The 40,900-nt window shown below is 72.7% G+C and carries 41 protein-coding genes and 1 pseudogene; 23 read left to right on the top strand and 19 right to left on the bottom strand.

Translation table 11 applies throughout. From position 1 onward, the window contains the following. Positions 1–293: 293 nt before the first annotated feature. The gene (gene trxA, locus DE149_RS10560; RefSeq protein WP_158530790.1) at positions 294–797 is read left to right on the top strand and encodes a thioredoxin; all 504 of its coding nucleotides are present in this window, start codon (positions 294–296) and stop codon (positions 795–797) included. A 30-nt stretch (positions 798–827) separates the two neighbouring features. Here trxA and idi read toward each other — a convergent pair whose 3' ends face one another. Further along, a complete protein-coding gene (gene idi, locus DE149_RS10555; RefSeq protein WP_113914448.1) occupies positions 828–1,457 on the bottom strand; it encodes an isopentenyl-diphosphate Delta-isomerase in 630 nt (209 codons plus the stop codon). A gap of 145 nt (positions 1,458–1,602) precedes the next feature. Between idi and DE149_RS10550 the strand changes: the two genes are divergently transcribed. The 9 genes from DE149_RS10550 to crtX all read left to right on the top strand — a co-directional run bounded on the left by DE149_RS10550 (position 1,603) and on the right by crtX (position 8,918). After that, entirely contained in the window at positions 1,603–2,151 is a 549-nt protein-coding gene (locus tag DE149_RS10550; RefSeq protein WP_020626537.1) for a hypothetical protein, read from the top strand. 161 nt (positions 2,152–2,312) lie between these two features. Next, a complete protein-coding gene (locus DE149_RS10545; protein WP_010079993.1) occupies positions 2,313–3,389 on the top strand; it encodes a polyprenyl synthetase family protein in 1,077 nt (358 codons plus the stop codon). 1 nt (position 3,390) lies between these two features. Next, on the top strand, positions 3,391–4,287 hold the full coding sequence (locus DE149_RS10540; protein ID WP_113914447.1) for a squalene/phytoene synthase family protein: 897 nt from the start codon (positions 3,391–3,393) through the stop codon (positions 4,285–4,287). Beyond that, the gene (gene crtI, locus DE149_RS10535; RefSeq protein WP_113914446.1) at positions 4,284–5,984 is read left to right on the top strand and encodes a phytoene desaturase family protein; all 1,701 of its coding nucleotides are present in this window, start codon (positions 4,284–4,286) and stop codon (positions 5,982–5,984) included. The genes DE149_RS10540 and crtI overlap by 4 nt, the downstream gene beginning before the upstream one ends. Then, positions 5,981–6,865, top strand: a complete 885-nt coding sequence (locus DE149_RS10530; RefSeq protein ID WP_036384345.1) for a prenyltransferase — start codon at positions 5,981–5,983, stop codon at positions 6,863–6,865. The genes crtI and DE149_RS10530 overlap by 4 nt, the downstream gene beginning before the upstream one ends. Continuing rightward, positions 6,835–7,224, top strand: a complete 390-nt coding sequence (gene crtYg, locus DE149_RS10525; RefSeq protein WP_036314902.1) for a C50 carotenoid gamma-cyclase subunit alpha CrtYg — start codon at positions 6,835–6,837, stop codon at positions 7,222–7,224. Before DE149_RS10530 ends, crtYg begins: the two co-directional genes overlap by 31 nt. Beyond that, complete coding sequence (gene crtYh / locus DE149_RS10520; protein WP_036384348.1) at positions 7,221–7,577, top strand: C50 carotenoid gamma-cyclase subunit beta CrtYh; 357 nt, start codon at positions 7,221–7,223, stop codon at positions 7,575–7,577. Before crtYg ends, crtYh begins: the two co-directional genes overlap by 4 nt. A 1-nt stretch (position 7,578) precedes the next feature. Beyond that, positions 7,579–8,130 carry a hypothetical protein gene (locus tag DE149_RS10515; RefSeq protein WP_180949560.1) on the top strand — a complete coding sequence of 184 codons (552 nt, stop codon included), beginning with the start codon at positions 7,579–7,581 and terminating at the stop codon, positions 8,128–8,130. After that, positions 8,127–8,918: a C50 carotenoid glucosyltransferase CrtX gene (gene crtX, locus DE149_RS10510; protein WP_036384352.1), complete on the top strand. Its 792-nt coding sequence runs from the start codon at positions 8,127–8,129 to the stop codon at positions 8,916–8,918. Before DE149_RS10515 ends, crtX begins: the two co-directional genes overlap by 4 nt. Here the strand turns inward: crtX and DE149_RS10505 are convergent. Continuing rightward, complete coding sequence (locus DE149_RS10505) at positions 8,903–10,588, bottom strand: SDR family oxidoreductase (RefSeq protein WP_044659278.1); 1,686 nt, start codon at positions 10,586–10,588, stop codon at positions 8,903–8,905. The two genes, crtX and DE149_RS10505, sit on opposite strands and share 16 nt — an antisense overlap. A 134-nt stretch (positions 10,589–10,722) precedes the next feature. On the opposite strand from DE149_RS10505, the gene DE149_RS10500 reads away from it, so the two are divergent. Beyond that, positions 10,723–14,154: an SNF2-related protein gene (locus DE149_RS10500; RefSeq protein ID WP_113914445.1), complete on the top strand. Its 3,432-nt coding sequence runs from the start codon at positions 10,723–10,725 to the stop codon at positions 14,152–14,154. A gap of 156 nt (positions 14,155–14,310) precedes the next feature. Further along, a complete protein-coding gene (locus DE149_RS10495; RefSeq protein WP_036314917.1) occupies positions 14,311–15,579 on the top strand; it encodes an aminotransferase class I/II-fold pyridoxal phosphate-dependent enzyme in 1,269 nt (422 codons plus the stop codon). Positions 15,580–15,622: 43 nt separating this feature from the next. On the opposite strand, the pseudogene DE149_RS11875 reads toward DE149_RS10495, so the two are convergent. After that, positions 15,623–15,793, bottom strand: a pseudogene (locus DE149_RS11875) (acyl-CoA dehydrogenase); the annotation flags it as partial. 143 nt (positions 15,794–15,936) lie between these two features. Between DE149_RS11875 and DE149_RS10485 the strand changes: the two are divergent. Further along, entirely contained in the window at positions 15,937–17,409 is a 1,473-nt protein-coding gene (locus DE149_RS10485) for a PQQ-binding-like beta-propeller repeat protein (protein WP_020626548.1), read from the top strand. Positions 17,410–17,434: 25 nt separating this feature from the next. On the opposite strand, the gene DE149_RS10480 is transcribed toward DE149_RS10485, so the two are convergent. The 8 genes from DE149_RS10480 to DE149_RS10450 all read right to left on the bottom strand — a co-directional run bounded on the left by DE149_RS10480 (position 17,435) and on the right by DE149_RS10450 (position 23,111). After that, the gene (locus DE149_RS10480) at positions 17,435–17,848 is read right to left on the bottom strand and encodes a DUF805 domain-containing protein (protein WP_020626549.1); all 414 of its coding nucleotides are present in this window, start codon (positions 17,846–17,848) and stop codon (positions 17,435–17,437) included. Between the two features lie 10 nt (positions 17,849–17,858). Next, complete coding sequence (locus DE149_RS10475) at positions 17,859–18,125, bottom strand: hypothetical protein (protein ID WP_230278152.1); 267 nt, start codon at positions 18,123–18,125, stop codon at positions 17,859–17,861. 8 nt (positions 18,126–18,133) lie between these two features. Beyond that, positions 18,134–18,457, bottom strand: coding sequence for a hypothetical protein (locus tag DE149_RS10470; RefSeq protein ID WP_020626551.1), 324 nt, complete (start codon positions 18,455–18,457; stop codon positions 18,134–18,136). Between the two features lie 479 nt (positions 18,458–18,936). Beyond that, positions 18,937–19,449: a GNAT family N-acetyltransferase gene (locus DE149_RS10465; RefSeq protein WP_020626554.1), complete on the bottom strand. Its 513-nt coding sequence runs from the start codon at positions 19,447–19,449 to the stop codon at positions 18,937–18,939. 80 nt (positions 19,450–19,529) lie between these two features. Continuing rightward, entirely contained in the window at positions 19,530–19,943 is a 414-nt protein-coding gene (locus DE149_RS10460; RefSeq protein ID WP_036314920.1) for a VOC family protein, read from the bottom strand. Between the two features lie 45 nt (positions 19,944–19,988). After that, the gene (locus DE149_RS11605; RefSeq protein WP_020626556.1) at positions 19,989–20,171 is read right to left on the bottom strand and encodes a hypothetical protein; all 183 of its coding nucleotides are present in this window, start codon (positions 20,169–20,171) and stop codon (positions 19,989–19,991) included. Positions 20,172–20,479: 308 nt separating this feature from the next. Further along, complete coding sequence (locus DE149_RS10455) at positions 20,480–21,979, bottom strand: aldehyde dehydrogenase family protein (RefSeq protein WP_036314923.1); 1,500 nt, start codon at positions 21,977–21,979, stop codon at positions 20,480–20,482. 37 nt (positions 21,980–22,016) lie between these two features. Continuing rightward, a complete protein-coding gene (locus DE149_RS10450; RefSeq protein ID WP_020626558.1) occupies positions 22,017–23,111 on the bottom strand; it encodes an alcohol dehydrogenase catalytic domain-containing protein in 1,095 nt (364 codons plus the stop codon). A 234-nt stretch (positions 23,112–23,345) separates the two neighbouring features. Between DE149_RS10450 and DE149_RS10445 the strand changes: the two genes are divergently transcribed. Further along, positions 23,346–24,968, top strand: coding sequence for a helix-turn-helix domain-containing protein (locus DE149_RS10445; protein ID WP_069941395.1), 1,623 nt, complete (start codon positions 23,346–23,348; stop codon positions 24,966–24,968). Between the two features lie 121 nt (positions 24,969–25,089). On the opposite strand, the gene DE149_RS10440 is transcribed toward DE149_RS10445, so the two are convergent. Then, entirely contained in the window at positions 25,090–26,412 is a 1,323-nt protein-coding gene (locus DE149_RS10440) for an MFS transporter (RefSeq protein WP_233490739.1), read from the bottom strand. After that, positions 26,409–27,137, bottom strand: a complete 729-nt coding sequence (locus DE149_RS10435; protein ID WP_036314929.1) for a class I SAM-dependent methyltransferase — start codon at positions 27,135–27,137, stop codon at positions 26,409–26,411. Before DE149_RS10435 ends, DE149_RS10440 begins: the two co-directional genes overlap by 4 nt. A 296-nt stretch (positions 27,138–27,433) precedes the next feature. Between DE149_RS10435 and DE149_RS10430 the strand changes: the two genes are divergently transcribed. From DE149_RS10430 to DE149_RS10400, 7 genes are all read left to right on the top strand, one after another. Further along, positions 27,434–28,783 (top strand): O-acetylhomoserine aminocarboxypropyltransferase/cysteine synthase family protein, encoded by a 1,350-nt coding sequence (locus tag DE149_RS10430; RefSeq protein ID WP_036314933.1) that lies wholly within the window; start codon positions 27,434–27,436, stop codon positions 28,781–28,783. Between the two features lies 1 nt (position 28,784). After that, positions 28,785–30,095 carry a cystathionine gamma-synthase gene (locus DE149_RS10425; RefSeq protein WP_113914444.1) on the top strand — a complete coding sequence of 437 codons (1,311 nt, stop codon included), beginning with the start codon at positions 28,785–28,787 and terminating at the stop codon, positions 30,093–30,095. Continuing rightward, positions 30,092–31,138 (top strand): putative oxygenase MesX, encoded by a 1,047-nt coding sequence (locus DE149_RS10420; protein ID WP_113914443.1) that lies wholly within the window; start codon positions 30,092–30,094, stop codon positions 31,136–31,138. Before DE149_RS10425 ends, DE149_RS10420 begins: the two co-directional genes overlap by 4 nt. Continuing rightward, positions 31,135–32,166, top strand: a complete 1,032-nt coding sequence (locus DE149_RS10415) for a methionine synthase (RefSeq protein WP_036314939.1) — start codon at positions 31,135–31,137, stop codon at positions 32,164–32,166. The genes DE149_RS10420 and DE149_RS10415 overlap by 4 nt, the downstream gene beginning before the upstream one ends. A gap of 196 nt (positions 32,167–32,362) precedes the next feature. Continuing rightward, positions 32,363–32,704 carry a luciferase family protein gene (locus DE149_RS10410; RefSeq protein ID WP_036314941.1) on the top strand — a complete coding sequence of 114 codons (342 nt, stop codon included), beginning with the start codon at positions 32,363–32,365 and terminating at the stop codon, positions 32,702–32,704. Positions 32,705–32,779: 75 nt separating this feature from the next. After that, on the top strand, positions 32,780–33,292 hold the full coding sequence (locus DE149_RS10405; RefSeq protein WP_036314943.1) for a helix-turn-helix domain-containing protein: 513 nt from the start codon (positions 32,780–32,782) through the stop codon (positions 33,290–33,292). Further along, complete coding sequence (locus DE149_RS10400; protein ID WP_036314945.1) at positions 33,292–33,879, top strand: PIN domain-containing protein; 588 nt, start codon at positions 33,292–33,294, stop codon at positions 33,877–33,879. Before DE149_RS10405 ends, DE149_RS10400 begins: the two co-directional genes overlap by 1 nt. Before the next feature lie 33 nt (positions 33,880–33,912). Here DE149_RS10400 and lysE read toward each other — a convergent pair whose 3' ends face one another. Further along, entirely contained in the window at positions 33,913–34,527 is a 615-nt protein-coding gene (gene lysE / locus DE149_RS10395; RefSeq protein ID WP_036314948.1) for an L-lysine exporter, read from the bottom strand. Between the two features lie 71 nt (positions 34,528–34,598). On the opposite strand from lysE, the gene DE149_RS10390 reads away from it, so the two are divergent. Then, positions 34,599–35,474, top strand: coding sequence for an ArgP/LysG family DNA-binding transcriptional regulator (locus DE149_RS10390; protein ID WP_036314951.1), 876 nt, complete (start codon positions 34,599–34,601; stop codon positions 35,472–35,474). A gap of 24 nt (positions 35,475–35,498) precedes the next feature. Here DE149_RS10390 and DE149_RS10385 read toward each other — a convergent pair whose 3' ends face one another. The 4 genes from DE149_RS10385 to DE149_RS10370 all read right to left on the bottom strand — a co-directional run bounded on the left by DE149_RS10385 (position 35,499) and on the right by DE149_RS10370 (position 38,691). Then, the gene (locus DE149_RS10385; protein ID WP_113914442.1) at positions 35,499–36,569 is read right to left on the bottom strand and encodes a GNAT family N-acetyltransferase; all 1,071 of its coding nucleotides are present in this window, start codon (positions 36,567–36,569) and stop codon (positions 35,499–35,501) included. A gap of 427 nt (positions 36,570–36,996) precedes the next feature. Further along, a complete protein-coding gene (locus tag DE149_RS10380) occupies positions 36,997–37,419 on the bottom strand; it encodes an HIT family protein (protein WP_070708679.1) in 423 nt (140 codons plus the stop codon). A 132-nt stretch (positions 37,420–37,551) separates the two neighbouring features. Then, complete coding sequence (locus DE149_RS10375; RefSeq protein ID WP_102708788.1) at positions 37,552–38,163, bottom strand: trans-aconitate 2-methyltransferase; 612 nt, start codon at positions 38,161–38,163, stop codon at positions 37,552–37,554. A 123-nt stretch (positions 38,164–38,286) separates the two neighbouring features. Further along, entirely contained in the window at positions 38,287–38,691 is a 405-nt protein-coding gene (locus DE149_RS10370; protein ID WP_102708789.1) for a GNAT family N-acetyltransferase, read from the bottom strand. 485 nt (positions 38,692–39,176) lie between these two features. On the opposite strand from DE149_RS10370, the gene DE149_RS10365 reads away from it, so the two are divergent. Beyond that, the gene (locus DE149_RS10365) at positions 39,177–40,058 is read left to right on the top strand and encodes a manganese catalase family protein (protein WP_113914441.1); all 882 of its coding nucleotides are present in this window, start codon (positions 39,177–39,179) and stop codon (positions 40,056–40,058) included. A 371-nt stretch (positions 40,059–40,429) separates the two neighbouring features. On the opposite strand, the gene DE149_RS10360 is transcribed toward DE149_RS10365, so the two are convergent. Beyond that, the coding region (locus DE149_RS10360; RefSeq protein ID WP_113914440.1) for a cadmium resistance transporter at positions 40,430–40,900 on the bottom strand (471 nt) is incomplete at its 5' end.

Below are 40,900 nucleotides of genomic sequence, written 5' to 3'. Positions count from 1 at the left end.
CAACTACCATCGGCCTCATACCTCCTGCGGGGACGCCCCGCCAACCTCGTTGGCACCGGCCCGAGTCAACAACGTCATGCCCTCCTACATCTAGGAAGCGGCGACGACGGCTCCCGTCTCGGCCACGACAGTGCGTGGAAGGCGCCCGTTTCCCGAACGAAAGTGCCGGGACACGCCGCCGTTTCCCGAACGAAAGCGGGGTGGGGCGGAATAGGTGCGGCGGGGCGTCCGTTGTGGTCGGCAGGACGATCGCCGGCGTGAACGCGTCGGCCCCGCTGACGAAAGGACCCACCGTGGCCACCCAGGACCTGACCCTCAAGGAGTTCGGCTCCACCGTCGCCGAGAACGACACCGTGCTCGTGGACTTCTGGGCCGGCTGGTGCGGCCCGTGCCGCCAGTTCGCCCCCGTGTTCGAGGCCGCCTCGGAGAAGCACGACGACGTCGTGTTCGCCAAGGTCGACACGGAGGACCAGCAGCAGCTGGCGGCGATGGCCGGCATCACCTCCATCCCCACGCTCATGGCCTTCCGCGGCGGCGTGCTCGTGTTCTCCCAGGCCGGCGCCCTGCCGGGCACCGCGCTCGAGCAGCTGCTCGACCAGGTCAAGGGCCTCGACATCGCGGAGGTCCGCCGCATGGCCGAGGAGCAGCAGGGCCAGCAGGGCGACGCCGAGCCGGGGCAGGACGACGCCGAGCCGGGGCAGGGCGAGGCCGAGCCGGGGCAGGACGCCGCCGAGCCGGGGCAGGACGAGGCCGTGCAGTCCACCGCCGCCCACCTCGACGACGTCAACGGCCGCTGACGGCCCGCGCGGCGTCGCCGCGCCGGCCGCTCACCGCGGGTCGAACGCCCCCTGCTGCCACTGCTCCACGAGCCACGGGCTGAACGCCCGGGGGACGGCGGCCAGGGCGGCGGCCAGATCGGCCGGCTCCACCCAGCACCACTCCGCGACCTCGTCCCGCTCCGGGGCGGGGTCGCCGTGCATCCGGGCCCGGAACACAGGGCAGATCTCGTGCTCCTCCATGCCGGAGGCGTCCGCTGCCCGGTAGCGGAAGTCGGGGAGCACCTCGACGACGTCGGACACCTCCACGCCCAGCTCCTGCGGGGCGCGGCGCAGCACGTCCTCCGCGGGGGACTCGCCGGGGCCGGGGTGCCCGCAGAACCCGTTGGTCCACACCCCGGGGAACGCCGCCTTGCCCAGCGCCCGGCGGGTGAGCAGGAACCGGTCGGCCTCGTCGTACACGTGACAGGAGAAGGCCAGGTGCAGGGGCGTGCCGCCGTCCTCGGTGCGGCGGTGGACCGTGGCCTTGGCCTCCGTGCCCACGGCCTCGCCCGCCGGGGACAGCAGGACCACGCGCTCGACGTCGTCGGGGCCTGCGACCGGGACGTCCGAGGCCGCCATCCACGGTCGGGCGACGGGGGAGGGGTGGTCGTGCGGGGAGGGCGTGGCCGGGGTCTGCATGCCCCTCAGTGTGGCAGGCGAGCCGGGCCGCCCATCAGATGTGGGCTACGTCACCTCAGCCCGATCCCGGCGGCCGGGCGTGGCTAGAGTGCTGAGGTCGGCGCCACACCCCGGCGCGTCCCACGTCACTCGAGGAGAGCACCCCATGGCCTTCGCCGCCCTGTCCCGTTCCGCCCGTCTTGCCGGCCTGTCCGCTGCCGCGCTGCTGGCCCTCACCGCGTGCGGCGGTCAGGACTCGTCCGACGCCGACGCGTCCGCCTCGACGACGGCGCCCGCCTCCGCGTCCGCGCAGGGTGCGGAGTCGTCGTCCGCCTCGGCGTCGTCGCTGTCCGCGGCCCCGGCCGACTACGAGGCCGGCACGTGCTTCACCGCCCCGCTCGGCGCCCGTGACCTGTCCTCCTTCGAGACCACCGACTGCGAGGGCGCCCACACCGCGGAGTACCTCTGGGCCGTGCCGGCCGTGGCCGAGGGTGAGGAGGCCGACCCGGCCGCCGCCCAGACCTGCACCGCCCAGGCCCAGCGCCTGAGCGAGGAGAAGGAGGACCAGCTGAACGGGGCCGTCCTGACCTCCTCCGAGCTGGGCAACTACGGCACCGACGAGAAGCACTGCGTCGTGTACGGGGTCTCCGGTGAGTGGGAGGGTCAGATCGTGGACCCGGAGATCACCCTGGAGACGGCGTCCGCCGACGCCTGATCCCGCCGGCGGCCCCGTGCGTCGTGAGATCGCGCCGCTCGGGACCGCCGCGGATGGACGCGGGACCGGCGCGGCCCGTAGTGTCTTCTGCGTCCAGAAGTTAGACGGTCGAACAGATGCGGCGGTCGGTGCCGCGTCGTGTCCGCCACCGAGGAGGCGCCATGGGTGAAGCGAGGACTGGCGGCGAGGCCGCGCTCTCCGGGGTGACCGCCGAGCTGGACGCCGCGCTCCGACATGCCGCGGCCCAGGCACCCGGATCCGCCGCCTTCGCCGAGCTGCTCGACTCGCTCCACGTCCATGTGGGCGCCGGCAAGCTCATCCGCCCCCGTCTCGTCGAGCTCGGCTGGCGCCTGGCGACCGCCGACCCGGTCCCTCCGTCCGGCCGCGCTGCCGTCGACCGACTCGGGGCCGCCTTCGAACTGCTGCACACCGCGCTGCTCGTCCACGACGACGTCATCGATCGGGACGTGCTGCGGCGCGGCCAACCCGCCGTGCACGCCTCCGCCCGGCACCGCCTCGAGGCCCGCGGGGTGCCCGCTGCGGACGCCGCCCACGCCGGGGTCGCCGTCGCCCTCATCGCGGGGGACGTCCTGCTCACCCAGGCGTTCCGGCTCGCCGCCACCTGTGCCGCCGACACCGCCCGTGCCGCCGAGGCCGCCGCCGTCGTCTTCGACGCCGCCGCCGTGACTGCCGCCGGCGAGCTCGAGGACGTGCTCCTGGGGCTGTCCCGCCACACCGGTGAGGAGCCCGATCCCGACCGCATCCTCGCCATGCAACGGCTCAAGACGGCGCACTACACGGTCGGCGCGCCCCTGCGCGCCGGCGCCCTCCTGGCCGGGGCGGATCCCGACCTCGCCCGGGCGATGGGCGAGGCCGGCGCCGACCTCGGCGCCGCCTACCAGGTGATCGACGACGTCCTCGGCGTGTTCGGCGATCCCGGGGAGACCGGCAAGTCCGCCGACGGCGACCTGCGCGAGGGCAAGGCCACCGTGCTCACCGCCCACGGCCGCCGCATCCCCGCCGTCCGCGCCCTGCTCGACGCGGGCCCGGCCACCCCCGCGGACATCGAGGCCGCCCGCCGCGCCCTCGAGGCGGCCGGTGCCCGGGAGCACGCCCTCGACGTCGCCGCCGAGCTCACCGTCCGCGCCCGCGAGCGCATCGCGGCCCTGCCCCTGGACGAGACGGTCCGGGCGGAGTTCGCCGACGCCTGCCACGCCGTGCTGACCCGGAGGTCCTGAGATGGCCGCGCCCGCCCCGATCCCTGCCGCGCTGTACACGCGGACGGCCCACGCCGCAGCGGCCCAGGTGATCCGCCGTTACTCCACGTCCTTCTCCTGGGCCTGCCGCACCCTGCCCCGGCAGGCACGCCAGGACGTGGCGACGATCTACGCCATGGTCCGCGTCGCCGACGAGGTGGTCGACGGCGTCGCGGTGGCCGCCGGGCTCGACGAGGCCGGGGTCCGCGCCGCCCTGGACGACTATGAGCGGGCATGTGAGGCCGCGATGGCGTCGGGCTTCGCCACCGACCCGGTCCTGCACGCCTTCGCCGACGTGGCCCGTCGCCACGGCATCACCCCGGAGCTGACCCGTCCCTTCTTCGCCTCCATGCGCGCGGACCTGGGGATCCGCGAGCACGGCGCCGAATCCCTGGACGCCTACATCCACGGCTCGGCCGAGGTGGTGGGACTGATGTGCCTGCAGGTCTTCCTCTCCCTCCCCGGCACGCGGGCCCGGACCCCGGGCCAGCGGCAGGAGCTGCGCGCGCAGGCCTCCCGGCTGGGGGCGGCGTTCCAGAAGGTCAACTTCCTCAGGGACCTGGCCGCGGACCACCACGAGCTGGGCCGCACCTACCTGCCCGGTGCCGCACCGGGCGTGCTCACCGAGGCCCGCAAGGCCGAGCTCGTGGCCGAGGTCCGCGCCGACCTCGACGCCGCCCTTCCCGGCATCCGTGCCCTGGACCCCGGGGCCGGGCGCGCCGTGGCCCTGGCGCACGGACTGTTCGCGGCCCTGGCGGACCGGATCGAGGCGACCCCGGCGGCCGAGCTGGCCCACCGCCGTGTCCGGGTGCCGGACCGCCAGAAGGCCCGGATCGCCGCCCGCGTCCTGGCACGGGGCCGCCGGGGAGGCCGCCGATGAGCGCCCGGGACACCGCTCTCGGCCCGCGCACCGTGGTGGTGGGCGGCGGGTTCGCCGGACTGGCCACGGCGGGCCTGCTGGCCCGCGACGGGCACCGGGTGACGCTGCTGGAGCGCGGCGCCGTCCTGGGCGGCCGTGCCGGACGCTGGTCCGAGGCGGGGTTCACCTTCGACACCGGGCCCTCCTGGTACCTGATGCCCGAGGTGATCGACCGCTGGTTCCGCCTCATGGGGACCTCCGCCGCCGAACGGCTGGACCTGCGCCGCCTGGACCCCGGCTACCGGGTGTACTTCGAGGGGCACCTCCAGGAGCCTCCCGTGGACGTGCGCACCGGCCACGCGGAGACGCTGTTCGAGTCCCTCGAGCCCGGCGCCGGGCGCCGGCTGCGGGCCTACCTCGACTCCGCGTCCCGGATCTACGGGCTCGCCAAGGACCACTTCCTCTACACGGACTTCCGCCGGCCGGCCGCCCTGGCCCACCCGGACGTCCTGCGCGCCCTGCCGGCCCTCGGGCCCCAGCTGCTGGGGGGCCTGCGCTCCCACGTGGCGGCCCGCTTCCAGGACCCCCGGCTGCGCCAGATCCTGGGCTACCCGGCGGTCTTCCTCGGCACGTCCCCCGATCGTGCCCCCGCCATGTACCACCTGATGTCCCATCTGGACCTCGCCGACGGCGTGCAGTACCCCCTCGGCGGGTTCGCGGCCCTCGTGGACGCCATGGCGGAGGTCGTGCGCGAGGCCGGCGTGGAGATCCGCACCGGGGTCGAGGCGACCGCCGTGGAGGTCGCGGACCGTCCCGCCCCCGCCGGCCGCCTCGGACGCCTGGCCGCCCGCCTGCCCAGGCCGGGAGCAGCCCGCGGGGACGAGGGCCGACGTCGCCGCCCGGGCCAGGCGACCGGCGTCGCCTGGCGGTCCGACGACGGCGCCGCGGGACGCCTCGACGCCGATGTGGTGGTGGCCGCCGCGGACCTGCACCACGTGCAGACCCGTCTGCTGCCTCCCGGCCGGCGCGTCGCGGAGTCCACGTGGGACCGGCGCGACCCCGGCCCCTCCGGCGTGCTCGTGTGCGTGGGCGTGCGCGGATCCCTGCCCCAGCTGGCCCACCACACCCTGCTGTTCACGGCGGACTGGGAGGACAACTTCGGGCGCATCGAACGGGGAGAGGACCTCGCCGCGGACACGTCGATCTACGTCTCGCGCACCTCCGCCACGGACCCGGGCGTGGCCCCGGAGGGCGACGAGAACCTCTTCATCCTCGTCCCGGCCCCCGCCGAACCGGGGTGGGGGCGCGGCGGCATCCGGGTCCGTGACGGCCAGGGCTGGCGGGTGGACCGCGCCGGGGACGCCCAGGTGGAGGCCGTGGCGGACCGGGCCCTCGACCAGCTGGCCCGATGGGCCGGGATCCCGGACCTGGCCGAGCGCATCGTGGTGCGGCGCACCTACGGGCCCGGTGACTTCGCCGCGGACGTGCACGCCTGGCGGGGTTCGCTGCTGGGCCCCGGGCACACGCTGGCGCAGTCGGCCATGTTCCGTCCCTCGGTGCGGGACGCGGACGTGGCCGGCCTGATGTACGCGGGCTCCTCGGTGCGCCCGGGCATCGGGGTGCCCATGTGCCTGATCTCCGCCGAAGTGGTCCGGGACGAACTGCGCCACGACGCGCGCAGGGCCCGGCCCGCGGGCCCCGGGGGGAGCGGCGCATGATCCGCACCCTCTTCTGGGCGTCCCGGCCGGTCAGCTGGGTGAACACGGCCTACCCGTTCGCCGCCGCCGCGATCCTGACCGGGGGGCTGCCCGCGTGGCTGGTGGTCCTGGGCGTCGTGTTCTTCCTCGTGCCCTACAACCTGGCCATGTACGGCATCAATGACGTGTTCGATTTCGCCTCGGACCTGCGCAACCCCCGCAAGGGGGGCGTGGAGGGCTCCGTGCTGGGCGACCCCGCGGTGCGCCGCCGGGTGCTGGCGTGGTCGGTGCTGCTGCCCGTGCCGTTCGTGGCCGTGCTCGCGGGCTGGTCCGCCGTGCGGGGCGAGTGGGCCGCCGTGCTGGTGCTGGCGGTGAGCCTGTTCGCGGTGGTGGCGTACTCCTGGGCGGGGCTGCGGTTCAAGGAGCGGCCCTTCCTGGACGCCGCGACCTCCGCCACCCACTTCGTCTCCCCCGCGGTCTACGGCCTCGTGCTCGCCGGGGCGACCCCCACGCCCGCCCTGGCGGCGCTGCTGGGGGCGTTCTTCCTGTGGGGCATGGCCTCGCAGATGTTCGGGGCGGTGCAGGACGTGGTGCCGGACCGGGAGGGGGGCCTGGCCTCGGTGGCCACCGTGCTGGGCGCTCGGCGCACCGTCCTGCTCGCCGCCGGCCTGTACGCGGCGGCGGGCCTGCTGCTGCTGGCCACCGACCCGCCGGGCCCGCTTGCGGCGCTGCTGGCCGTGCCCTACGTGGTGAACACCCTGCGCTTCCGCCGCGTCACGGACGCCACCTCGGGCGCGGCCCACCGCGGCTGGCAGCTGTTCCTCCCCCTGAACTACGTGACCGGCTTCCTCGTGACCCTGCTGCTGATCGGGTGGGCGCTGACCCGGGGGGCGGCGGCATGATCTACCTGCTGGCCCTGCTGGGTGTCATCGGCTGCATGCTGCTGGTGGACCGGCGCTTCGAGCTGTTCCTGTGGCATCGCCCGCTCCCGGCGCTGCTGGTGCTGGCCGCCGGGGTGGCCTACTTCTTCGCCTGGGACCTGTGGGGGATCGCCGAAGGCGTGTTCCTGCACCGGCAGTCGCCCTACATGACCGGGGTGATGCTCGCCCCCCAGCTGCCCCTGGAGGAGGGGTTCTTCCTGCTCTTCCTCAGCCAGATCACGATGGTGCTGTTCACCGGGGCGCTGCGCCTGCTGCGCGGCCGGCGAGGTGACGCCCGTGCCGCGACGCCGGCCGATCCGACCGACGGGGGCAGCCGGTGACCTTCCTCGACCTCGTCCTCGTCTTCGTGGGCTTCGCCCTGGCCGTGCTCGTGGGCGCCGCCCTCGTCGGCCGCGTGCGGGGCGAGCACCTGCGGGCCGTGGCGGCCACCCTGGTGGCCCTGTGGGCCCTCACGGCGGTCTTCGACAACGTGATGATCGCCGCGGGGCTCTTCGACTACGGCCGTGAGCTGCTGGTGGGTGCCTACGTGGGCCAGGCGCCCGTGGAGGACTTCGCCTACCCGCTCGGCTCCGCCCTGCTGCTGCCGGCGCTCTGGCTGCTGCTGACGAGCCGTGGTCGTGCCGGTCGGCGCGGCCCTCGGCCGGGACGCCGCCCCCACCCGGACGATCGCTGACATGCTGCCGCTGATCCCCGCAGACCTGCTGCGCGCGCTCGGCCTGATCCTCGTCCCGGTCGCGGCGGTGCACGCCGGATGGCCGTCCGCGGCGGCGATGCTGCTCGTGTTCGGCTCCCAGTGGCTCACCCGCTGGCTCGCCCCGGGCGGTGCCCTGGACTGGGCCGCGCAGGCGGTCCTGCTGCTGGCCGGGTGGCTGAGCGTCATCGGCCTCTACCCACGGGTGCCGTGGCTGGACCTGCTCGTGCACGCCGCCGCCTCCGCCGTGGTCGCCTGCCTGACGGCACTGGTGGTGGGGGCATGGCTCCGGCGTCGGGGGACCGAGGCCGGGCAGACCGTGGCGCTGCTCGGCCCGGGCCTGGCCGGGCTGGGGATCGCGGCCGCCGCCGTGGCCCTGGGCGTGGTGTGGGAGCTGGCCGAATGGTGGGGGCACACGGCGGTGACCCCCGAGATCGGTGTGGGCTACACGGACACCATCGGCGACCTCGCCGCCGATCTCGTCGGCGCCGGGATCGGCGCCGCCCTCGCCGTGCGCCGGGAGCGCACCCGGTGACCCCGGCCCGCCCCACGGTCTCCGTGGTCGTCCCGGTGCTCGACGACGCCGAGCACCTGCGCGTGTGCCTCGCCCTGCTGGCCGCCCAGAGCCGGCCGGCGCTGGAGGTGGTGGTGGTGGACAACGGCTGCGTGGACGACTCGGCGGTGCTCGCCCGCGCCGCCGGCGCGCGGGTGGTGCACGAGCCGCGCCGCGGGGTCCCGGCCGCGGCGGCCGCCGGCCTGGACGCCGCGGTCGGGGAGCTGCTGGTGCGCTGCGACGCCGACACGCGGATGCCCGCGGACTGGCTCGAACGGATCGTGGCCCGGTTCGACGCCGACCCCGGGCTCGACGCCCTCACCGGGCCGGGGACCTTCCACGACCAGCCCGGCCTCCGGGGACAGGTGCGGGCGGCGCTCTACACCGGCGCGTACCGCTGGGGGGCGGGCGCCGCGGTGGCGGCCACCCCCGTCTGGGGCTCCAACTGCGCCCTGCGCGCCGAGGCGTGGCAGGCTGTGCGGACCCGCGTCCACCGCGAGCGCGGGGACGTGCACGATGACCTGGACCTGTCCTTCCAGCTGGCCTTGGCCGGCCGCCGGATCCGGTTCGATCCGGACCTGCGGGTGGAGGTCGCCGGGCGCATCTTCCACTCCCTGCGCCAGCGGGTGCGGCAGGGCCGGATGGCGGTCACCACCCTGCAGGTCAACTGGGCCCGGCTGTCCCCCGGGCGGCGGTGGCTGCGCCGGGCGGCCCGGTCACGCCCCCGGCCCCACTGGGGGCGTGGCCCCGACGGTCAGTCCCGCGACTGAGCCCCGCCGGCGCCGCGGGCTCGCCTGTCCAACGGGTTGCGACGCAGGGGCAGCCGGTCCACCAGCGGCCGCAGCAGGCCGCGGGTGCGGGGACGCTCGCCGCCGTCGTGCCGGCGCCTGGCCTCGGCCAGGATGTTCGCGGCCATCTCCGGGAACACCACGGCGTGGAAGGGCAGGATGGCGGTCCAGTAGGCGCGTCCGAGCAGGCCGTCCGGCATGAAGACCGCCCGCTGGCGGTAGACGGAGCCTCCGCCCTCCCGCGGCTCGGTGCTCAGCTGCAGCCAGGCCCGCCCGCCGGCCTTCATCTCCGCCCGCAGGGTCAGCCGCCGCCCCGGCTCCACGTCCTCCACCCGCCACCAGTCCACGGCGTCGCCGCGTCGCAGGTGGTTCGGGTCCCGCCGGCCGCGGGTCAGGCCGGGCCCGCCGGCCAACTTGTCCATCAGCCCGCGGATCTTCCACAGCAGCGGGGTCGAATACCAACCGTTGGCGCCGCCCACCGACTCGATCACCGGCCACACCTCCTGCGCGGGCAGGTCGGACTCGCGCTCGCGCTCGTCCGTGTAGACCGTGGTGCCGGCCCACTCGGGATCCGAGGGCAGGGGGGCGGCCGGGTCCGCGGAGCTCTGGAGGTCCGCGTCGAAGGTGACGTCCAGGGGGCCCTCCTTCTCCCGCTTCAGCGCCAGCCGCACGGCGTCCATGTAGGAGGTCAGCCCGCCCGGCGGGTCCGGGATGAGGTCGCGGACCGAGCGGTCCTCCACGACCGCCTCCTCGGCGAGGGATGCGGCCAGGGGCAGGGCCACCGCGACCGGGATGGGGGTCACCATGCCGATCCAGAAGCCCGCCAGGGTCTTCAAGGGCAACGGGGTGGGGATCACGATGCGCCGGGACAGGCCGGCGGCCTTGGCGTAGTCCACCAGCACGCTCGCGAACGGCTGGGGGTGCCCGTTGCCGATCTGGGCCCGCAGCTGCACGGGCTCCGGGAGGGCGCAGGCCTGCAGGAGGTAGTACAGGACGTCGCGGATGGCCAGCGGCTCCACCCGGTTCCTCAGCCAGGACGGGCCGGGCATCACGGGCAGCCGCTCGGCGAGGTGGCGGATCATCTCGAACGAGGTGGAGCCCGAGCCGATGATCACCCCGGCCTCGAACGTCAGTGCCGGGGTCGCCGCCCGCTCGAGACGCTCGGCCACGAGGGCGCGGGAGCGCATGTGGTCGGACAGCTCCGCGACGGGGACCGTGTCCGGGTGCAGGCCGGAGAGATAGACGAGCTGGGCCACGCCGGCCGTGTCCGCGGCGGTGCCCACGATGTCCGCGATCCGCTGCTCCTGGGCCACGAAGTCGCCGCCCCCGCCCATGGAGTGCACGAGGTAGAGCACGGTGTGCACGTCCTGCATGGCGGCTTCGACGAGGTCCGCCTCGGTGAGGTCGAGCTCCACCGCCTCGATGCTGTCCGACCACGGTCGGTCCGCGAGGTCGGAGGGGTTCCGGGCGCCGGCCCGGACGTCGAAGCCGGCGGCGAGCAGCTCGGGGATGAGGCGCCCGCCCACGTAACCGGTGGCACCGGTGACGAGGACGCGACGGCCCCGGCCGTCCGGCAGGGACAGGCCGAGGGGGGAGGTGTGGGACGCCGGCGTGGCACCGGCGGGGACGGGGGAGGGCTGTGTGGACGCCATGGGCGCACTCTAGGGTCCGGGGCGGGTCGGGCTGAAGGTCTCAGGTGTGCGGACCCGGGGCCCGTGAGTGGGCACGCCGCCGGACCTGCGTCGGTCGGAGCGGGCCCGGCACGGTCCGTGAAAGACTGCTCGCTATGGCCACTGCAGATTCCGGAGACGTCCTGCCGCACCTGCGCACCGAGGCCATCCGCGCCGTCGTCGGGCCCACCAGTGCGGACCGCGGCTTCGCCGTGGCCGCGTCGGGTGCCGTGGGGCGCCTGCGCTATGACGCCGCCACCGGCCGTCTGAGCGCCTCCGTCCAGGGCACCGCGCCCAGCCCCTACCGGGTGCAGGTGCAGCTGCAGGAGGCCTACGACGACGCCGCCGAGGACGGCGCCGGCGCCCTCATGGAGCCGGTGGGCGGGCGCTGCACGTGCCCGGTCGGGACGGACTGCAAGCACGTGGCCGCCGCGCTCTACCAGGTGGTCCGCCTCGACGCCGACCAGGCCCTCGACGACGCCCGCCGCAAGCTCGCCGAGATGGTCACCACGGCGGACGCGCTGCCCGCGCCCGCCGGCCGGGGCCACGACGGCGGCGGCCCGGCCGGCCTCGACGCCCCGGCCGCGGACGGGGCGGCGCCCCCACCCGCTGCCGGCCTGGACTGGCGACGGGTCATGGAGCCGCTGGCCGGGCTCGACGGTCCGCGCCGGCTGGGCACGCCGCCCGCGCTGGCGATCGGCGTGGAGCTCGTGGCCGAGTCCTCCCGCAACGCGTTCCAGCAGTGGGGCCCGGCGACGGCCGGGGAGGAGCAGGTGCGCGAGGGCCGCCCGCTGTACGTGACCGTGCGCCCGCTCAAGCGCGGGGCCAAGGGGACGTGGATCAAGGGCGGGCTGACGTGGAAGGCGTTCCAGTTCCCGCGCGCCGAGTTCGCCCCCGCCCAGGAGCGGGCGATGCGCCTGATCTGGCGTCAGGTCCAGGCCGAGGACTCCTACCCGGGCGACGCCTGGTTCGGTCTGCACGTCTTCGACTCCCCGCGGATCTGGCAGCTGCTCGCGGAGGCCCGCGAGGTCGGGGTGGAGCTCGTGCCGCTGGGGCTGCTGACGGACGTGGTGCTGGAGGCGCCCGCCGCCGTCGGGCTGGACGTCACCGGCGCCCCCGACGGCGGCCTGGACGTGGCCCCGGCCCTGGACCCGGCCCCGCCCGTCCCCGGGCTGAGCGGTGTGCACGCCGTGGGCGGCATCGGCTTCTACCGCGTGGAGCTCACGGACGAGGAGGCCGTGCTCCACCTGATCCCCGCCGAACGCCCCGTCCCCGAGGCCGTGCAGCAGCTCGTGCTCGCCGGCGGGCCCGTGCGGGTGCCCGCCGCGGACCGCGAGGAGTTCCTCGGCCGGATCTACCCGCGGCTGCGTGGCGCCCTGCCCGTGACCAGCGGCGACGCCTCCGTGGAGCTGCCCGAGTTCGAGCCGCCCGTGCTGCGGCTGCGCGCCGACTTCCGGCCCGGCCACGAGCTCGTGCTGCGCTGGTCCTGGCTCTACTTCGACCCGCCCCGCGAACTCGGCCTCGACGCCGGCGGCGACCCCCTGCGGGACACCCGGCACGAGGACGCGGTGCTGCGCGCCGTGGCCGAGCTCTGGCCGCGCGCCGGCCGTGCGGAGGAGCAGGTCCTCGAGGGCGTGGGCGCCGCCCGGTTCTCCGAGCAGGTGCTGCCGCTGCTGCAGCGCGCCGAACACGTGCGCGTGGACGTCACCGGCGACCGCCCCGACTACCGCGAACTGAAGGCCGCCCCGCGCATCGAGGTCGGCACGAAGGCCACGCAGAACGACTGGTTCGACCTGGGCGTGCAGGTCTCCGTGGACGGGCACGTGCTGCCGTTCGTGGAGCTGTTCACCGCGCTCGTGCAGGGCAGGACCACGCTGATCCTCTCGGACGGCTCCTACCTGGGCCTCGATCACCCCGCCTTCGACCGGTTGCGCGCCCTGCTCTCCGAGGCCGCCACCCTGCAGGAGTGGACCCCGGAGCACACCCCCGTCTCACGGCACCAGGTCGGCTTCTGGGAGGACCTCAAGGAGCTCGCGGACGAGGTGGACGAGGACCCGGAGTGGACCGCCGCCGTCGGGCGTCTGGCCGCCGTCGAGCGCCTCCCCGAGGCCCCGCGCCCCGCCGGCCTGAAGGCCGACCTGCGCCCCTACCAGGAGGAGGGCCTGCGCTGGCTCGCGTTCCTGTGGGAGCAGGACCTCGGCGGGATCCTGGCCGACGACATGGGCCTGGGCAAGACCGTCCAGACCCTCGCGCTCTTCGCCCACGCACGCCAGGCCCGGCCCGAGCGGCCGCCGTTCCTCGTGGTCGCGCCGAGCTCCGTGGTGTCCGTGTGGGCGGCCGAGGCCGAGAAGTTCACCCCGGACCTCGACGTGCGCGTCCTGGACACCACCACCCGCAAGCGCGGCACCGCCGTGGCGGACGAGGTGGCGGGGGCGGACGTGGTGGTCACCAGCTACACGCTCCTGAGGATCGACGCCGGCCAGTACGGCGGACTCGATTGGGGCGGGGTGGTCTTCGACGAGGCCCAGTTCCTGAAGAACCGCGCCGCGAAGGTGCACACGGTGGCCCGCGACCTGCGCGCCCCCTTCCGGCTGGCCATCACCGGCACGCCGATGGAGAACTCCCTCAGCGACCTGTGGGCGCTGCTGGGCGTCGTCGTGCCGGGCCTGTTCCCGAGCCACCGCCGGTTCCGCGAGACCTACGTGACCCCCATCGAGACCGGGGAGGACCCCGAGCGGATGGCGGCCCTGCGCCGCCGCGTGCGCCCGTTCATGCTGCGCCGCTCCAAGGAGCTCGTGGCGAAGGACCTGCCGCCCAAGCAGGAGCAGATCCTCCAGGTGGAGCTCGAGCCGGCCCACCGCAAGCTCTACGACCGCGTGCTCCAGCGCGAGCGCCGCAAGGTGTTGGGGCTGCTCGGGGACATGGACGGCAACCGGTTCACCATCTTCAAGTCGCTCACGCTGCTGCGGATGCTGGCGCTGGCGCCGCAGATCGTGGACGACCAGTACGCCTCCGTGCCCAGCTCCAAGCTCGAGCGGTTCCTCGACGACCTCACCGAGGTGATCGGCGAGGGGCACCGCGTGATCGTGTTCAGCCAGTTCACGAGCTTCCTGCGGGTGATCGCCGAGGAGCTGGACCACCTGGAGATCGAGCACGCGTACCTCGATGGCTCGACGCGCGGGCGCGCCGACGTGATCCGCGGCTTCCGCGAGGGCGAGGCGCCGGTGTTCCTGATCTCCCTGAAGGCGGGCGGCTTCGGCCTGACCCTGACCGAGGCGGACTACGTGTTCCTCATGGATCCGTGGTGGAACCCCGCCGCGGAGGCGCAGGCCGTGGACCGGGCGCACCGGATCGGGCAGGAGCGGACCGTGATGGTCTACCGGCTCGTGTCCGAGGGGACGATCGAGGAGAAGGTGCTCGAGCTGCAGCGGCGCAAGGCCGAGCTGTTCGGCGCGCTCATGGACGAGTCCGACGACTCCGGCGCCGGCGCCTTCACCGACTCCCTCACCGCCGAGGACATCCGGGAGATGCTCGGCGCCGAGGAGTGAGGGCCGCGCGAGGCGTACCGGACGTTTTCGTTCGGGAAACGGCGGCGTGTCGCGACGTTTTCGTTCGGGAAACGGCGGCCCGCCCGCCCGTTTCGTCAACGAAAGTCGTCCCCGGGGCGCCGTTTCCCGAACGAAAGCGGGGGGTAGCCTCGGGCCATGCGTCGCCCGTCCCGTTCCAGCACCGCCGACCCCGCCAGCACCGCCGCCCCTGCCCCCACCGCCACCCCCGCCTTCGCGCCGTCCGCCCGGTCTCAGGTGCCACCGTTCACGGTGATGAGCATCCTCGGCCGGGTCGCCGAACTCCGTGCCGCCGGCCACGACGTCGTCAGCCTGTGCGCGGGGGAGCCGGGCGGGGGCGCCCCGCCCGCCGTCGACGCCGCGGCCGCCGCCGTCCACGCCTCCGGCCGTGCCTTCACCTACACCCCGGCGCTGGGCCTGCCGGAGCTGCGGACCGCCGTCGCCGGCCACTACCGCCGCTGGTACGGGCTCGACGTGCGCCCCGAGCAGGTCGCGATCACCACGGGCTCCTCGGGGGCGTTCATGCTCGGCTTCCTCGCGGCGTTCCCCCCGGGGGACCGCGTGCTCCTGCCGCGCCCCGGCTATCCGGCGTACCGCAACATCCTCACGGCGCTCGGGGTGGAGGTGGTGGACGTGGACGTCGACGCCGGCACCCGCTACCAGCCCACGGTCGCCCACCTGGAGGCGGCGCTCGCGGAGGGCCCGGTCGCGGGGCTCGTGCTCGCCTCCCCGGCCAATCCCACGGGCACGATGGTCAGCGCCGACGAGCTCGCCGAGCTCGCCCGCTGGTGCGAGGAACGCGGTGTGCGGCTCGTCTCGGACGAGATCTACCACGGCATCGTGCACACGGACGGGGAGGGGCTCGGCGCCTGCGCATGGCGCACCTCCCGCACCGCGCTCGTGGTCAGCTCGTTCTCCAAGTACTGGGGCATGCCCGGCTGGCGGCTGGGCTGGATGCTCATGCCGGACGACCTCGCCGCCGCGGTCGACGGCCTCGCCGGCTCGGTCGCCCTCTGCCCGCCCGCCGCGGCCCAGGAGGCGGCCGTCCACGCGTTCAGCGAGGAGTCCTACGCGTTCTGTGCCGAGCAGGCCGGCGGCTTCACGGCGACGCGCGGCGTCGTGCTGGCCGCCCTGCCCCGGCTCGGCTGGGCCGACGCCGCCCCCGCCGACGGCGCCTTCTACCTCTGGGCCCGTCTCGCCCCGGGCATGCTGGCGGAGTTCGGCAGCGCCGTCGGCTACTGCGCCGCCCTGCTGGAGGAGGCCGGCGTCGCGCTGACCCCCGGCGACGACTTCGACGCCGTCCACGGGCCCGAGTCCGTCCGGCTCTCCTTCGCCGCCGGCCCGGACGCCGTCCACGAGGCGCTCGAGCGGATCGCCGCCTGGCATGCGGCGCGCGGCCTGGCCTGACGGGCTCCGCCGCGCGCCGCACCGCCCGACGCCTCAGCCGCCCGACCGGCGTGTCCGTGACGGCCCGGTCGCCGAGCAGTCGGGCGCGGTAGATCAGCGGGTTGTGGCTGACCAGCACCCGCGCATTGCGCCCATGCCGGTCCAGCCCGCGTGTGCGCAGGGTCGCGGAGGCCCCGCCCACCTCGAACAGGCGGGTCGCCGCGCGCTCGAGGGCGTCACGTGCCGGTTCCCGCGACGGGGGCGCGCCGTCGGCGCCGCCGGTATGACGGGCAGACGCCCCCCGCCGTATTGCGAACCATCCGCAACAGTCTTTATTGTGAATCAGTCGCATCTTTCCGCCCTCGTGAAAGGCTCCTCGTGTCCCACTCCGCCCCGCAGCGCCGTTCCGCGCGCACCGCCGCCCTCTCCGCCACCCTCGCCGCCGCGGCCATCGCCCTGACGGCGTGCGGCGCGGACGCCGCCCCGTCCGGGCCGACGTCGGCCCCCGCCCCCGCCGCGGACGGCGCCGAGTCGCCGTCGGGTGAGGCGAGGGCGGCCTCCTCCGTCTCCGAGGGGGACCGCGTCGACCCGACCCGGACCACCGAGGTCTCCGCGGTGACCCCGCGCATCCTGCTCTCCCACGAGGGCGGGCTCACGCTGCTCGACGCCGAGTCCGGGGAGGTGGTGAGGGAGCAGGACGTCCCGGGCTTCACGCGGCTGAGCAACGCCGGCAACGGCAAGGACGTCCTGGTGACCACCGGGAACGGCTGGGAGGTGTTCTCCACCGGCATCCAGGCCAAGGCCCACGGCGATCACGTCCACCACTACGAGTCCGCGCCCGGCATGACCGGCGTGACGTTCCCGGGTGAGCACCCCGGCCACGTCGTCACCCACAACGGCAGGACCACCCTCTTCGGGGACGGCACGGGCGCGATCCGGACCTTCGACTCGGCCCACCTGGACAAGGCGACCCCGGACCTCATGCCCGTCATGACGGAGGCCGAGACCGAGGACCCGCACCACGGCGTGGCGCTCGAGCTCTCCGACGGCACCCTCTTCACCACGCAGGGCACCGAGGACTCCCGCAACACGCTCCAGGTGATCGACCCGAAGACCAGCGAGGTCACGGCCGAGACCGACGACTGCCCCGGCAGCCACGGCGAGGCCGCGGCCCAGCCGACGGAGGCGGGCGACGTCGTCGTGATGGGATGCGAGAACGGGCCCGTCGTGTACCGGGACGGCGAGTTCCACAAGGTGGACGTCGAGACCGAGTATCAGCGCTCCGGGAACCTGTTCGGGCTGCATGACTCGCCCATCGTCCTGGGTGATCACAAGGTCGAGGAGGAGCCGGAGGAGGCCGTCGAGCGGCCCACGGCGATCGCCCTCATCGACACCCGCACCGATGAGCTCACCACCGTGGACCTCGGCTCCTCCTACTGGTTCCGCTCGCTCGGCCGCGCCGAGGACGGTTCCGCGGTCGTGCTGACCTACGACGGCGAGGTCACCGTGATCGACGAGGAGACCGGTGAGGTCACCGCCGAGTACCCGGTGATCGAGCCGTGGAAGGAGAAGGACGAGTGGCAGGAGCCCGGCCCGATCCTCAAGGTGGCCGGGAACACCGCCTACGTCACCGACGCGGAGGCCCAGAAGCTCGTGGCCGTCGACCTGGAGACCGGTGAGACCGTCCTGGAGAAGGACCTGGAGTTCGCCCCGGTCGAGATGGCCGTGGTCACCGGCGAGCCCGAGTCCGTGAAGCCCGAGGAGGGCGCTGATGCCGAGTCCGGCCACGACGAGCACGCCGACCACGATCACGGCCACGAGTCCGACGAGCACACCGACCACGATCACTGATCAGGTCGGGCCAGGGGAGCGGGGGTCAGCGCCGCGCGGCCGTGGCCCCCGCCGGCACCGGGTCCGACGCATCGGCGGGGTGTCCGAGGCGCGGGGCGGACGGCTGGAGCGCGAACACGAGCAGCGTGAGCGGGCCGACGAACGGCACCAGCCCGAGGAACAGCCACGCGCGGCTGAAGCCGGCGTCGTGGAGGCGCCGGGCGAGCAGGGCGAGCGAGGGGAGCGCGTGCGTGATCCCCACGAGGAGGACGGCCGCGTCGCGGAGGGACAGGTCCGGGGAGCCGAGGAGGAACACGTCCAGGACGGTGGACACGAAGTGAACGACGGCCTGCAGGAGCCACACGTAGAGCGCCGCGAGCCAGAAGTCGGCGCGGGACGCGCGCCCGCTGAACTGCGCGTAGCCGGCGTAGTAGCGGCGGATGGCCTGAAGCATGGTCATGGTCCGGCCCTCAGTCCTGCCGAGGGGACGCCAGCAGACCCTGTGCCGCGACGATCACGAGCATCGCAGCTCCCGCTTCGGCCGCCCCCGCGGGCCCGGCCACGGGATCGCCGAGAACCGCGACTACGGCACCGGCGAGCCCCAGCACGGCCATCGCCCCGCCGATCCACCAGAACACCGGGGCCTGGAATGCCCGGGCGAACGGGAGGAAGTGGCCGCCCACCACGGCGGCCACCAGGGCGATCTGCGCCGTCGGTGCGTCGAGCGCGAGTGCCACCAGGCGTGTCACGGGGAGGAGCGCCAGCATCGTGACGACGGCGATCCCGTAGACGCGCCGCGGGCGGGCGCCTGCACGGCGGGCAGCACCCGCCGGCGCAGCAGCACGACCACCAACGTGAAGCCGATCAGCGCGATCGCGCTGCCGCGCAGCGTGCCCTGGTGCTCGGCCGGCAGCCCCGCGATCCCGCCGAACAGGAAGGCGCCGCCGCCGACCACCCCGATCAGCCCGCCCCACACCACCGGGTGCCGGAGGTGGCCGATCCCGCGGACGGGCGGGTCGTCGTCGAAGTGGGCCGGCCGCATGGGGCGGGCCGTGGTCGTGTCCGTCATGGTTCCCCCTCGCATCACGTGTGACATGCGTCATCCTGCCATGACGGGTGGACGGGTCAGGCCCCCTGTGGACAGGCCCCGATGATCATCAGCGGGTGCTCCGCCGCGTCGAATGGGCGGCCGTGCCAGCCGCTCCAGACGCGGTCCACCGCCAGGTCCACCGACGCCGGCTCGATCAGCTCCGCCGTGCCCCGCCGCCACTCGACGCGGTCCCCGCCGGGGCGATCCCCGCGACGACGCGGGCGTCATCGTAGGCGCGGCGGTTCGTCTCGGCCGGGTCCAGATGCATGGACGGCACCGTATCTTGAAGATGACCGCATGCACCGCCAGCTGGACCACGAGGAGTTCGACCAGCGGCTCGAGGGCTGAGCCGCCGCGGTCTGCCGCGCTCACCCCACGAAGACGCAGAAGCGCCTGGCCGGCTGGGCGCAGGGCGTGTCTCCTCAGTGGGCACGCACCCATGGCGGCAGTTCAGTGCGTCATGCCTCTTGGCCGTGGCTGCTGTAGACCACGATCGGCGCTCTACTGGGATCGCGCGTCCTCTTCCACACGGTCATGCCAATTCGTTCGGCCACGCGACGGGAAGCCATGTTGTCGGGGTTGATGATCGCGGTGACCATCGTTGCGTCGAGGGTCTCGAACCCGTGTCGCAGGCAGGCAGAGGCCCCCTCGGTTGCCAGTCCCTGTCCCTGGCGTTCAGGCAGGACGTGGTAGCCGACCTCGAGGACCTCCTGGCCGTCGACGTTCTGCCAGGTCAGGCCGCAGTCACCGATGAAGTCGCCGGTGGTCCGGTGTTCGATGACCCACAGGCCGAACCCATGCTTGGCGTAGTTGTCCTTCGACCAGTTGATCCACCGCTGCACCTCGTTGCGCGACTTGGCCCGCGGGTAGTAGCGCATGACCTCCGCGTCTCCGCGGAGCCTGCACATGTCGTCGAGGTCAGCGTCGGTCATGCACCGGAACGTGAGTCGATCGGTGGGTTGCGGGATCACCCGACGACCTTACCGACGGCACTGAACCGGCTTCTTTGTCTTCGACATGTGCGTGAAACCACCCCCGCGGTCTGCCGCGCTCACCCCACGAAGACGCAGAAGGGGTGGCCGGCCGGGTCCGCGAACACGTACAGGGGCTCGTCCTCGTCGTCGGAGCGGTCCTGGACGAGGCGCCCGCCCAGGCGCAGGGCGTGGTCGTGGGCCGCGTCGAGGGAATCGCGGTCCGGCACGGTGAAATCCAGGTGCAGCTGCATCGGCACCTCGGGTGACGGCCACGTGCTGGGCTTCAGTTCGTCGGTGCGCTGGAATGTCAGGACGCGGCGGCCGTCGTCGTCCAGCAGCACGAGCCAGTCCGCGCTGTCCGGCTCGCGACCGTCCGCGAGCTCGTCGCCCGCGCGGTAGTGGAGGCCGAGGAGCTCGCGGTAGAACTCCGCGACGGAACGGATGTCGACGGCGTCGATCACCGGCTGCTGGAGCACGGGGCGAGTGACCATGGCCACACACTAAGCGACCTCGGTGTCCGCGTCAGCGTCTCGGCCTCAGTCGACGTCGTCGCGCCCCGCATCCACCCACCGCGCGGCCGGCACGACGGCGGCCAGCGAGACCACCGCCAGGACCTGCCACCCCGCGAGCGCCCAGCCGACCCCGAGCGCACCGCCTCGATCAGTGGCTGATCCCTCGCCGCCCATCCGGTGGCGGGGGATCAGCCGTGCGGTGGGCACGAGGCCACGGATGGGACCGAGACTTGCGGCGCTCCCGCTTGCGGTGGCCGTACCGGTGGCTGAGAGGCGAATGCGAAAAGCGTGACCGGCCCGATCTTCGGATCAGACACAGGAAGATCCAGGCGCGGTTGAAGTCAGCGTCGTGGAGCCGGCGTCGTAGCGCCGGATTGCGTCGCTGAAATGCAGGGCCTTGCCCTCAGCCCTGCCGCGACGGGCGGATGCGGCAGGCGCCCCTGTGAATGACCACCGATGTCGGTCAGCCGCCGCAGGATCCCACCCGCGGCGGCTGACCGACTGGCGTTCGTCTGTCAGAGTGCGATGGTCACGGACTTCACCTGGGTGTACAGCTCCAAGCTCTCCGCGCCCAGCTCCCGGCCCCAGCCGGACTGCCGAAAGCCACCGAACGGCAGCTGCGAGTCCAGGGCATGGAAGGTATTGACCCACACCGTGCCGGCCTTGAGCCGTGCGGCCACGCGGTGGGCACGGGAGACGTCCCGGGTCCACAGGGCGGCGGCGAGGCCGTATACCGAATCGTTCGCGGCGCGGATCACTTCGTCCTCGTCGGTGAACTTCACGGAGACGGCCACCGGGCCGAAGATCTCCTCGCGGACAATGGACATCTCCGGGGTGGTCTCCGTGAAGAGGGTGGGCTCCACGTAGAAGCCGGCGTCGCCGTGCCGCTGCCCGCCCGTCAGAGCGACGGCACCGTCCCGCTTGCCCTCCTCAACGAAGCCCATCACCCGGTCCAGCTGCTCCTGGGAGACCAGCGGGGTGATGGCGGCGTCCTCGGTGCCCGGACCGATGCTCATCTGGCGCATCTTCGCGGCGAGGGCCTCGTTGAACCGGTCGTAGACGTCGGCGTGCACGAACACGCGCGTGCCGGACTCGCAGGCCTGACCCGAGTTCAGGGTGAATCCCATGAGCGCCCCGTCCACGGCGGCGTCGATGTTGGCATCCGCGAACACGATGTTGGGGGACTTGCCTCCCAGCTCGAGCGACACCTTCTTCAAGTTTTCGGCCGCCGCCCCCACGATCTTCTTGCCCACCTCGGTGGAGCCGGTGAACGCGACCTTGTCCACGTCAGGGTGGGCGGTGAGCGCAGCACCGGCGTCGCCGTGGCCGGTGACGATGTTGACGACGCCAGCCGGCACGCCTGCCTCCGTCAACAGTTCGCCCAGCATCAGTGCTGTCAGCGGCGTCTGCTCCGCGGGCTTGAGGACCACGGTGTTGCCCGTGGCCAGTGCGGGGGCGATCTTCCAGGCCGCCATCAACAGCGGGAAGTTCCATGGGATGATCTGACCGCACACGCCCACGGGCTCGCGCCGTGTGTAGGAGTGAAACTCGGCCTCGGGCGGGGCCAGCAGCATGGATGGAGCATTGACGGCCCCCTGCAGCTTCGAGGGCCAGCCCGCGTAGTAACGGAAGCAGTCCGCAGCGGCGCGGACGTCAAAGGCGCTGGCGATGCCCACGCCTTTGCCCTGGTCGAGGGACTCCAGGAGCGCGAAGTCCTCGAGGCGTTCGGTGATCAGGTTGGAGATCCGCCACAGCAGGTCCTCGCGTACATTCGGCCGCATCCGCACCCATGAGCCCTCGTCGAAGGCGGCACGGGCCGCGGCGACGGCGGCGTCGATGTCGGCCTGCTCGGCGTGCGCCACCGTGGCGAGCACCTCGCCGGTGGCAGGATCCCGGGTCTCGAAGGTCTTCCCGGACGCCGCGTCGACCCATTCACCGCCGATCAGGAGGCGGTGGGGGCGGTCCAGGAAGGCGCGTACTCGCGCGGTCATAGGGGAGTTCGATGTCTCAGTCATGGTGCGTCCTAGGAGTCGTGAGATGGGGAGTGGGGCATCAGAACGAGGTGATGACGGAACGGATCACCTCGCCGTTGAGGAGCCGCTCGTACCCGGTATTGATCTCATCGAGGGAGATCTCCTGGGAGACCATGTGGTCCAGATCCATACGTCCCTGGACGTACAGGTCGGCGTACAGCGGGATGTCGCGCTGGATGTTGGAGGAGCCCATGGCCACCGCCTGCAGGCGTCGCTGTGCGAACAGCGAATCGAGCGAGGCGCCGAACTGGGCCGTGGTCCCGGGCGGGGCAATGCCGATCAGGTACGCGGTTCCGCCAGGTCCGAGAACGTCCTGGGCGAGTTGCTGGGTCACTGGCAACCCGATGGCCTCGAACGCGTGGTCCACTCCGGTGCCCGTGATCCCGAGGACCGCCTCGACGGCGTCCCCGGAGCCCGAGTTGACCACGTCGGTGGCGCCGAACCGGCGGGCCGCCTCAAGCTTGGAGTCGTCCAGGTCGATCGCGATCACGCGCTTGGCGCCGCATAGACGGGCACCGCTCACGGCATTGAGGCCGATGCCACCGACGCCCACGACGGCCACCGTGTCACCGGGCCGTACGTGGGCCGTGTTGATGGCCGCGCCAGCACCGGTGACGACCGAGCAACCGATGAGCGCGGCCTGCGGGAAGGGGATGTCCTCGTTGACAACGGCTAGCTGGTTCTCATGGACGAGTACCTGCTCGGCGAATCCGCCCACGTTGACGGACTGGGCGACGGGCGTGCCGTCCTGAAGTGTGAGGCGTGGCTTCTCCTCCGGCCCCCGCACCACAGCCTCCTGATTCAGGCACAGGGTGGTCTGGCCCGCGAGACACCGCGCGCAGGCCCCGCAGTAGGCGATCAGACAGGCGACGACGCGGTCGCCCGGCTTCAGGCTTGTCACGCTGGGGCCGACCGCGGCGACGACACCGGAGATCTCATGCCCTCCGGCGGCGGGCAGGGGCAGGCCGAAGTCGTGGTCGATGAGGTGCAGGTCCGAGTGGCACAGGCCGGAGGCCTTCACGTCCACCAAGACCTCCCGCCCCACCGGGTCGTCGATCACCACATCATGGATCTCGAACTTGCCCCCGACCTTCATTGCGAGCGCTGCGCGCATAATCGTTCTCCATTCACTAGGGTCGATTCCTGTCGCCTGAATATGACCTAGATCACATGTGGCAGAGTCAGGCTATGACCGGTGCCGTAGGGGCGGGGTGTGCAGTTCTGCGACACCCGCGGCGGCGGTGGCCCATCCTGACGGCGGGGGTCCTGGTGATGTGCGGACGGGCGGCCTAGGCTTCTCGACCGTGATGTGCATCTCAGAGTGGCCGCACGGGCGGGCATAACCGTCATGGTGTCGAATCGCCTCGAGACGGAATCCGGCTGGCGGCGGTCCCGGTTGCACGGGGTGCGCGCAGACGACACGCTGACCACTGCCACTCTCGACGTGCGGGCACGCGCGGCGGCACTCGACCATGCGGTCGCCACCACCCTGGCCGACGTGGCGCGTGATTTCGCCGGCCTTGACCTCTTCCTCTTTGCCTCCGACCGCAGCGGACGACTGATCCGCCTCGTGGGGCCATGGAAATCGGCGTTGGGGGAGCAGATTCGGCGGCGGGGGCTGGATGTGGGGGTCTGCCTGGCCGAGGAGGCGGCGGGGTTCAACGGGATCGGCGCCGCCCTTGAGCTGGGCCGAGGCGTCGCCGTCGACGGGGAGGAGCACTATCTCGACGCGTTCCGGGCCTTCTCCTGCTTCGGGGTGCCCCTCGCGCATCCGGGCGTCGGGCGCGTCCATGGGGCGCTCAGCGTGGTGACGTTCGCCGGGGCGACGCCGACGCTCGTGGAGGGCCTGGCCCGGCACCTCGGACGACAGATTGAGCAGGCGCTAGGCGCGGCCACGTACGCAGACGAGTTGCGGCTTCTGACGGAGTTCCGCCGCCTCACCCGGGGCCGGGGTAGTGCCGTGGTGGGCGTGGGTGAGGAGTCGATCCTCCTGAATGCCGCGGCGGAGCGGTTGGTGCGGTGTCTCGACGGATCGGAGCTGCGGGCCCTGGCGGTGCGAGCGCGGCGGGGGGAGCTCGACGGTGGCGATGTGGGCGTGGCGGGGGGCTTCAGCGTCGCGGACGTGTCCGAGGCGTCTGGCATGACCCTGATGCGGTTGGAGAGGGCCGCGACGGAAACCACGCCGCGTCCCACGCCGGGGGCGGGGCGCGGGACCTGGGCTCCGGCCGTCGAAGCGGCCCGCGAGGCACGGGGCTCGGTGAGCGTGATCGGGGAGCCCGGCTCCGGCCGCACGGCGGCCGCCCGGAGGATCGCTGGCCCCGACGCCGTCATACTCGAGGTCGGCCGCGCCCAGACCCCCGAGGACACGACCTGGCTACGGGGGCTCGAGGCCCTCGTGCGGCGGCCCGGCCCGCCGGTGGTGGTTGACGACGTCGACGCGCTGGAACCTCGGCTCTTGCCAGGACTGAGACGAGCCCTCCGACAGGGGCGGTGCCGGATTGTCATGACCGCCCAGGTGCAGCCGACGACCGATGTCTCGGCCGTGCTCGCGTTGACGGAGCATCGCGTCCAGCTCTCGCCGCTGCGCCGTCGGCTCGCCGAGTTCCCGGCGTTGCTGGCGGCTATGGCGGCCCAGGTGCACGGCGCCTCGGCGCCGATGTTCTCCCCGGAGGCCGTGCGCGTCCTGGCGCAGCAGCACTGGCCGGGCAACCTGGTCGAGCTGGAGTACGTCGTGGGCCGTGTTGGGCGGAGGGCTGGGGGCGGCCGTGTGACGGTGGCTGAGCTGCCCGCATCACACCGTGGGGAAGGGACTGTCCCCCTCCTGGGCCTCGAACGGGCCGAGCGGGAGGCGATCATCGACGCATTGGAGTCGGCCGGCGGCAATAAGGTGCGGGCCGCCGCCGCGCTCGGGGTGAGCCGGGCGACGCTCTACCGCCGCCTGCGCACCCTGCGCATCACGCAGGAAGGCTGAGCGGGGCCAGCCGGGTGCCGGGCTGGACGCGCGGCGGGGTGGTCCCGCGCCGGGCCGACGTTCTCTACGCGGGTCGTCCTTATTCCGGACGGCCCGCGCAAGGAGCATCGGTCGCGCGGATTCAGCGCTCAGCCGTCCTCGGCCCGAGATGTCGCGCGGCCGGCACGACGGCGGCCAGCGAGACCACCGCCAGGACCTGCCACCCCGCGAGCGCCCAGCCGACCCCGAGCGTCGCCCCGAGCGCACCTCCCGCGAGGGTCGCCAGCGGCACGGAGCCCCGGGTGAGGGTGCGGCGCATCGCGGTGACCCGCCCGAGCGTGCCCTCGGGGCAGGCGCGGGCGGTCACGGCAGCCTGGGTGATGTTCCCGAGCAGGACCATGAACCCCCAGAGGGCGGCGCCGGCCAGCAGCCACGGCCCGGCATGAGCGCGGTCGGCGTAGGCCAGCAGGTGCAGCCCCACGGCCACGGCGCAGCCGACCGAGCCGAGGAGGATGCACCGGCGCTCGCCCAGGCGGTCGATGGCCCGGCCCGCCAGGGACGAGGCCGTCAGTGCCCCGACCGCGCCCGCGGTGATCTGGATGCCCAGGAACTCCGGCCCGAGCCGCAGGTCGGTCAGGATCCAGACCGCCTCGACCGGGGCGAAGAGGGCCATGCCCACATTGGCGGCCACCGACCCCATCGTCAGCAGCCACAGGACCGGGGTGCGCCGCAGGACCGTCCACCCCTCCGCGGCGTCCTTCCCGAACCGGGCCCAGCGGGAGAGGACGTCCGCGACGCCGGGGTCCCCGTCGTCGTCCGGGACGTCCGCCGCGGCGGAGGGCCGCAACCGCACCCGGAGCGCGACGATCGCCGCCGCGAAGAGGAACGCCGTCGCGATGCCGAGCACGGGCCCTGCGCCCAGCGACCCGACGAGGACGCCCGCCGCGGCGGGCACGATCAACACGAGGGCGGCGTCGGCGGACTCGAGCCGCGCCGTCAGGCGGGCGACGGCGGTGGCCGGCACGACGCGCGGCACGAGCGCGGTCTGGGTGGTCTCGGCCAGCACCGTGAGCACGCCCAGCAGGGTCATGACGGCGGCGAGGTGGCCGAACGTGAGCGCGTCGAGCGCCCACGCCACGACGAGCGAGCCGAGCACCGCCGCCTTGGCGAGTCCGGTGGCCGCGAGCAGCCGCGGGCTGAGGTGTCGGTCCACCACGATGCCGATGGGCACGCCGAGCAGGAGGAATCCCAACCCGGAGAGCGTCATCAGCACGCCCATGCCGTCGGCGCCCACGCCGAGCAGGAGCACCGCCAGGACGTCCAGGGCGACGTCCGTGGCGGACCGGCCACCCGCGTCGAGGGCGTTGGAGGCGACCAGCCACCGCGCCCGTCCTTCCGGCAGCGGGGGCGTCCCAGTGTCAGAGCCGCGGGGGGCAGGCGTCTGGCGACGCGGGTCCGTGCTCACCGCCACACGTGGAGCAGGTAGCCGTAGCTCAGTGATGTCGCTGCGGGGTGCTCGGCGAGCCACGCGTCGGCGACCCCTCGCTCGAACTCCAGCCGCAGGACGGCCTCGAGGTCGGCGCGGGAGTCGAAGGTCCACGAGCTCATGACCTCGCGGGTCTCGGCCCCGATGCCGGCCCACCACTCGCGGGCGTACGTGTCCTGGCCCTGCGCCGCGGCGTTCGTGCTCGCCCGCAGCAGCTCGGCGAACTGGCCGCGCTCGGTGTCGTTGTCGATCACCACGAGCGCGCCGCCGGGCCGCAGCACCCGGGTGACCTCGTCCAGGCCGGGCCGGACGTCCCAGCGCGGGTGCGGGAAGAAGTACGCGAACCGGGCGTGCACGACGTCGACGCTCGCCTCCGGCAGCGGGATCTGCTCGGCCGAGCCGTAGAGCACGCGCGCCCCGCCGGGGCGGGCGCGGGCGGCCCCCAGCAGGCGCGCGTCCGGCTCGACGGCGATCGTCTCGGCCGCGTCGGCGTAGCGGGGCAGCCAGAAGCCGGTGCCCGCACCGAGGTCGAGCAGCGTCCGCCCGGTCCAGGGCGCCGCCTCCTGCAGTGCCGCCCAGAGGGCGCCCTCGCGGTCCATGGCCGCGTTCTCGATCTCGTACAGCGCCGGGTCCACGCCCTGGTTGCCCGAGGGCCGGAAGTCGGGCAGGTCCGTGGCCGGTCCGCCCGGTGTGCTCTGTGTCATGTCCGGGAGTCTGACACACACCCCCCTCCACGCCAGTCCGTCACACGGGTCTGCCTCGGCCCGCCGCGCCCCGGAGAGGCTCCGGCCGGTCCTGGATGGCGCGGTGGCGGCTCATATGACGCGCGAGCCGGCCGTCCGCTGGACTCGCGGCGGCCCGCCGCGTGGGATGGGCTCACCACCCATCCAGAGCGGCCGAGAGATCTGGCTCGACGACGCCGCAGCAACCCGCCCGCCGCACCCGGACCCCCGGGAACGGCAGGCCCGGTGCTACCGCCAGGACCGATGGAGGAGAGCAGATGCCCCGTCACGCCACACAGCAAGTCCACGCCGGCTACGAGCCCGCCGCACCCCACCGGCCGGTCGTCCCGCCCATCCACCAGACCACGGCGTTCCGTTTCCCGGACCACGCCACGGCGGCATCGATGTTCCGGCTCGAGACCCCCGGCTTCACCTACAGCCGCACGGGCAACCCGACCGTCGCGGTGTTCGAGAACCGCCTCGCCGCACTGGAGGGCGGCATCGGCGCGATCGCCACGGCCACCGGCCAGGCCGCCGTCGCGCTGTCCCTGCTGGCGCTGCTGCAGGGCGGCAAGCACCTGGTCGCCTCCAGCCAGCTCTACGGCGGCACCGTGGACCTGCTGACGGACACGTTCGCGGACTTCGGCATCGAGGTCACCTTCGCGGACCCGGCGGACCCGCCCGCGTGGGCCGCAGCGGTCCGGCCCGACACCCGCGCGTTCTTCCTCGAGGCCATCACCAACCCGCTCGCCACCCTCCCGGACCTGCCCGCGCTCGCGGACCTCGCCCACGCGGCCGGTGTGCCCGTGGTGGTGGACAGCACCCTCGCGACGCCGGCCCTCTACCGGCCGCTGGAGCACGGCGCCGACGTCGTCGTGCACTCGGCCACCAAGTTCCTCGGCGGGCACGGCGCGGTGCTCGGCGGCGCGATCGTGGACGGCGGCACGTTCGACTACGGCGCGGCGCCGGACCGGTGGCCGCAGCTGGCCCGGCCCAAGGCCCGCTACGGCGGGCAGACGCTGGTCGAGCGGCACGGCCGCGGCGCCTACCTGACGCTGGCCCGCAGCAAGTTCCTGCACGACCTCGGCCCCACCCTCGCCGCCGCGAGCGCGGCGCAGTTCATCCAGGGGCTCGAGACGCTCGACCTGCGCGTGGCCCGCCACACCGCCACCGCCCTGGCCGTGGCCGAACACCTGGCCGGGCACCCCGCCGTCGCCCGGGTGCACCACCCCGGCGTGGCCGGGCATCCCAGCGCGGCGCTGGCCGCCCGTGACTTCCCGGACGGCGTCGGCTCGGTGTTCTCCTTCGACCTGGCCTGCGGCCCCGAGGCCGTGGCCCCGTTCCTCGACGCGCTCGAGCTGTTCCAGCTGGTGGTCAACGTCGGCGACGCCCGGTCCCTCGTCTCCCACCCGGCGACCATGACGCACTGTCGCCTGACGCGGCAGCAGCGCGAGGACGCCGGGATCGCCGAGACCACCGTCCGGCTCTCCATCGGGCTGGAGTGTCCCGACGACCTGATCGCGGACCTGGACCGTGCCCTGGCCGTGGTGACCGCCGCCGGGCCGGCCGTCCCCGCCACCACGCCCGCCGTCCCCGAGACCGCCGCCGTCACCCAGGAGGTGCGCTGAGATGACCGCTGTCCACCACACCACCCGCTCCGTCTCCCGTCCCGCCGTCCGCGGCTTCACCACCACCGCCGTGCACGCCGGCCAGGAGCCCGACCCGCTGACCGGCGCCGTGGTGCCGCCGATCTACCAGACCAGCACCTTCGTACAGGACGGCATCAACGTGCTGCGCGCTGGGCATGAGTACAGCCGCGGCTCCAACCCGACCCGGAACGGCTTCGAGACCCAGCTCGCCGCCCTCGAGCACGGCGATCGGGCGTTCGCGTTCGCCTCCGGGCTCGCCGCCGAGGACGCCCTCCTGCGGGCCGTGCTGCGCCCCGGCGACCACATCGTGCTGGGCGGCGACGGCTACGGCGGCACCCACCGCCTCATCACCACCGTCCTCGAGCCGTGGGGCGTGTCCAACACCCCCGTGGACATCACCGACCCGACGGCGGTCGCCGCGGCCGTCCGCCCCGGCCGCACCGCGCTGCTGTGGGTGGAGACGCCCTCCAACCCGCTGCTCGGCATCGCGGACCTGGCCGCCTGGGCGCAGATCGCCCACGACGCCGGCGCGCTGCTGGTCGTGGACAACACGTTCGCCTCGCCCTACCTCCAGCGGCCCCTCGACCTCGGCGCGGACGTGGTGGTGCACTCCACCACCAAGTACATCGGCGGGCACTCGGACGTGCTCGGCGGCGCCGTGGTGGTGGCCGACCGCGAGTTCCGCGGCCGGGCGCTGGCCGAGGCGGTGGCCTACCAGCAGTTCGCCGCCGGTGCGGTCGCCGGCCCGCAGGACTCCTACCTCGCCGCCCGCGGCCTCAAGACGCTCGGCCTGCGCATGGACCGGCACGGCGCCAACGCCGCCGCGCTCGCGGGCTGGCTGCAGGGCCGCCCCGAGGTCGCCCAGGTCTTCTACCCCGGGCTGCCCGACCACCCGGGCCATGCACTCGCCGCGCGGCAGATGGACGGCTTCGGCGGGATCGTCTCCATCCGGTTGGCTGGGGGAGAGGCCGCGGCCCGCGCGTTCGCCGAGGCCACCGAGCTGTTCGCGCTCTCGGTCAGCCTCGGCGGGGTCGAATCGCTGCTCTGCTACTCCTCCGAGATGACCCACGCCTCCGTGCGGGGCACGCCCCTGGCCGTCCCCACGGACCTGGTCCGGCTCTCCGTCGGCATCGAGGACGTGGCCGACCTGCAGGCGGACCTCGAGGCCGGCCTCGAGTGCGCCGCACGCGTCGCCGCCGGCCGCGGGGCGCCGTCGTCGTCCGCGGTGCCCCGTCCCGCCACCGCCCACCACCGCACCACCCGTGTTCGCACCCCGGAGAGGACCCGATGAGCCACGCCACCCTTGTCCCGAGCACCGTTCCCACCCGCGTGGACGACCTGACGTTCAGCATCCACACCACGCCGTTCGACGAGGACTACACGCCCGCCGCCAGCACGCGCGCCACCACGAACTTCGCGAACCTCGCCCGCGGTGCGGACCGGCGGGAGAACCTGCGCGCCGCCCTGGCCATGATCGACGGGCGCCTCAACGACCTCGCCCCCTGGGACAACCCGGAGCGGGACCGCTACACGGCACGGATCGAGATCGTCTCGATCGACGTGCACTTCACCGCCGACGACGGCGCGGACGTCGACTTCCCGCTCATGGAGATGCTCGACGTGCGGGTGGTCGAGCGTGCGACGGGCGCCGTGCTCGGCCGCAGTGTGGGGAACAACTTCTCCTCCTACGTCCGCGACCACGACTTCTCCGTGGTGCTGCCCGCGCACGCGGTGACGTCGCCGGGGACCGAGGAGCCCGACGGCTTCGGCGACCTGCACGGGCGGCTGTTCCGGCACCTGCTGGACTCGCAGGCGTACCGGGAGCGGTTCCCGCAGCCGCCCGTGATCTGCATCAGCGTGTCCACGAGCCGCACCTACCGGCGGCTGACGAACGAGCACCCGGTGCTCGGGGTCGAGTACCGCCAGGACGAAGCCTCCCGCACGGACCGCTACTTCGGCCGGATGGGCCTGGGGATCCGGTGCTTCCTGCCGCGCGGGGCCGTGGCGCCGCTGGCGTTCTACTCGCGGGGCGACCTGCTCAACGACCACGCGAACCTCTCCCTGGCCGGGCTGATCGCCACCATGGAGACCTTCCAGCGGATCTACCGGCCGGAGATCTACAACGCGAACGCCGGGGCCGGCGAGGTCTACCGGCCGCGCCTGGACCACGGCGACTTCTCGCAGACCCGGATCGCCTACGACCGCGAGGAGCGGGCCCGCCTCGGCCGGGAGCAGGGGGAGTACACGCAGGAGCACTTCGTGGGCCCGCACCGCGACCTGCTGGAGCGCTGGGCCGCCGCCCACGCCGCACGAGACACCGAGGAGACCCGATGACCACCCTGATCCCCACCGCCCTCGTCGGCAGCCTGCCGAAGCCCGGCTGGCTCGCCGAGGAGGAGACGCTCTGGTCGCCCTGGAAGCTCGAGGGGGAGCAGCTGCGCGAGGGCAAGCTCGACGCGCTCGCCCTCGCCGTGGCCGATCAGGAGCGTGCGGGCATCGACATCGTCTGCGACGGCGAGCAGACCCGCCAGCACTTCGTCACCACGTTCATCGAGCACCTCGGCGGTGTGGACTTCGACCGGCGGGAGACGGTGCGGATCCGCGACCGGTACGACGCGAGTGTGCCGACCGTCGTCGGGGAGGTGGGCCGGCCGGCGCCGGTGTTCGTGGACGACGCGAAGGCTCTGCGCGCCCGGACGGACCGGCCCATCAAGTGGACCCTGCCCGGGCCGATGACCATGATCGACACCCTCGCCGACCGCCACTACGGCAGCCGCGAGAAGCTCGCGTGGGAGTTCGCGCGCATCCTCAACGAGGAGGCGCGGGAGCTGGCGGCGGTGGGCGTCGACGTCGTGCAGTTCGACGAGCCCGCGTTCAACGTGTTCTTCGACGACGTCCGCGACTGGGGCGTGGCGACGCTCGAGCGTGCGGCCGAGGGCCTGACGTGTGAGACGGCCGTGCACATCTGTTACGGCTACGGGATCAAGGCGAACAACGACTGGAAGGCCACGCTCGGGGAGGAGTGGCGCCAGTACGAGACGTCGTTCCCGCTGCTGCGCGAGTCCACGATCGACACGATCGCCCTGGAGCGGCACCACTCCCGGGTGCCGGCGGAGCTCATCGGCCTGCTGCGCGGCAAGAAGGTGATGGTCGGCGCGATCGACGTGGCGAGCGACGAGATCGAGACGCCCGAGGAGGTCGCGGCGACCCTCCGGGAGACCCTCGAGTTCGTGGACGCGGACAAGCTGATCGCGAGCACCAACTGCGGCATGGCGCCGCTGGCTCGCTCCGTGGCGCGGGACAAGACCGCCGCGCTCGTGGCCGGCGCGCGGATCCTCCGGGAGGAGCTGGGCGGGGAGTGAGGGGGGCCTGATGGCCTTGCCTGGCCGGCGGGGCCCCGTCAGGATCGTCTGCATGGATCCTGATGCGAGCCCCCGTGTCCGGCTCACCGCTGACGATCCCCGGCCGGGCAGTCGTCCCGCGACGTCGACCGAGGGGCCCCACCGACAGCTTGATCAGCGATCATCGCCGGAGCTGTGGGGCCGTCTGGTCGCTGCGGTGTTCGCCCTCGACGGCGTCGAGGAGGGCCACAGCACCGTCTCGCCAGCAACGTCGCGCGCCCTCCACCTGACAGGCCGGCCGGAGGAGCGCACCCCGGAGGTCAACCTCTCACCAGGCCGGCGCTGGGAGCCGGTGCACCTGCATGGGGTGGACGACACGTCAGTGCACCTCGTCCTGGCGCCCGAGCGCGGCGTCCGTCTGGCCGAGCTCGGATGGCTCGAACCGCATGGCTACGCGGACTTCGGCACGGAGTGGATGCTCTACGGTCCGCGGGACGAGGCAGAGCTGGCCGTCGTCGTCGGGATCATCGAGGAGTCGCTCGCCTACGCGCGCGGTTGACGCAGCGCCCCGGAGCGGGGAAGCGGACGCGAGAGGAAACTGCGAATTTTTCGTTTTCGCGGGTAGTCTTGTTCCATGACTGCGACGGTGAATGACAAGCACACGGTGCTGCCGCCGACGGACCTCGAGGAGATGCTCGACGTCGGCAGGTTCCTCGACGGCCTGACGCAGCCGGCCGCCCTGGTCGGCCCTGATGGGCAGAAGGTCCCCCTGCCGCCAGAGGCTTTCAACGTCCTGCGGGACGTCGTCGAGGCGATGCGGGTGGGCAAGGCCATCACGGTGGCACCCGTCGACCAGCTGCTCACGACACAGGAGGCGGCGAACTTCCTCGGCATCAGTCGTCCCACGCTGGTGAGGCTGCTCGAGGAGGGCGCGTTGCCGTACGAGAGGACGACCGGTGGTCGGCACCGACGCATCCGGCTCCAAGACGTCGTGTCCTATCAGCAGCGGAAGCGCGGGGAGCGGCGTGCCTCGCTGAGCGACCTCGTAGGGGAGGCCTCGTCTGCGGGGCTCTACGACCAGAAGGCGGAGTCCTACCGCGAGGCGTTGCGTCAGGCTCGCGCCGACCTCCGGGGTGAGCGCGGGTAGTGGCGCGCTTCAGCGCGGTGCTCGACGCGTGCGTCCTCGTGCCCATCGCCCAAGCGGACACCTTGCTGCATCTGGCCGAGGCGGGCCTCTATCGGCCGGTATGGAGCGGGCGGATCCTCGACGAGACGGTGCGCGCACTGGAAGCGATGCATCCAGACATGCGTGCGTCGGGGGCGGCGCGTCACCGTGCCGGGGTCATGGACGCCGCCTTCGACGACGCGCGGGTCGAGGGGTGGGAGCAGCTCGTGCCCGGGATTGATCTTCCGGACCCCGATGATCGGCATGTGGTCGCCGCCGCGATCCAGGGACGTGCTGACCTGATCGTCACGGCGAATCTGAAGGACTTCCCGCGGGAGGTCGTTGAGTCCTTCGACATCGAGGTGCAGAGTCCGGATGAGTTTTTCATGAACCAGCTCGACCTGGACCCGGCTCGAGTGATGACGGCCCTCGCAGCCCAAGCGGGCGCGACACGGAATCCTCCGTTGACCGTCAGGGACGTCCTTGAGCGGCTGGTGCCGTGCGGTGCACCCCTGTTCGCGGAGGCCGCACGAGCCCAGCTCTGGCGGGTCGACGTTGAGCGACCTTGATTCAGCCCGACGCCAGAACCGGCGTCTGTCGGCTCACCCCCACACGCCGGAACCGGCGATGAGCCGGACCGCGAGCACCGCCATGACCACCGCGATCACCACGTCCACCACGCGCCACGCCTTCGGGTCGGCGAGCACCCGGGCCAGCAGGCGCGCGCCGTAGCCGAGCGCGGTGAACCACAGGACCGAGGCGGCGACGGCGCCGGCGGCGAAGACCCACCGCGCGTCGGGACCGTGCTGGTTGGCGAGGCTGCCCAGCAGCACCACGGTGTCCAGGTAGACGTGCGGGTTGAGCCAGGTCAGCGCGAGCGTGGTGGCGATGACCGAACCCGCGGTGCGCGGCGCCTGCTCGGCGACGAGCCCCTGCGGGCGCAGCGCGGCACGCAGGGAGGAGACCGCGAACCAGAGCAGGTACAGGGCGCCGCCCCAGCGCAGCACCTCGAGCAGCCACGGCACGGCCTGCACGAGCGCACCCACCCCGGCGGTCCCGGCCAGGATCAGCACGGCGTCCGAGGCCATGCACACCAGCACGACGGCGCCCACATGCTCCCGGCGCACGCCCTGGCGGAGCACGAAGGCGTTCTGGGCGCCGATGGCGACGATGAGGGCGAGTCCGGTGAGCAGGCCGGTGCCGGCGAGGGTCCACATGGGTGAGGACGCTAGGGCCCGGCCGGGCCTGAGCCAAACGAAGAGAACTGCAGGTGCCTAAGCTCTGCTTCATGAACCTTGATCAGCTGCAGGCGCTGCGTGCGATCGCGGACGAGGGCTCGTTCGAGGCGGCCGCGTACGAGCTCGGCGTCAGCGCCTCGGCGGTCAGCCAGCGCATCCGCGCCCTGGAGCGGGAGGTGGGCCAGGTGCTGCTCCGGCGCGGCACACCCTGCGAGCCGACTGAGGCCGGCGTCGGCCTGGTGCGCGTGGCCCGGCACATGCGGGTGCTCGAACAGGAGGCGTGGGCCGGGCTGGGCCGCACGGCGGCCGGGCGCAGCGTCACCTCCCTGGCCGTGCCCGCCGACGTGCTGGGCACGTGGTTCGGGCCCGTCCTGGCCGAGGCCGCCGACTGGGACGACACGGTCCTGGACCTGCACGTCGAGGACCAGGACCACAGCGCCCGGCTGCTGCGCCGGGGCGAGGTGCTGGCCGCCGTCACCACGGAGCCGCAGCCGGTGCAGGGGTGTGCGGCGGAGCCGCTGGGGAGCATGCGCTACGTCCCGCTCGCCTCGCCCGCCCTGCGCGCCCGGCACGCGGCGGGCGACGTCGTCGACCTCGGCGCGATGCCCATGATGCGCTACAACGCGAAGGACGACCTGCAGCGCCTCGCGCTGAGCGGCGCCGGGCTGGACGTCGCCCCGCCCACGCACCTGGCGCCGTCGTTCGACGGGTTCCACCGGTCCGTCCGGGCCGGCCTGGGGTGGGGGATGCTCGTGGACGCCCAGGCCGTCGAGGACGTGCGCGCCGGCCGGCTGGTCCGCGTGCCCGGGCTCGACGACGTCCTCGTGCCCCTGTACTGGCAGGCGGCCACACTGCCCGTGACGCGCCTGGTGCGGCTCACGCGGGCGGTGCGGGAGGCGGCCCAGCGGACGCTCGAGCGGGGGTGAGGCGGCACCAAGGGGCGCGGGCCGTCAGCGACGTCGCAGCGGTGCCGGCGCCTCCATGGAGGCCTCGACCAGCACCGGCCGGAAGCCCAGTGCCTCGTTGACGTCGAGCATGTGCCGGTTCTCCTCGGCGTTCCACGTGATGATCGCGCGGGCCCCGGGCAGCGCGTCGCGGACGGCGATGAGGTTCGCCGCCTTCACGCGCATGCCGAGGCGGCGGCCGCGGTGCTCGGGCAGCACGATGGTGTCCCACTGGTCGATCAGCCCGTCCGGGCGCGAGCGGGGCGCCACCAGCTCGCTCAGGGCGACGATCCGACCGGTGGCACGGTGCCGCGCCACCGCGCGGAAGAGCCGCCCGGTCGTGAGGATCTGCTCGTCCATGCGACGCACGCGGGCCGCATCCCAGACCTGCTCCACCACGGTGCGTTCCCCGGACGGCACGTCCGTGGCCATGCGGGCCTTGAGGACGGCGACGTCGTCCTGCAGGGACGCGTCGGCCGCGCCCTCCCAGGCGTGGAGCTCGTAGTCCGACGAGACGCGTTCGGCCTCGGCCAGGGCGACGGCGGGGTCGATCCCCGGATCGGCGAAGTCATACCGGCTCACCCGCTCGATCTGGGCGAGCGCGAAGCCGTAGGACTGGGCGAGACGCACACCCGGATGCTCGGCGGGCACCGCGCCGGCGCCGTTGGGCGGGGTGAGCGCCCGTTGCCCGGCCACCGGCGGCGGCGTCAGCGGCCAGGTCTCGAAACGGGTGAGGCCGGCGGTGTCCAGGACGAGCCGCTCGGCCAGTGCCCGGCCGTGGCCGCGTCCGCGGTGCCGCGGGTGGACGTAGACGTTGAGGGCGGCCGCGTCAGGGTCGTCGACGTGGTTGATCAGGACACGGGCGTAGCCGACCGCCTCGCCGTCGACGTACGCCAGGTAGCGGCGCAGCGTGTGGTCGGTCTCGGCGGCGGCCTGGATGAGCGCGTCCGTGGGGGTCTCGTCCCACTCGGTCGTGCCGATCAGCTCGTGGTTGTACTCGTCTCCGAGGCGGCAGTAGGCCCGCCAGTGGGGGTCGTCCGACGAGGCGGGCAGGGGAAATTCGATGATGTCAGGCATGCGGTGACTGCTTTCTGCAGAAAGGGGTGGGCGCAGAGGCACCCGTCGAGCCGTGCTCGAGACGGGCGCGCGAGGAGGGCCGGTGGTGGGTTGTCGGGCCCAACGGGGTCACTGCTGCTGCATCATGGGGTGAACTGTGTCACGACGCGGATCGGTGGGCAAGGGCCTTTGTCGTCGAGATGCGACCCAGATTTCACCTGACGCGCGGGGAACTCTTCGCATATCGGGCGGGATCCGATCGGCGTGAAAACTGGGTGTCCAGGTGGGCGCCCCCGCGCGCCCCGAGGCTCGCCAGAAACGTACGGGCGGCTGCCGCTCTGGCGGGTTGATTGTGGCGAGTCATGTGGCGGGCGGACAGGGCCGGAGGTGGTGCACACGGCGCATGGCGGGACCCCTCGCCACAAACGACCGGTTGTGCCGCATCTGCCTAGCTGCTCTGGAGGTGCATCCCAATCCGTAGCGCCGTCACGGTTGCTTCCGGGCTTGTCGAGGTCGAAGACGGGGGCAGGTGGATTGACACCTGATCGTCGCGGTGACGAGGGATCACGTGCAGGTGAATATGGGGCACGTCCTGTTCGGCTTCAACGCCGTCTGATAGGTGCAGGTTCACCGCGGGAGCCAGGGTCCTACGGATGACGCCGGCCACTCGCGTAGCGAGGGCGAACATCTCGGCGCCCTCCTCGGGCAGGAGGTCGGAGAGTGTGGGGACATGGCGCCGAGGGATGATGAGGCAGTGACCGTCTGCGACCGGATGGAGGTCGAGGAAGACGAGCGAAAGCGCACCTTCGGTGACCACATGGGCGGGGGTGCGCCGCTCGGCGACTTCGCAGAAGGGGCAGGAGATTCCCATCGTCCGACTATAGGAGGGCCTGCACCGCCGGGAGGAGAGATGCGTGAGCTGGCGAGCCAACTGGCGTGGACCTCGCCCGCCCCAAACGACCATTTGTGCGGTTTCGCTCGCCAGGTGTCGGGCGCGGAGGGGTCAGGCTGGGCGGCGGGCGATAACGGTGAAGGTGTGCCAATGCTTGATGCCGTCGAACGCACGCCCTTCTTCGTTGCGTTCGTTCAGTTCGATCACCTCCAAAGTGTCGAGGAGTTCGTCCACCTCTTTCCCGGTGAGGTAGGTGCCCAGGTCCGAGGCCCAGGTGTCATCGGAGCCGAAGAGATCGACCGCCAGGATCCCGTCTGGCAGCAGGGCGTGCTTGATCCGGTCCCACACCGAGGTGAAGCGTGCGCGAGGGATGAATGGCAGAGAGGCATTGGCCAGGATCAGGTCGGCGTGCGGGAGGGGATCCCACTCCTCGATGAGGCCCGTCCGGTGTTCGAGGATGCCGAGCGAGGTGAGTTCATTCATGTGCTTTTCGACGCTCGAGTCGACGTCGATGGTGTGGACGCTCAAACCCTCCTGGAGAAGGCGCCGGGTCTCAATGCCGGCGCCGCTTCCCAGCTCGACAGCGCGCAGACCTGCGAGGTTCTGGTGGGTGGCCCGCAGTGCTGTGAGCGCCCGGTCGGTGAGAGGGCGTACGGCCGAGGTGCCTGCCCGCGCGGCGTTGTAGGAGGCCCAATCGCTGGAACTTGTGGGAGTGGCTGGCATGGCCTGAGTATCTCGATCTGGGCACGTAGGGGGAAGAGGATGCGACGAGCGATGGTGTGTCGCGGCTTCCCCATGGCGAGAGTTGCGGCGAGGATCGGGCCCGCCGCAAACGACCGAATCTGCCTATCCCACGGGGCGGAATCCGAGCCGCTGGTAAATCCTCATGGCCGCATCGGAGGTGCCCTGTCCGAAGCGCAGACTCAGAGTGTGGTCACCGGCGTCGCAGCAGGTTGCGATGGCGTGTTGGACCAGAGCCCGCCCGATCCCCTTCCCGCGTGCGTGGGGATCAATGAAGAGGTCGATGATGAACGGACCAGTGAGGTGTTCGTCCCAGATCGAGTGGGTGACCACCATGATGGCTCCGGCGAGACGGCCACCCACCCACGCTGTAGTGCTCGCATCGGCGCGCAGCTTTCCGTAGTCACCGCGGAAGGTCGCGTTCATCTCCTCGCACGCCTCGTCTAGATCGGAGGCAGCGACGTCGGGTGGGTAGCTCATGAGATAGCACTGGGCCAGATCGTCGGCCATCCCAGCGTCCAATCCTCGAAAGTCGAGTCCTCCAGGGAGCTGGCCAGCAGGATAGAGCTGCGGCAAGTGAAGAGTCAGAAGGTCAGTGGGCACAGTTGTTCCTCTCGTGATGGTGGGGTGTTCAGCGCGATGCCGTCAGAGAGTGAACATGGCTCGGAAGATAGCAGTGCAGAGGCGCAGTGGAGAGAGGGCGAGACGCTCGGAGTGTGAGGGGCTGCTCTCGTGCTCGTGGAAGCGCAGCCACAAACGACCGGTTGTACTGCGTGCCGCTGGGAGTCACCTACCCGCCGCATCCGCAGGCGGAGGATGGCGAAAGCGCTCACCCCCCGAGTGGTGCTGGCGTCCATGACCCAGGTGGTGAGCGATGCAGTTCTGGCGTGGGCCAGCACTAACGCGGGTCGGTCAGACCCGCGTAGCGTCGATGATGTCCGGCGTGGAGCCCCTCGGGCTTCCACGCATCCGACATGATCGAGGGGAGTCCTCTCTTGTATATCCACAAGCAGAAGCTTCAGCACGTCTCCAGTCCTGAGAAGCCCGACGCGGTCTACGCCCGCAAGCTGCAGGAGGTGATCGGCGGGCAGTACGGTGAGATCACCGTGGCCATGCAGTACAGCTTCCAGGCCTGGAACGCCCACATTCCGGGCAAGTACCGGGACCTGCTCTTCAGCACGGCGGCCGAGGAGTTCGGTCACGTCGAGATGCTCGCCACCATGGTGGCCCAGCTGCTGGAGAAGGCCCCGGTGGGGATCACCACCGACGCCATCCAGGATGACCCGGCCGTGGCCGCCGTCATCGGGGGTACCGACCTGCAGCAGGCCATCGTGGCCGGTGCCGGTGCTCGCCCCGTGGACAGCATGGGGAATCCGTGGACGGCGGCCTACGTCACCGCCAGCGGCAACCTGTTGGCGGACATGACCGCCAACCTCAACGCCGAGATGCAGGGCCGCACCCAGGTGGCCCGGCTCTACCACATGACCGATGACCCGGGCATCCGGGAGCTGCTGTCCTTCCTTCTGGCCCGGGACACGATGCACCAGAACCAGTGGGCGGCGGCTGTGAAGGAGCTGCAGGAGGACGGCCTGGAGGAGATGCCGGTGCCGAGCAACTTCCCGCAGAAGAAGGAGGCCACGGAGCACTCGTACACGCACTACGAATTCTCTGACGGTCAGGCCACTGCGCAGGGTTCGTGGGCTGCAGGCCCCACCCCGGACGGCAAGGGCGAGTTCTCCTACTCGTCCGAGCCGCCGGCGGGGGTCCCCATGCCCCCGCCCACCCACCCGGACTCCCGTTTCTACGGGACCACGGAGGTGCCCAACCGCGTCGAGAAGCTGGCGGGCACGGTGCAGGACAAGCTGCACCGCGAGTGACCCGACCTTCCCGATGAGGGAGTGCACGGGCCCGTCTGCTCCAGCAGGCGGGCCCGTGTCGTCTGTCCCTGTACGGGTCCGCATCTACCTGGCAAGCGCCGTGGCGAGAATGTGCCTCGCCATTCTTGAGGGGATGCGGGCGCTTCGGACAGGGCTGCGTGGTCGCACGGAGTGTTCTTGACCCACGTCCACGCGGGTATACCCCTTTACACGCCCTGCCCTGTGGCTTCGTTCGCTTGGTGGCGGGGTTTTTGCAGCGCTCCGTGGCGGTCTTGTTGCCGCGATCACGCAGGACTGGCTGCAGGTAGGTGTCGCGGTCTGAACCGAGAGGGGTGCGCCCGGTCGGGGCCGTTTGGATCGCTGCCGCTACGTCAGAGTCCGAAGGCTCCGCCGCTGACGAGGATCACGATGCCGAGGCCGATGAGAACGATGGGGAAGAGGATGTTCTCCCAGCGTTCGAGCACTTCGGCGATCGGGGGGCGGGTGGCGACGAACTTTGCCAGGGCCACCAGGACCGCGACGAGCGCGAGGAAGACGATGCAGTAGGCGACTACTGCGAGAGGTTCCACGCTGAGGAAGACAGGGGTGTAGACGCCGATGTTGTCGCCGCCGTTGGCAAGGGTGACGCCTGCGACTGTCCACACGCCGACCTTCTTGCCGGCAACCTTGGCCTCGTCGTCATCGTCGTCATCGTCTCCGCGCCAGGCCTGCCATGCGGCCCAGAGGCCGAGGCCCAGAGGGATGAGGCCGAAGTACGGGATGGCTGCCGAGGGCAGGAATGCTCCGGCGCCGATGGTCACCAGGACCGCGGCACCGAGGATGCCGGCGAATCCGAGGTACTG

This window comes from Micrococcus sp. KT16, assembly GCF_003315015.1.
Taxonomy (GTDB): Bacteria; Actinomycetota; Actinomycetes; order Actinomycetales; family Micrococcaceae; genus Micrococcus; species Micrococcus luteus.
This window is presented reverse-complemented; position numbering and strand designations above follow the sequence as displayed.

What these genes read in the sequence shown, in the direction of transcription:
- DE149_RS10380 (WP_070708679.1), bottom strand. Translation starts at nt 37,419, where the DNA reads ATGGGAATCTCCTGCCCCTTCTGCGAAGTCGCCGAGCGGCGCACCCCC.
- DE149_RS10530 (WP_036384345.1), top strand. Translation starts at nt 5,981, where the DNA reads ATGATCCGCACCCTCTTCTGGGCGTCCCGGCCGGTCAGCTGGGTGAAC.
- DE149_RS10495 (WP_036314917.1), top strand. Translation starts at nt 14,311, where the DNA reads ATGCGTCGCCCGTCCCGTTCCAGCACCGCCGACCCCGCCAGCACCGCC.
- DE149_RS10450 (WP_020626558.1), bottom strand. Translation starts at nt 23,111, where the DNA reads ATGCGCGCAGCGCTCGCAATGAAGGTCGGGGGCAAGTTCGAGATCCAT.
- crtI (WP_113914446.1), top strand. Translation starts at nt 4,284, where the DNA reads ATGAGCGCCCGGGACACCGCTCTCGGCCCGCGCACCGTGGTGGTGGGC.
- DE149_RS10420 (WP_113914443.1), top strand. Translation starts at nt 30,092, where the DNA reads ATGAGCCACGCCACCCTTGTCCCGAGCACCGTTCCCACCCGCGTGGAC.
- DE149_RS10425 (WP_113914444.1), top strand. Translation starts at nt 28,785, where the DNA reads ATGACCGCTGTCCACCACACCACCCGCTCCGTCTCCCGTCCCGCCGTC.
- idi (WP_113914448.1), bottom strand. Translation starts at nt 1,457, where the DNA reads ATGCAGACCCCGGCCACGCCCTCCCCGCACGACCACCCCTCCCCCGTC.
- DE149_RS10480 (WP_020626549.1), bottom strand. Translation starts at nt 17,848, where the DNA reads ATGACCATGCTTCAGGCCATCCGCCGCTACTACGCCGGCTACGCGCAG.
- DE149_RS10515 (WP_180949560.1), top strand. Translation starts at nt 7,579, where the DNA reads ATGCTGCCGCTGATCCCCGCAGACCTGCTGCGCGCGCTCGGCCTGATC.
- DE149_RS10405 (WP_036314943.1), top strand. Translation starts at nt 32,780, where the DNA reads ATGACTGCGACGGTGAATGACAAGCACACGGTGCTGCCGCCGACGGAC.
- DE149_RS10460 (WP_036314920.1), bottom strand. Translation starts at nt 19,943, where the DNA reads ATGGTCACTCGCCCCGTGCTCCAGCAGCCGGTGATCGACGCCGTCGAC.
- DE149_RS10370 (WP_102708789.1), bottom strand. Translation starts at nt 38,691, where the DNA reads ATGGCCGACGATCTGGCCCAGTGCTATCTCATGAGCTACCCACCCGAC.
- DE149_RS10545 (WP_010079993.1), top strand. Translation starts at nt 2,313, where the DNA reads ATGGGTGAAGCGAGGACTGGCGGCGAGGCCGCGCTCTCCGGGGTGACC.
- DE149_RS10375 (WP_102708788.1), bottom strand. Translation starts at nt 38,163, where the DNA reads ATGCCAGCCACTCCCACAAGTTCCAGCGATTGGGCCTCCTACAACGCC.
- DE149_RS10390 (WP_036314951.1), top strand. Translation starts at nt 34,599, where the DNA reads ATGAACCTTGATCAGCTGCAGGCGCTGCGTGCGATCGCGGACGAGGGC.
- DE149_RS10455 (WP_036314923.1), bottom strand. Translation starts at nt 21,979, where the DNA reads ATGACTGAGACATCGAACTCCCCTATGACCGCGCGAGTACGCGCCTTC.
- DE149_RS10550 (WP_020626537.1), top strand. Translation starts at nt 1,603, where the DNA reads ATGGCCTTCGCCGCCCTGTCCCGTTCCGCCCGTCTTGCCGGCCTGTCC.
- DE149_RS10445 (WP_069941395.1), top strand. Translation starts at nt 23,346, where the DNA reads ATGGTGTCGAATCGCCTCGAGACGGAATCCGGCTGGCGGCGGTCCCGG.
- DE149_RS10430 (WP_036314933.1), top strand. Translation starts at nt 27,434, where the DNA reads ATGCCCCGTCACGCCACACAGCAAGTCCACGCCGGCTACGAGCCCGCC.
- lysE (WP_036314948.1), bottom strand. Translation starts at nt 34,527, where the DNA reads ATGTGGACCCTCGCCGGCACCGGCCTGCTCACCGGACTCGCCCTCATC.
- DE149_RS10435 (WP_036314929.1), bottom strand. Translation starts at nt 27,137, where the DNA reads ATGACACAGAGCACACCGGGCGGACCGGCCACGGACCTGCCCGACTTC.
- DE149_RS10500 (WP_113914445.1), top strand. Translation starts at nt 10,723, where the DNA reads ATGGCCACTGCAGATTCCGGAGACGTCCTGCCGCACCTGCGCACCGAG.
- DE149_RS10540 (WP_113914447.1), top strand. Translation starts at nt 3,391, where the DNA reads ATGGCCGCGCCCGCCCCGATCCCTGCCGCGCTGTACACGCGGACGGCC.
- DE149_RS10505 (WP_044659278.1), bottom strand. Translation starts at nt 10,588, where the DNA reads ATGGCGTCCACACAGCCCTCCCCCGTCCCCGCCGGTGCCACGCCGGCG.
- DE149_RS10385 (WP_113914442.1), bottom strand. Translation starts at nt 36,569, where the DNA reads ATGCCTGACATCATCGAATTTCCCCTGCCCGCCTCGTCGGACGACCCC.
- DE149_RS10470 (WP_020626551.1), bottom strand. Translation starts at nt 18,457, where the DNA reads ATGACGGACACGACCACGGCCCGCCCCATGCGGCCGGCCCACTTCGAC.
- DE149_RS10415 (WP_036314939.1), top strand. Translation starts at nt 31,135, where the DNA reads ATGACCACCCTGATCCCCACCGCCCTCGTCGGCAGCCTGCCGAAGCCC.